Annotated in this window: 41 protein-coding genes and 1 pseudogene (2 of these 42 running past the window's edge); 31 read left to right on the forward strand and 11 right to left on the reverse strand. The window is 48.6% G+C overall.

Annotation, left to right across the window (positions count from 1 at the left end):
* The 19 genes from GJJ30_RS05400 to GJJ30_RS05490 all read left to right on the forward strand — a co-directional run.
* A protein-coding gene (locus GJJ30_RS05400; RefSeq protein WP_154173946.1) for a putative Ig domain-containing protein crosses the window boundary here: on the forward strand, window positions 1-2,796 show its 3' portion. Its footprint begins 468 nt before the window's first position; 2,796 of the gene's 3,264 nt are visible here — the last part of the coding sequence; its start codon lies beyond the left edge, outside the window; its stop codon occupies window positions 2,794-2,796.
* Between the two features lie 989 nt (window positions 2,797-3,785).
* Window positions 3,786-4,586: a polysaccharide biosynthesis/export family protein gene (locus GJJ30_RS05405; protein ID WP_154173948.1), complete on the forward strand. Its 801-nt coding sequence runs from the start codon at window positions 3,786-3,788 to the stop codon at window positions 4,584-4,586.
* Window positions 4,587-4,590: 4 nt separating this feature from the next.
* Window positions 4,591-6,933 carry a GumC family protein gene (locus tag GJJ30_RS05410; protein ID WP_154173950.1) on the forward strand — a complete coding sequence of 781 codons (2,343 nt, stop codon included), beginning with the start codon at window positions 4,591-4,593 and terminating at the stop codon, window positions 6,931-6,933.
* Between the two features lie 82 nt (window positions 6,934-7,015).
* Window positions 7,016-7,684, forward strand: coding sequence for a sugar transferase (locus GJJ30_RS05415; protein ID WP_154173952.1), 669 nt, complete (start codon window positions 7,016-7,018; stop codon window positions 7,682-7,684).
* A 19-nt stretch (window positions 7,685-7,703) separates the two neighbouring features.
* Complete coding sequence (locus tag GJJ30_RS05420; protein WP_154173954.1) at window positions 7,704-8,186, forward strand: UpxY family transcription antiterminator; 483 nt, start codon at window positions 7,704-7,706, stop codon at window positions 8,184-8,186.
* Between the two features lie 190 nt (window positions 8,187-8,376).
* Window positions 8,377-9,273, forward strand: a complete 897-nt coding sequence (locus tag GJJ30_RS05425; protein ID WP_154173956.1) for a hypothetical protein — start codon at window positions 8,377-8,379, stop codon at window positions 9,271-9,273.
* 77 nt (window positions 9,274-9,350) lie between these two features.
* On the forward strand, window positions 9,351-10,880 hold the full coding sequence (locus GJJ30_RS05430; RefSeq protein ID WP_154173958.1) for a lipopolysaccharide biosynthesis protein: 1,530 nt from the start codon (window positions 9,351-9,353) through the stop codon (window positions 10,878-10,880).
* Window positions 10,881-11,015: 135 nt separating this feature from the next.
* The gene (locus GJJ30_RS05435; protein WP_170299131.1) at window positions 11,016-12,581 is read left to right on the forward strand and encodes a hypothetical protein; all 1,566 of its coding nucleotides are present in this window, start codon (window positions 11,016-11,018) and stop codon (window positions 12,579-12,581) included.
* On the forward strand, window positions 12,578-13,621 hold the full coding sequence (locus GJJ30_RS05440; protein ID WP_154173962.1) for a CgeB family protein: 1,044 nt from the start codon (window positions 12,578-12,580) through the stop codon (window positions 13,619-13,621). Before GJJ30_RS05435 ends, GJJ30_RS05440 begins: the two co-directional genes overlap by 4 nt.
* Window positions 13,622-13,788: 167 nt before the next feature.
* Complete coding sequence (locus GJJ30_RS05445) at window positions 13,789-14,922, forward strand: glycosyltransferase family 4 protein (protein WP_262885365.1); 1,134 nt, start codon at window positions 13,789-13,791, stop codon at window positions 14,920-14,922.
* Window positions 14,923-15,006: 84 nt separating this feature from the next.
* Window positions 15,007-16,182 (forward strand): glycosyltransferase, encoded by a 1,176-nt coding sequence (locus GJJ30_RS05450; protein ID WP_154173966.1) that lies wholly within the window; start codon window positions 15,007-15,009, stop codon window positions 16,180-16,182.
* An 8-nt stretch (window positions 16,183-16,190) separates the two neighbouring features.
* Window positions 16,191-17,336, forward strand: coding sequence for a glycosyltransferase family 4 protein (locus GJJ30_RS05455; RefSeq protein ID WP_154173968.1), 1,146 nt, complete (start codon window positions 16,191-16,193; stop codon window positions 17,334-17,336).
* Complete coding sequence (locus GJJ30_RS05460; RefSeq protein WP_154173970.1) at window positions 17,311-17,847, forward strand: DapH/DapD/GlmU-related protein; 537 nt, start codon at window positions 17,311-17,313, stop codon at window positions 17,845-17,847. The genes GJJ30_RS05455 and GJJ30_RS05460 overlap by 26 nt, the downstream gene beginning before the upstream one ends.
* Window positions 17,848-17,940: 93 nt before the next feature.
* Window positions 17,941-18,831, forward strand: a complete 891-nt coding sequence (locus GJJ30_RS05465; protein WP_154173973.1) for a glycosyltransferase family 2 protein — start codon at window positions 17,941-17,943, stop codon at window positions 18,829-18,831.
* Window positions 18,832-19,216: 385 nt separating this feature from the next.
* Window positions 19,217-20,467, forward strand: coding sequence for a glycosyltransferase family 4 protein (locus GJJ30_RS05470; protein WP_154173975.1), 1,251 nt, complete (start codon window positions 19,217-19,219; stop codon window positions 20,465-20,467).
* Window positions 20,468-20,893: 426 nt separating this feature from the next.
* Complete coding sequence (locus GJJ30_RS05475) at window positions 20,894-27,535, forward strand: polyketide synthase (protein ID WP_229312979.1); 6,642 nt, start codon at window positions 20,894-20,896, stop codon at window positions 27,533-27,535.
* Window positions 27,536-27,597: 62 nt separating this feature from the next.
* Complete coding sequence (locus GJJ30_RS05480) at window positions 27,598-32,811, forward strand: non-ribosomal peptide synthetase (RefSeq protein ID WP_170299132.1); 5,214 nt, start codon at window positions 27,598-27,600, stop codon at window positions 32,809-32,811.
* A gap of 131 nt (window positions 32,812-32,942) precedes the next feature.
* Window positions 32,943-33,818: a cupin-like domain-containing protein gene (locus tag GJJ30_RS05485; RefSeq protein WP_154173981.1), complete on the forward strand. Its 876-nt coding sequence runs from the start codon at window positions 32,943-32,945 to the stop codon at window positions 33,816-33,818.
* Window positions 33,819-33,866: 48 nt separating this feature from the next.
* Window positions 33,867-34,715, forward strand: a complete 849-nt coding sequence (locus GJJ30_RS05490) for a cupin-like domain-containing protein (RefSeq protein WP_154173983.1) — start codon at window positions 33,867-33,869, stop codon at window positions 34,713-34,715.
* A 213-nt stretch (window positions 34,716-34,928) separates the two neighbouring features.
* Here the strand turns inward: GJJ30_RS05490 and GJJ30_RS05495 are convergent, their stop codons facing one another.
* A complete protein-coding gene (locus tag GJJ30_RS05495) occupies window positions 34,929-35,390 on the reverse strand; it encodes a hypothetical protein (RefSeq protein ID WP_154173985.1) in 462 nt (153 codons plus the stop codon).
* A gap of 104 nt (window positions 35,391-35,494) precedes the next feature.
* Here GJJ30_RS05495 and GJJ30_RS05500 point away from each other — a divergent pair, with 104 nt between their 5' ends.
* The 4 genes from GJJ30_RS05500 to GJJ30_RS05515 all read left to right on the forward strand — a co-directional run bounded on the left by GJJ30_RS05500 (window position 35,495) and on the right by GJJ30_RS05515 (window position 39,542).
* On the forward strand, window positions 35,495-35,848 hold the full coding sequence (locus GJJ30_RS05500) for a hypothetical protein (protein ID WP_154173987.1): 354 nt from the start codon (window positions 35,495-35,497) through the stop codon (window positions 35,846-35,848).
* 88 nt (window positions 35,849-35,936) lie between these two features.
* Window positions 35,937-37,943, forward strand: coding sequence for a TonB-dependent receptor plug domain-containing protein (locus GJJ30_RS05505; protein ID WP_154173989.1), 2,007 nt, complete (start codon window positions 35,937-35,939; stop codon window positions 37,941-37,943).
* Window positions 37,944-37,951: 8 nt separating this feature from the next.
* Complete coding sequence (locus tag GJJ30_RS05510) at window positions 37,952-38,461, forward strand: molybdopterin-dependent oxidoreductase (RefSeq protein ID WP_154173991.1); 510 nt, start codon at window positions 37,952-37,954, stop codon at window positions 38,459-38,461.
* 4 nt (window positions 38,462-38,465) lie between these two features.
* Window positions 38,466-39,542 carry a cytochrome c peroxidase gene (locus GJJ30_RS05515; RefSeq protein ID WP_154173993.1) on the forward strand — a complete coding sequence of 359 codons (1,077 nt, stop codon included), beginning with the start codon at window positions 38,466-38,468 and terminating at the stop codon, window positions 39,540-39,542.
* 274 nt (window positions 39,543-39,816) lie between these two features.
* On the opposite strand, the gene GJJ30_RS05520 is transcribed toward GJJ30_RS05515, so the two are convergent.
* Window positions 39,817-40,065 (reverse strand): hypothetical protein, encoded by a 249-nt coding sequence (locus tag GJJ30_RS05520; RefSeq protein WP_154173995.1) that lies wholly within the window; start codon window positions 40,063-40,065, stop codon window positions 39,817-39,819.
* An 874-nt stretch (window positions 40,066-40,939) separates the two neighbouring features.
* Window positions 40,940-41,128: pseudogene (locus tag GJJ30_RS05525) on the reverse strand (glucosylceramidase); the annotation flags it as partial.
* 117 nt (window positions 41,129-41,245) lie between these two features.
* Here GJJ30_RS05525 and GJJ30_RS05530 point away from each other — a divergent pair.
* Window positions 41,246-42,121 (forward strand): DMT family transporter, encoded by an 876-nt coding sequence (locus GJJ30_RS05530; protein WP_154173997.1) that lies wholly within the window; start codon window positions 41,246-41,248, stop codon window positions 42,119-42,121.
* Here GJJ30_RS05530 and trxA read toward each other — a convergent pair.
* Both trxA and GJJ30_RS05540 read right to left on the reverse strand, forming a co-directional pair.
* Window positions 42,118-42,444, reverse strand: a complete 327-nt coding sequence (gene trxA / locus GJJ30_RS05535; protein ID WP_154173999.1) for a thioredoxin — start codon at window positions 42,442-42,444, stop codon at window positions 42,118-42,120. The genes GJJ30_RS05530 and trxA overlap by 4 nt on opposite strands.
* An 83-nt stretch (window positions 42,445-42,527) precedes the next feature.
* Entirely contained in the window at window positions 42,528-43,010 is a 483-nt protein-coding gene (locus GJJ30_RS05540) for a Cif family virulence factor (RefSeq protein ID WP_154174001.1), read from the reverse strand.
* Window positions 43,011-43,128: 118 nt separating this feature from the next.
* On the opposite strand from GJJ30_RS05540, the gene GJJ30_RS05545 reads away from it, so the two are divergent.
* On the forward strand, window positions 43,129-43,932 hold the full coding sequence (locus GJJ30_RS05545; protein ID WP_154174003.1) for a methyltransferase domain-containing protein: 804 nt from the start codon (window positions 43,129-43,131) through the stop codon (window positions 43,930-43,932).
* Between the two features lie 246 nt (window positions 43,933-44,178).
* Here GJJ30_RS05545 and GJJ30_RS05550 read toward each other — a convergent pair whose 3' ends face one another.
* The 3 genes from GJJ30_RS05550 to GJJ30_RS05560 all read right to left on the reverse strand — a co-directional run bounded on the left by GJJ30_RS05550 (window position 44,179) and on the right by GJJ30_RS05560 (window position 47,233).
* Window positions 44,179-45,090, reverse strand: a complete 912-nt coding sequence (locus GJJ30_RS05550) for an FKBP-type peptidyl-prolyl cis-trans isomerase (RefSeq protein ID WP_170299133.1) — start codon at window positions 45,088-45,090, stop codon at window positions 44,179-44,181.
* 88 nt (window positions 45,091-45,178) lie between these two features.
* The gene (locus GJJ30_RS05555; protein WP_154174007.1) at window positions 45,179-46,237 is read right to left on the reverse strand and encodes an MBL fold metallo-hydrolase; all 1,059 of its coding nucleotides are present in this window, start codon (window positions 46,235-46,237) and stop codon (window positions 45,179-45,181) included.
* Between the two features lie 12 nt (window positions 46,238-46,249).
* The gene (locus GJJ30_RS05560) at window positions 46,250-47,233 is read right to left on the reverse strand and encodes a fasciclin domain-containing protein (protein WP_154174009.1); all 984 of its coding nucleotides are present in this window, start codon (window positions 47,231-47,233) and stop codon (window positions 46,250-46,252) included.
* A 185-nt stretch (window positions 47,234-47,418) separates the two neighbouring features.
* On the opposite strand from GJJ30_RS05560, the gene GJJ30_RS05565 reads away from it, so the two are divergent.
* On the forward strand, window positions 47,419-48,021 hold the full coding sequence (locus tag GJJ30_RS05565) for a 3-keto-disaccharide hydrolase (RefSeq protein WP_154174011.1): 603 nt from the start codon (window positions 47,419-47,421) through the stop codon (window positions 48,019-48,021).
* Between the two features lie 147 nt (window positions 48,022-48,168).
* Here GJJ30_RS05565 and GJJ30_RS05570 read toward each other — a convergent pair whose 3' ends face one another.
* Window positions 48,169-49,404: an exo-beta-N-acetylmuramidase NamZ family protein gene (locus GJJ30_RS05570; RefSeq protein WP_154174013.1), complete on the reverse strand. Its 1,236-nt coding sequence runs from the start codon at window positions 49,402-49,404 to the stop codon at window positions 48,169-48,171.
* Window positions 49,405-49,586: 182 nt separating this feature from the next.
* Between GJJ30_RS05570 and GJJ30_RS05575 the strand changes: the two genes are divergently transcribed.
* A complete protein-coding gene (locus GJJ30_RS05575; RefSeq protein ID WP_154174015.1) occupies window positions 49,587-51,938 on the forward strand; it encodes an ABC transporter permease in 2,352 nt (783 codons plus the stop codon).
* Window positions 51,939-51,976: 38 nt separating this feature from the next.
* Here GJJ30_RS05575 and GJJ30_RS05580 read toward each other — a convergent pair whose 3' ends face one another.
* On the reverse strand, window positions 51,977-52,993 hold the full coding sequence (locus GJJ30_RS05580; protein ID WP_154174017.1) for a bestrophin family protein: 1,017 nt from the start codon (window positions 52,991-52,993) through the stop codon (window positions 51,977-51,979).
* 30 nt (window positions 52,994-53,023) lie between these two features.
* The gene (locus tag GJJ30_RS05585) at window positions 53,024-53,275 is read right to left on the reverse strand and encodes a hypothetical protein (protein WP_154174019.1); all 252 of its coding nucleotides are present in this window, start codon (window positions 53,273-53,275) and stop codon (window positions 53,024-53,026) included.
* 139 nt (window positions 53,276-53,414) lie between these two features.
* Here GJJ30_RS05585 and GJJ30_RS05590 point away from each other — a divergent pair, with 139 nt between their 5' ends.
* The 4 genes from GJJ30_RS05590 to GJJ30_RS05605 all read left to right on the forward strand — a co-directional run.
* Complete coding sequence (locus GJJ30_RS05590) at window positions 53,415-54,197, forward strand: 2Fe-2S iron-sulfur cluster-binding protein (RefSeq protein WP_154174021.1); 783 nt, start codon at window positions 53,415-53,417, stop codon at window positions 54,195-54,197.
* Window positions 54,198-54,217: 20 nt separating this feature from the next.
* Entirely contained in the window at window positions 54,218-55,225 is a 1,008-nt protein-coding gene (locus tag GJJ30_RS05595) for an FAD binding domain-containing protein (protein WP_154174024.1), read from the forward strand.
* 18 nt (window positions 55,226-55,243) lie between these two features.
* Window positions 55,244-57,370, forward strand: coding sequence for a xanthine dehydrogenase family protein molybdopterin-binding subunit (locus GJJ30_RS05600; protein ID WP_154174026.1), 2,127 nt, complete (start codon window positions 55,244-55,246; stop codon window positions 57,368-57,370).
* Between the two features lie 64 nt (window positions 57,371-57,434).
* On the forward strand, window positions 57,435-57,671 hold the 5' portion of the coding sequence (locus tag GJJ30_RS05605; protein WP_229312981.1) for a glycoside hydrolase family 43 protein. The gene runs 798 nt beyond the window's last position; 237 of the gene's 1,035 nt are visible here — the first part of the coding sequence; its start codon is at window positions 57,435-57,437; its stop codon lies beyond the right edge, outside the window.

The raw sequence follows: 57,671 nt of genomic DNA on the forward strand, positions 1-57,671 counted from the left end.
GATGCCTACCAACTCAATTTGAAACTGCCGGCTACGCTGCAGCCGGGCCGCGTCTACAGCGTTCGGCTGACCAACGGATTAGCCGGAGCGACCAACCTGACCACGATGGAACTGACACTTACTACCGTTACGCCGGGTGTCGATTACTTTCAACTGGGCGTGGGCTGGGCGGCCAAACTCGATTTTTATACCAATGTATATAACGTCAAAACCGATCCCCGCCTGAAACTGAAAGCCGTCGGAAACGGCCAGGCCAACGACCAGCCTGCCATTCAGCAAGCCATTGAGCAGGCTGCGGCCGATGGGGGCGGTATTGTTTACCTGCCCGCCGGGACGTACAAACTGCTGCTTTATCCGTATTTTGAATACCTCCGAATGCGGAATCGGGTAGTCGTTCAGGGAGCGGGGAAAGATCAGACGATCATCAAATTTGGTTACGAACCGGGCGTAGCGCATTTGGGGCTGGACTGGCCATCGGTGCGGCAGGCTGGGCTGGCCGATTTATCCCTGCTGAATGTGGACGAAACCGGTAGCCCTTTGCTCAACAGCAGCCGGGGGCAGGGCACGGAGATTTTTCTGCAGCGGGTGCGGTTCGACCTCAACCGCAGCGACTGGCTGTGGCTGGCCAACAGCAACAAGCTTGTCATTGCGAATACCGACCTTAATCAAGGCGTCGATAGCCAGTTCCGGTACAGGGGACCTTTGCAACTGGCCGATTGCAGCAACTTTGTATTGCGAAATAATACCTTCACGTATGCGGTCGATGGCCTGAATCTGGATAAGACGCACGAAGGGGTTTTTGAAAATAACCGGGTGTATCGCGACGGTTCGGCCCGCTACCCGACCAATACCATCCACCACGTGCTGATTCTCAACTTTACGCAGAATCTGGCCATTCTCAACAACGAATTCAAGGTTATTAACGGCCCGGCCCAGAACAGCAACGACGGCGAAACCATCATCAGCGAGGGCGGAGCGGGTGATCGCATCGACGAAGAAACCGGAACCGTCACCGGAGCCTCGGCTACCACGCTGGAAGACCAGAACAAAAACTGGGGCAAGTTTCAGCGGCTGCCGGTGGTAGCCATCGTCAGCGGGAAGGGCATGGGGCAGTGGCGCAGCATCACCCGCCGGACTGGCAAGACGCTGGAACTGGACCGGGCCTGGGATGTGATTCCGGGCGTGGGGAGTCGTTATGCGATTTTCAACTGGGGTTCGCGCAACTGGCTGGTGTCGGGCAACCGGCTGGAGGGAAATCGCCGGGGTATCACGTTTTACCACAATGCCACCACGGATGTAGCGGTGGTCAACAATACGCTGATCAACAGCGGTTCGATCGATTTGACGCCGATTCAACAGCAATACAATGGCCGTCAGCAGTTTATCCCAATGTACAACAACCAAATCACTGGCAATTCGGTGTCGAATACGGACGGGAGCAACGGCGTTTTCATTGGCGTACATTCCGTTCAGCACATCGATACAAAAACGTTTGGGACCTCGGTGGTGGGGCTGGAAGTGCGGGGCAACACGGTCCGGGCCGGAACTCCGAACGTGCCCGCGGTGGTGGATGCGGTTTTTCCGGAAGGGTTTTTGAATTACCTGGAATACCATCAGATGAGCTATTACGTAGACGAGCAGATCCCGGCAATTTTGGGAAGTGTTTTCGAGAACAACACGGCAATCAACTGCGATCACGGCCTGTATCTGAACAGCGGCAGTTACAACACCCTCGTTTGCAATCTGAGCCTGACCAATTCGGGAAATGTCGACGACAAATCCCTGGATCGGCTGAGCCACAATTCAATGGCAACGGCCTCCTGTACTGCGGCCAGCAAACCCCCGGTTTCGAACAAACCGCCAACCCCGCCGGCAATCGGCCCGCTGACGGCCCAGGTGGGTGTGCCGTTTTCGACCACGCTGGCACCGTTTACCGATCCGGAGGGCGGCACGCTGACGTATGGGTTGAGCAGTTTGCCGGACGGACTCAGTTTCAATGCGACTAATCGGATCATCAGCGGAAAACCCACCAAATCAGGCACTGTGGTGTTGACTTATTCGGCTACCGACGGGCAGGGATCGAGCAGTAGCTTAACGGTTAACCTGACGGTAAATCCGGCAGCCGCGCCAATTACCGCTGCTGGTCCGGTAGCGGCTCCGGCAACAAGCACGGAAGCGTCACCTGCGGTAACGGGGAATTTCGAAGGGTTTCTGGATAAGCTGGATTGCGGAGGTATTCGGGGCTGGGTCTGGGATCGGGACAAACCGAATACCGCATTTACGGTTGAGTTTTATCTCGAAACCGGTTCGCCTGTCACCACTACGATACTGGGCCGCACGGCAGCCAACATCTACCGATCCGATCTGAAAGACGCGGGCAAGGGAAATGGCATTCATGCGTACAATTTTACCCCTCCCGCGGGTTTGAAAAACGGGACGATGGTAAAAGCCCGGGTGTTGGGAAGTACTTATCAACTGAAAGGGTCCCCAAAAGCCTACCAATGTACGGGTGCCCGCCTGTCGGCCGAAGATAACGCTGATTTGAAAGTAATCGTGTTGGGAAACCCGGTTGTGAACGATGCCGTCGAAGTAGAAGTCCGGGGAGTAGAAGGTGAGACGCTGCGGTTGCAGCTAACGGATGTACAGGGCCGGATGATTACCGATCAGTATGTGGCGCAGGCGGCATTCATTGAACGGCAACGCTTACACCTCCGAAACCAGCCGACGGGATTGCTCTGGCTTCGGGTCAGTACACCAACACAGTTTAAAACCGTACGGGTCCTGAAAACGGAATAAATTGGCTAAAATATCACTTACCGTAATCCCGCAGCCAAATTACCATTAACGTATACGTATTATTACATACTTACCAAACGGGTGGTACACCGTCTTTCCAGTGTGATGCATCAATCGGAGATCACAAACCGGTACGCCGGATCTCATTTGCGATGAGAGAAAAACCGCCATCCAGATACCTGCCTTCATTTATCAAGCGGTAGCATTGCCCGGACGACACCGCAAGCAAACCCCCATTTGGCGGGGTTTGCTCTGGTATTCTGTGCCGTACAATTTGAAAAATTACCCATAGATGTTACTGATTCTCTCTTTATGGTGATATAAAAATCGCTGGTTTAAAGGTAATGATTCTTTGAAAGCGCTCAATTTCCAATCCGCATTTAACAACCATATAATAAAATAAGCAGAATGGGCCTGTAAATTCAGACGGCTTTTTTTGTCTGTTAAATACAGGAATTGGAGTAAAGATAATTGAAAAAATTATATTTGTACAAGCAATAATAACTATTCTTTATTGTGCAAAAACACAGAGGGGTTAGCATATTTTGTAGAAAATTTATACAAGTAAAAATTTGAGTAGTAGATAGCTTTTTATCACTTAGCGAATGGTAACAGACGAAGTCACTGAATGCTTCAGATATCAGTAAACTATCTGTCTGATAAAAGAGATAAAGCAACTACTTACTAGATTAGCAGAATTAAATTCTATTTTTATTCACTTCATAAGTATTATTTTTGTAAAGCATTTGTCCCTGATAAGTTCGCTTATATCAGTTAGAAAGTTTAACTGATGGTGAATGAAACACTTTTAACCGATTTTGGGGTTTTGGTTACTTAAATTGTTTTCATTTTTCTTGATAAGTAAAAATACTTATATATTTATTTTCATGTGAAGTCTTTTTACTCAATAATGAACTGAATACGTAAGTCTGGCATTCAAAGTCAGATTATTTCCAGAATTAGTATCATTAATTTATTAAGTGGACTTTATGATTTTTCGCATACTGAGTACACAGGCCGGATACTGGTTTATTGGTTTATGTGGTTGCCTGACAAGTTGCATTTCGAGTAAGGAGTTAGTACTGTATCAGAAAAATAAGAATACAAAAGACACCGTTGCGATGTCGAACCGGTATATACCGACTATTAAGGTTGGAGATGTGCTGTCTGTCCAGGTGAGTAGTTTGAGTCTGGAAGCAACGGCGCTCTTTAATCCCTATTCGTCGATTACAGCCATGTCCGGGATGAATAATATACAGAGTACGCCAACGACGCCAATGCCGTCTCAACTGGGTTATCTGGTAAGCGAGGAGGGGCAGATCGAACTGCCGCTGATTGGCAAAGTGACCGTACAGAACCTGACGAATGCCCAGGCCGCCCGGCAAATCCGGCAAAAGCTCCTCGCTTATCTGAAAGAGCCGACCGTAAACGTCCGCAATCTTAATTTTCAGATTTCCGTCACGGGTGAAGTGGCCCGACCGTCGCTGTTTTCCATTCCGACGGAATCCATCACATTGCCCGCAGCGTTGGGTCTGGCGGGCGACATTACCATTTACGGGAAGCGTACCAACGTACTGGTGATTCGGGAGGAAAATGGGCAGCGGACGTTCAATCATATCGATTTGACCAAACGGGACCTTTTTCAGTCGCCGTATTATTATTTGCATCCCAACGATATCGTGTATGTCGAACCCGGCAAGGCCCGTATCGCCAATGCCGACCGGAATTACCAGTTAATACCCATTATTCTGAGTGCGCTTTCCATTGTTGCCATTGTTGTAACTCGTTAATGCTATGGTAAATAACTCATATACGCCCTATCAGGCTTATGAAGTAGAGTCACAGCCGAACCTGCGGGCTACGCTCCAGCGTTATCTGCGATTCTGGCCGTGGTTTTTGCTTTCGATCGTTCTGGCGCTTGGTGCAGCTTATGCTTACCTGCTGTATCAACCACCGGTTTATCGAGTTCATGCCAGCCTGTTGATCAAAGATGAGAAGAAAGGCGGGCTGTCGGCAGAGAGCCTCATGAAAGAACTCTATCTCTTCAACAAAAATGTAAGCATCGACGATCAGATTGAGATCCTGAAGTCCTACACTTTGATGGACCGGGTGGTGAAAAGCCTGGGGCTCGATATTCAATACCACACGCCTACGCCGACGTACGCCCGCGAAGTGTACGCCGAATCGCCCATTCGGCTGACCGTTGAAAAGGCAAATCCGCAACTGTTGTCTGCTGAATTGAAGTTCACGTTTGTCGATAACAAAACGTTTTTGCTGAACGGTTTTTCGTACCCATTCAATCAGAGCATCAAAACGCCGTACGGTTTACTGCGGGTTTTTGCGCTTAAACCGATCACTGCCAGTACCTTACCCATTACGGTTTCGGTTTTGACTCATTCGAGAGCGGTCAATAGCTACCTGGATAAACTGAGCGTCGAACCGGCCGCCAAGGAATCCAACGTGCTGGAACTGAGCCTGGAAGAAACCGTGCCGGATAAAGGCGAGGCTGTTTTGAATCAACTGGTCAACGCTTACAGCAAGGAAGCCATCTTCGACAAAAACAAGGATGCGAGCAATATGCTCAACTTCATTGAAGAACGGTTGGCACTCATTGCCGGTGAGCTGTCGAAAGTGGAGCAGGAAGTGGAATCCTACAAATCGACGCAGGGCATTACCGACCTGAGTGTGCAGGCACAGACGTTCCTGATGACGGTGAAAGAAAATGATGCCCAGTTGAACGAGGTTAACATGCGCCTGAGCGGCCTGGCGGATATTGAAAAATACGTTGCCAAACAGACGGGTGACAAAAGCGTGGCCCCCGCCACCATCGGTTTGAACGATCCGACCCTGAACGGTTTACTGACCAAAGTGTCGGAACTGGAACTGAAGCGCGATGAGCTGTCTCGGGTGATGGCGAGCAACAGCCCGATGCTGCAGTCGATCGACAGCCAGATTAAAACCATAAAGGGCAGCATCAACGAAAACATCCAGACGATGCGGCAGCAGCTGACCAGCAGCCGGAACCATTTACTGGCGAATAACCAGCGGCTGGAAGGGATGATCCGGACCGTGCCCGGTAAAGAACGGACGCTGCTCAACATCACCCGGCAACAGGTGATCAAAAACGGTTTATACACCTACCTGCTTCAAAAAAGGGAAGAAACCGCCCTGTCGGCCGCTTCTACGGTTTCCGATAGCCGAATTGTCGATGCGGCCCGGACGGATGAACGCCCGGTTGCGCCGGTCAAAACCACTATCTTCCTGATTTTTGGCTGTATCGGGTTATTAATACCGATTGCTTTTTTTGAGATAAAAGATGCGCTCAACGACCGGGTGATGCGACGTTCCGACGTGGAAGAGTTCACGCAGGTTCCGATTCTGGGCGAAATTGTAAAGGGAAATAAGATCATCACCGACAACCTGGTTTTTAAACCGCAGATGCGCTCGGTTATTGGGGAGCAGATTCGGGCTTTGCGGACCAATCTGCACTTTCTGAAAACGGAACAGGAGAAAAACCAGGTACTGCTGTTTACGTCCTGCATCAGCGGTGAAGGCAAATCGTTCATCTCGCTTAATCTGGGAGCCAGCCTGGCGATGGTCGACCACACGACGGTTATTCTGGAAATGGATTTGCGGAAACCCCAGTTGCACAAGAATCTGCACATGGAAAACCAGGTGGGTCTTAGTGACTACCTGATAGGGAAAGCGACGATTGATGAATTGTTGCAGCCGATCATGGGCTACACGAATTATTTCATCATTACCGCCGGCCCGATCCTGCCAAACCCGGCCGAATTGCTGAGCTCGCCCCGCTTGGGTCAGCTTTTCCAGGAATTGAAGCAGCGCTTTGATTATATTCTGGTGGATTCGCCACCCATTGGTCTGGTCACCGACTCGCAATTGATCGCTCCCTTTGCCGATGTGACGCTATTTATGGTGCGCCATGATCATACGCCCAAAAACCACCTCAAAATGGTCGATGCCTTATACAAAGAGCAACGGTTTCAGAACCTGAGTATCATTCTGAATGCGATTGGTGAAGGCGAGTCGCATTATTACAATAATAGTTATGGTGAATATTATGGAGGCTCTGATCCCAAACGACAGGTAGGGAAAGGAAAGCCGAGGAGCGCTTGATTGTACTTTGCCCTAGTAATGAGCACTTGTTAACCATCTCGAATTCTCTGTCCTAACCTGATAATTTGAATAAGTAAAATGTATGCTAAGCCTTAACTCACAATACAAAAGTCTCTATATATATGCGGAAGAGCGGAATCAGCGCAGCGATTTTGCCTACAAGTATTTGGGGAAGCGCGTATTTGATATCTGTCTAAGCTTTCTGGTTACAATCAGCATTCTGGTCTGGCTGATTCCGTTGATTGGCATCCTCATCAAATTGGGGTCGCCGGGCCCGGTTTTTTTCATTCAGAAACGGACGGGGTACCGGGGTCGTACGTTCAATTGCCTGAAGTTCAGAACGATGTCCCATGATCCGCAGGCCACTTTCAAACAGGCACGAAGAAACGACGAGCGGGTAACCTCAATCGGGCGGTTTTTGCGGAAAACCAATCTGGACGAAATGCCGCAATTCATCAATGTCCTCATCGGCGATATGAGCATTGTTGGTCCCCGGCCTCACGCCATTCAGCATAGTGCCCAATACTGGAATACCATGCCGGAATACCGGAAACGCTATCGGGTGAAGCCGGGTATAACGGGTCTGGCGCAGATCAATGGTTGCCGGGGTGAAATCGACCATTTAATGAAAATGCGTCACCGGGTAAAATACGACCGCTTTTATAATCGGAAAAAGTCAATCCTTTTCGATTGCTGGATTTGTTGGATGACGCTGAAATCGATGGTTGGCGAAAACGATCACGTTTGGTGAGAATAAACCTTTTAAAGCGATGGCCTGGTACGTTTTGTATACAAAATCCCGAACCGAAAAAGCGGTGGCAGACAGACTGCGCGAACGCGGTATCGAGGTATACTGCCCATTAATTAAAACCAAACGAAAATGGTCTGACCGGGTGAAGCTGGTGGAAGAACCGCTTTTTCGTTCCTATTGCTTCGTCAACCTGGAAGAACAGCAGCGATCAAGGGTTTTTGCTGTGTCCGGTATCGTTCGCTACCTATTTTGGATGAACAAACCCGCCGTTGTCCGGGACTCAGAAATTGAGACCATTCGGCTCATGCTTAACGAAACGGATAACAGGCATATCACAGTTGAAAACTTCACCTCAGCCGATCGGATAAAAATAAAATCAGGATTTTTTTCTGACAGTGAAGGCCATGTAATTAACCAGCAGGGAAAAACGCTGGCTGTCTTTATTGATTCCCTGCAAATGGTTGTAAAAGTAGATTTGTCGAAGACGATTGTTGCGGCTTAATAATCCCGTTTAAACGCGTATATTTTCTAATTTTTCTTTTCATATAAAATTAATTAGGTTCTAAATGGGACTGAAAGGGCGAAGCCGTAAATAAATCTAAATTAAAAATAGAAAATTGGCATACATACAATCCTAATATATAAATTATAGGCAATATCCGTGCCATAAAGAGGGAAAAAGTGCACAATTTATGAAAAAGGTAAAAATTGGTATAGTCGTTTTTTTTAGCCTCGTAATTGGTATCGAATTAATTGGGCGGTTTTACGGATTAACTACTTATCCCCTTTATGATTCCAGTGAAAAATATGAATATTTATTAAAACCGAATCAACACGTATCTATTTACCGGAACCGGTTTGTAACGAATGAATTTTCAATGCGGAGCGAACCTATCAGTGTCAAAGATACCATTGTTGTTCTGCTGCTAGGTGATTCAGTTATTAATGGGGGAAATTCAATCGATCAGGATAGTTTGGTATCAACATTATTGGAAAAAAAGCTATTAGCTAACTGCGGAAAAAAAATTAGAGTGCTCAATATAAGTGACAAGACCTGGTCACCCGATAATGTAGTCGCTTATTTGAAAAAATTCGGTTATTTCAATGCCGATATGATGCTCCTGGTTGCGAATAGTGGTGATGCTTATGATCCCATGACGTTTAAACCGATAGTGGGGATAGCTCCAACCCATCCCGCCGAAAACCAAATTTTTGCCTGGCAGAACTTGCTTGCAAAAGCCTGGCCCATTATCGAAAAATCAATCCTTGTCAAACCAGTTGTTGAAAAAAATACAGTTGAAAAGAAAGAGCAGTTTGTGAAAGGATTTAGCGGGTTAGATAGCCTTTCGAAAGAATTAAAAATTCCTTTATGTATTTATTTGCATCGTTCTCAACCCGAATTAGTAAGCAATAGATTGGAAGATGGCGGTAAGGCAATTATTGATTTTTGTAGACGAAACCATATTCCAATAACTGTTAATCAATTGGAAACTGACGAATTCATTGACGAAATTCATTTGAATAGCAAAGGCCAGAAATCATTGGCTACTGACTTGTTTCCTATCATCCGGAGAAATCTGAAGTTATAGTGTGAAGCACGAATTACGATTAATTGCGATCAGAACCGGCGATCACAGTAAAAGCCATTTTGAGTAGCGTTTTAAATATGTCAACTGCTAAAAGACTAATATCGGGTACAGCAGCTTCCTGGGCAGCAATCGGCGTTACAATGGTTACGCAGGTAGCTCTGGTACCAATTTTCTTAAGTTATTGGGATATAAAAACGTATGGTATTTGGATTGCAATTCAAGCCCTGTTAAATGTGCTTAGTACAATGGATCGGGGCTTCAATGACTTTTTAGAATATGAATTTCTAAAACTCGGGATACCAAAGAAAAAGCAAATAGGTCTTGCGTTGTGGTCGGGTGTATTTGTCATAGTTATCATCAGTATCGTTGAGACGATACTGGTTTATTACCTGAGCTTTTACCTCAATGTCGAGGTTCTTTTAGAAGAAAGCAAAGTCAAAGATCCCGGTTTTTTATACGAAATTCGCTGGTCGTTAATGATCCAATGGATCATCTGGTCAATAGCAAATATTGTTGGTTTATTTGGCCGGTCGTTAAGTGCCTTTGGTTATTTTCCGAGAATGGGCTGGTGGGGAGTCCTGGTTTCTGTTTCAAATTCCACCGTTTCAGTTATTGTGGTTATTTGCGGAGGAAGTATTTTATCCGCTAATATTGGTATTGGTATCTCATCGGTTGTGATTCTACTTCTTCAATACATAGATATTTCCAAGCTATTGAATAAAGTAGGTATTCCATCTACGCGTTATTCTTTACGGTTAGGTTTTAAATATTACTTTACATCGTTTGGTTTATCTGCCAGATATTTTTTAGAGAACTTCCGCCAGCAGGGTATTCGCCTGATTATCTTACCTTTTTCAGGAGTTAAAGGCTTAACGACCTTCTCCACTATCCGGACCGTTGCGAACGTATCTCAACAAGGTTTGTTAACAATCACACACCCCTTATTACCGGAATTAATGCGGTTTTTAGGTGAGAAAGATCAGGATAAAATGGAAGCCTCTTTTGGTACGGTTTGGTTAGTCCTGTTATTTATTCTGGCGCCAGGTGTTGTCATCTTGCAGGTCGTTGCGCCTTCCTTATTTTTGATCTGGACAAAAGGGCAGATAGAATTCATTCCGCCTTTGTTTGCTGCCTTATCCATTGGAGTCCTGTTTTTTGCTTTGGCGCAGCCAGCAATGGCTGTAATAGTGGGAAATAATCATTTAAAACAGCAGATTATTTTATCAGTCTTGTCTGCACTAATAGTTGTCGCCACCATGTTTCTGCTAATTCCGCAAATGGGCGTTCTGGGAGCCGGTATTGCCCTCTTGGTTGCGGAAATTGCTGCTGCTATCGGGTTCATCAGATTTGCCAGCAGATGGCTTCCGACCAGCGGACTTAAATGGCCGGTCAAAGTATTCAGTATTGCTTTATTGTCCGTCCTGATAGCGGCAGTTGGTATAATGATAATGATATATTACACGCCGTTGAAATGGCAGGCTTTCGCAATAACGATTTTAGCTCTTTACTGGAACGCAATTCGATATTATAAAAATATGCCTTTTTTAGCTACGCAACAGATTAATTCATTATTTAGAAAACTTTCATTATCAACCAAAACCGTTTAATTATTATCAGTAGATCGATAATGATTAGTTACAAGAACGATTAATAATGTGTATAAGTAATGTTTATCCATTAATTATTTGAAATAAGAGTTTCTGAGTATGATTAGGAGTGGATCAAATACAGCGTTTTTATCTTTGTTTAAACTTTGGATTTGGAAGGTTGTTCTGGTAGCCGCAATCATTCAAGGTTTATTCTTTTTTTCTCCGGAGAATATTTTTGCGATTACCTGCGTAATTTCTGCCTGGTGGTTAGTTGATAAGCTAATCTTAAATAAAGAGACTTTAGCGCGATATACTTTTTCAACCGTAATTATATTAGGGTATTCGCTAACTCAATATTGCCTGCCGTTGATATTTACATTGTTAGAAGGAAAACCATTGGTCTATAACCTGAAATTTCCTTATAGCGTCTTCATTCACTCTTTACTTGCTCTGGCTGTATTTTTATCCATGCATCATTTGTATAAAATCTGGCGGGAAGGGCTCGGCAGCAAGTTGTACAATAAGATGAGTTGGATTCTAAGGAAGAATTATTTTTTTACTCCTCCAAGCGACTTTCAGCTTTGGATGATCGGTTTTATAGGGCTTGCCGGGATGATAATTACCTTTATCAGTGTGAACCATTATGATGGTACCGCGCTCGAAAGAGGAGCCGGTGCTAAATTTTTGCATGGTTTAGTGCCGTACGCTTACGCTCCCTTTTTTATATTATTAAAGCCGCTGCTTCAACCAAATCGACCTCAGTTCTTGAAGAAGCCATTCTTTAAAGTATTAGTCTTTGCTGTGGTTCTATTGTTTGTGGGTATGGGAGGAAATAGCAGAGGCTTATTTATGACAGGTATTACGGCTGTCGGTATTTCCTATTTAATTGGCTTGCTATTGGGGAAATTCGATTATAAAATTTTTAATTTAAAAAATTTTGCTTTAGCCCTGGTTGGAGTTTGGATAATTACCGGTCCACTCGCCAAACTGGGGACTGCGATGGTAATAGTTCGGGCGCAACGGAGCAATGTTTCCAGTGAAGAATTAATCATGAAGACGTTGCAGACTTATCAGGATGACAAGGCAATTCAGCGTTATAAATCAATTAATTTTATTGATAAATACGATTGGGACGAAACCTATTTTGATAATATATTCTTAGCCAGATTTTGTAATCTGAAATACAATGATGCAAGCCTTGAGCTGGCTTATAAAATAAGAAATACGGACAAAGAAATGTTTAACTATTCCGTTGATAAATTCTGGTCAACTCTGCCTGCTCCAATTATATCTTTTTTTCGTATAAAGATTGATAAACTTACTCTGAATACTTTCTCTTATGGCGACTATCTGTATTACCGGGCGGGTGGTCAATACATCCCAGGCGCATTTCGAACCGGTCATTTTGCCGGTACCGGTTTAGCTACGTTTGGCTGGTGGTATCTACTATTGATGGGGGTAGGTGTCTTACCGCTGTTTTTTCTGGTCGATTTGTTTGTAGTTAATTTTAGAGAGAACGGTTATAACTCGACTTATTTAAGTCTCGCTGGCCTGATTGAAATAACATTTTTCTTTACCCTTTTTTCAGTTTCTAACTTTTCAGAGAGTGTCGTCAATATCTATAGTTTTTTTGCAAGAGGGTGGTTCCAAATGCTATTGTTGTATTGGCTCCTGCTTTTTGTTACACGAAAATTGGGCTTTTTAAAACGGTTTGTATGAGAATCCTCTATATCGGCGATGGTAATCCCTTTAGTACCTCCTTCCATCGACTTTCTGCGCTGAGAAGATTGGGATATACAGTGGATGTTCGCAACCCTTATGAAGCTTTTAAAACTTCATTAGAGCATTTTATTTTTGGGAAAATTCATTACCGAACCGGGTTTCGCTTTTTACAGAATAAAGTGAATAGCTGGCTATCGGAGATTTTAGCTGGTGGTGAAAATTTTGATATTATCTGGGTTGATAGTGGAGAACTCTTCGGAAAGAAATGTCTGCAAAATCTGAAAACTGTTGGTATTCCAGTTATTCTTTATAACGTTGATGATCCCACCGGTAAACGGGATGGAAATAGGTTTAAATCGTTGCTGGAAGCATTACCCCTATACGATTTAGTCGTAGTGGTTCGCCAGGAAAGTGAAAGAGAATGTATTAAACTGGGAGCTGCCCGGGTATTATGGGTCTATCGAAGTTACGATGAGGAAGCCCACAGGCCTTACCGAAATGTGGAAGAAATACCGGCGCAATTTCGGTCAGACGTGGCGTTTATTGGCACCTGGATCCGATATGAAAAAAGAGATGAGTTCCTGTTAAAGCTCATTGAATTAGGGGTACCCGTTAGTATTTGGGGAACTCGCTGGCAGAACTCACCTAACTGGCATAAGCTAAAACCGCATCATCGGGGAGATGGGTTAGGAGGCAGAGACTACGTTGCTGCCATTCAGGGAGCGAAGGTTTGTATCGGTATGCTTTCAAAGGGCAATCGTGATTTGCACACTCAGCGTTCTCTTGAGGTGCCATTCGCGGGCGGTTTGTTTTGCGCCGAACGTACTTCCGAGCATGAGGAAATGTATCGGGAAGGTGTGGAAGCAGTTTTTTGGTCGGATGCAGTTGAATGTGCCAGGGTATGTAAAGAATTGCTTGCTAATGATTCGTTGCGTGAAAATATTCGCTTAGCCGGAATGGAGCGGGTGAGATCACTCAAAGTCGGAAATGAAGATGCGTGCCGGACGATATTGGAAACCGTGTTTCAAACTACCTGAAGTTCATTCCTGTAAAAGACAATACAGATAAATCTAAATTACCTGCTTCTCTATTAATCTTCAATCGAATTAATTATTCTATAGTAAATGTTTACTTGTTGCTATTTTATTTTTAGTTAATGGACATAGTTATATTTACTCACCCTGATTTCTTTAATTCGCAGAGCATGCCGCGCTTCGCTAAAATGCTGTCTGAGGGTATGAAAGAGCTAGGGCATAAAGTTGAAATATGGTCTCCCAAACCTAAATTTTATAGACTCGGGCTCCCTGATTTTTATAAAAAGTGGTTGGGTTATTTAGATCAGTATATTCTGTTTCCCTATGAAATTCGAAGCCGTATAAAAACCAAACCTGCCGATACACTTTATGTTTTTGCAGATAATGCCCTTGGACCCTGGGTTCCGTTAGTTGCCGACCGACCCCATATTATTCATTGCCATGATTTTTTGGCTCAGCGGTCGGCACTGGATGAGATTCCGGAAAATCCAACCAGTTGGACTGGAAAAAAATACCAGCTATATATTCGCGAAGGCTATCGTCAGGGTAAAAATTTTATATCTGTTTCGCATAAGACAAAAAGCGATCTATTTTCCTTTTTAAAATCGACTCCTCCCATTTCGGAAGTAGTGTATAATGGGCTTAACCCTATTTATAAGCCGGGTGATATACGTGAATCCAGAATTTTATTAAGTAGTAATTTCAGGCTTAACTTAATGCAGGGTTATTTACTGCATATAGGAGGTAATCAATGGTATAAGAATAGAGTAGGAGTTATAGAAATATATAATGCCTGGAGAAAAAAATATACCCATTCACTTCCACTGCTATTGGTTGGTCAGAAACCGTCGCGTGAGTTATTGCAATTAGTGGAATCATCTGTTTTTAAAGAAGATATTCATTTTATTTCCGGCGTTGACGATCAACAGGTTGTTCATGCTTATCGGGGTGCGTCCGTTTTTTTATTTCCATCATTAGCAGAGGGCTTTGGCTGGCCGATTGCAGAGGCAATGGCTTGTGGCTGCCGGGTTCTCACTACGAATGAAGCTCCCATGACGGAAGTTGCCGGGAATGCCGCCGAATTGATTCCATGTAAACCGCGAAATAACGAAGCCATTCAACAGTGGGCAGCAGATGCAGCTAACGCAGTTGAGAAAATAATAACTGAAACTTTCGAGCAACATCTTTCTTTTGTAAACGAAGGATTTGAAAATAGTAAGAAATATAATGCCGAAGCGGCAACCGCCCGTATTGAACACATATATAAAGCTGTACTTGATACCTATTCAAGACCGACAGAATGAAAGCTTGAGTTAATTAGTAGCAAAATTGTATATATAGTATTCATGTAAATAGTTGTCATTCTAGCGACTTATTGATCGATTTTCATGCGTTTACTTCACGTTATATCTGAGTTAGATCCAAAGATTGGTGGGACAAGCCAGGCTGTGCGCACTATTATAGAGGGTCTTTCTCAACTCGACGTTATAAATGAAGTAGTGAGTCTGGATGACCCAAATGCTCCGTTTTTAGGTGATATTACTTTCGTTATTCATGCAACGGGGCCCGGCAAGACACCCTGGAAAATTGCTCCAAAGTTTATTCCGTGGTTGGCTGAAAATTTGCATACCTATGATGTCGTAATTGTCCACGGTTTATGGCATTATCATACTTATGCTATTTATAAAGTATGGTCTTACTTAAAGGTCAATAAACCTGCGCTTTATTTAATGCCTCACGGTATGCTTGATCCCTGGTTTCAACGGGCCGCAGGTCGTAAACTAAAAGCAATTAGAAACTGGTTATTCTGGAAATTTACGGAACAAAACATTATTAATAGGGGAGATGGTTTATTATTTACCTGCGAAACAGAGAAAATTGTATCCAGAGAATCATTCAGCCCGTACGCCCCAAAAGCGGAAAAAGTAGTTGGACTTGGTGTAGAGTCCCCTCCGAATTTTGCAGTGAGGATGGAAGAAGAATTTCGCAGGAAGTGCAATGGATTGACCGGCGAATTCCTATTGTTTCTCGGTCGTATCAACATAAAAAAAGGTGTCGATTTGTTAATCAAAGCGTATCTGGATTTAAAAACAAAAGGAGTGCAATTACCAAGATTAGTCATTGCCGGACCGGGATTAGACAGCCCCTTTGGGCAATCTGTCCTGAAGCTTGCATCTATTGATAAAGACATTGTATTTCCCGGAATGTTAAGTGGCGATGCTAAATGGGGCGCTTTTTATAAATGTGACGCTTTTATCTTACCAAGTCATCAGGAAAATTTTGGCATTGCTGTAGTTGAAGCGCTAGCTTGTTCCAAACCCGTTCTTATTTCTGATCAGGTAAATATCTGGCGGGAGATTAACACCGAAAAAGCCGGTATCGTTGAAAACGATACCGAATCTGGTGTCAATAAAATGCTGAAGCAATGGATGAATATGTCAGCGGAACAGAAAAAGCAAATGGGGTTAAATGCGAATACTGCTTTTCATACTCATTTTACAATATCGCGCGCATCCGGGAAAATGATCAACGCGATAAGCCAGGCAATACCTACCTCTAATTAGGCTTTAGTATGCGAATTGCGATTATACAAGGTGCTTTTTTACCAGTTCCGGCTATAATGGGCGGAGCTGTTGAAAAAATGTGGTTTTCGTTGGGAAAAGAGTTTGCGCAGCAGGGACATGAAGTTATGCATTTATCACGTAAAGCTGAAGGATTACCCCAATCTGAAATCATCGATGGCGTCCATCATGTGCGGGTAACCGGATTCGATGCACCAAAATCGGGCATTCTCCTTAAATTTCGCGATCTCATTTATACGTTAAATGTTCGTAAAGTTCTGCCAACAGACTTTGATATAATTATTAGTAATACCTTTTGGGCTCCCGTCTTATTGCAGAAGAAAAATAGAGATGTATGCGTGGTAGATGTGGAAAGAATGCCAAAAGGACAAATGCGATTATACCACAAATGCGCAAAAATACGAACACCAAGTGCATTCGTTGCAGAGGCAGTTCGGAAGGAGTTGCCTGGAGCTGTACATAATAAGATAGTAACCATTCCCAGTCCCCTTCCTTTCAACCCACGGTTGAAAATTAATAGCGCTCTTAAAAAACCGGTTATCCTTTACGTCGGGCGAATCCATCCCGAAAAAGGGTTGGATTTATTAATAAATGCTTTTAAACAAACTTCTCAAAAATACCGGTTACAATTAGTTGGTCCTTGGGAAATATCGGCTGGGGGAGGAGGCAAAGAGTACCTGGATTCATTGCGGCAATTAGCTGGAGATGCGGCTGTTGATTTTGTCGGACCTGTATTTAATATTGAAGTTTTAAACGGTTTTTATATTGATGCACCAATTTTTATTTACCCATCTATAGCCGAAAACGGAGAAACATTCGGTTTGGCTCCGCTGGAAGCAATGGCTTGGGGATGTGTACCCATTGTGTCAAATCTGGCTTGTTTTCAGGATTTTATTTTTCAAGATGAAAACGGATTGATTTTTGACCATCGGGCGCAAAATGCAGTGGAACAGCTTGCCGGACAGATTAGACGCGTTCAGGAAGATGATGAGTTAAGGGAAAAATTAAGTAGGAATGGATTGAATGTTCGATATACTCATTCCATTCAACACGTTGCAAGCCTATTTCTGCGAGAATTTAATCGTATCGTTCGAAAACCGATTCAATCTAATGGTAACCAGCCAGCATATTCATAACCAGACAGATCCCTATGCAAGCCCGTGGACGATAAGCCACCGGATCAAATTGTTTATCTGGGAGTATTGCTGGATGCTATTTTGCTTATGGACGCCTAAACCGGCAAATCGGTGGAGGTTATACTGGCTAAAATTATTTGGTGCTAAAATTTATGGAATACCATTTGTTCACCAACGCGCTCGTATTCAGATTCCGTGGAATTTAATTTTACATAACCGGGCTTGTTTGGGTGATCGCGCCAATGCCTATTCGCTGGGTATAATTGAAATTAAAGAGCATGCAACAATCGCTCAGGAAGTGTATCTCTGTACGGGTACACATGCGTTCGATAAACCAGCCAAAAACCTAATAACAGCACCCATTACAATTGGTGCGCATGCTTTTATCGGCGCCAGAGCATTTATCATGCCGGGCGTTAGTGTTGGTGAGCATACGATTGTTGGCGCATGCAGCGTCGTGACCAGAAATATCGCTCCTCATAAAGTTGTAAAAGGTAATCCGGCCAGATGATTGCTATTTATAAAACCGCTCCGGATTGTTTATTAGTCTAATCCATTTTAGAGATTAACTACCACTCGAATAGATATTTAATTTGAAAAGGGAATGTCAACATTACTCGACTTAACCATTGTAATTCCCGTTAGGAACGAAGAGAAAAATTTACCGACTTGTCTTGCCAGGATCGGTAAGAACCTGGCGCGTCATATTGTTGTGGTTGACTCCGGAAGTACAGATTCTACGCGGGAAATTGCGCACAAGTATGGCGCTGATGTGGTTGATTTCGACTGGAATGGAAAATTCCCCAAGAAGAGAAACTGGTATTTACGAAATCATACACCTACAACAAAATGGGTGCTGTTTCTGGACGCTGATGAATTCCTGACTGATGAGTTTAAATCGGAATTGCAACTTACATTACAACAGGATAATCCGAAAGTTGGGTATTGGCTGCGTTATACGGTTTATTTCTTGGGTAAAGAAAATAAGGGCGGTTATTTCCTGCATAAACTGGCTTTATTCCAGGTTGGCGCTGGTGAATACGAAAAGATTGATGAAGATCAATGGAGTCAATTTGATATGGAGATTCACGAGCATCCGGTATTAAATGGAGAAATTGGAACCATCCGTAGCAAAATCGATCACCGGGATTTTCGCGGGGTTTCGTATTATGTAGCCAAGCACAACGAATATTCAAGCTGGGAGGCCGCTCGATTTTTAAAACTGGCCAGCGATGCAAAAAGCAAACAAAGCTGGACCTGGATGCAACGTATAAAATACGGGTTAATGCGCACTCCGTTACTTGGACCTGTTTATTTCTTCGGTAGCTATATTCTAATGGGCGGTTTTCGGGATGGTAGTAGAGGATTCGCTTTTGCCATTTTAAAAATGGCTTATTTTACGCAAATGTATTGCAAAATTCGAGAAATAGAACAAGAGCAGAAACAGCAAATAGCCACCTCATTAAGTCGGAAAAAGTCAGAAATATGGAACTAAACCTCCATTTAGAATATTCATTATTTCTGTTTTTTAGTTACATAATCATACAAGTATTACCACTATTTTCTTCAACTAAATTCAACAATCATTCTGATTATTGAATACGATCTTCGGAATTTACCTTATACTAATGGAAATAAGTTCTGAAGAATTGATATGTAAAATACCTTAACAATATTTTAATTTAAGATTTAGAAGAATGATATACATTGATTTTTTTCCTGAATTGTATAATAAAGAATCGGGCGGTGATAAAAATTCGATAAGGAAACGTGTGGTTTATAGAAAGGAATTAAAATTAGAATCTTATGTCCGGGCATTTTGATAGTATGAATAACTACTTGGTAATGCCTTATCTTTTCTGATTTAACCCAGTTTTTCGATGAAGATTTTAGTAAGCAGCATGACGTTTGCTCCTGATCACAGTGGTATTTCATTGTACTCAACAGATTTTGCCACTTATGCATCAGAACAAGGCCACGAAGTTACGGTAGTAACGGGTTTTTCCTGGTATCCTAAATGGATGAAAAGACCTGAAGATAAAGGCAAGTTGTTCCGAACAGATTACTTTGAGAATATAAAGATATTGAGAGGCTATCTGTATGTACCTAAGAAAGTGACTTCTTTATCCCGGGTTATTCAGGAAATCACATTTATACTATTTGCTTTTATAAATTTTTTCAGGGCTGGGAAGCATGATGTTATTGTTTTATTTACAACTCCAATTAATTTGGGATTGATAGGAGTCTTTTTTCAGAAGTTCTGGAAAGCAAAATTGATAATTAACGTTCAGGATCTGCAACTGGACGCTGCGCAGTCATTGGGCATGTTGGGTAAACTACCTATTGTCAAGATGATGGATAGCTTTGAAAAATTCAGCTATCAAAAAGCGGATATGGTAACTTCTATATCAACTGCTATGGTTAATATAATCGGGCAAAAAGGTGCACTGGAAGATAAGTTATATTTATGGCCGAATTGGATTCAGGTTAATGAAGCCAGTAATAAAGGAGTCGAAGGTGATTTTAGGAGAAAATTTCCGGATTATAAGAATAAAATTATCGTTGGATACGCCGGTAATGTGGGTGTAAAACAAAGCCTATCGTCGTTAGTTGACCTGAGTGAGCGATTTAAAGATCGGGACGATGTTGTTTTCCTGATCATTGGTTCAGGTGGTGACCGGGCGAATCTGAAAGCTTACGCCGAGAGTAAAGCGACGGGTAATATCCATTTTATTGATTTTTTATCTCAGGAAGATTATTACAGTTTTCTCTGTGATGTTGACGTTGTTTTCCTATCGCAGAAAAAAGACTCCGGCGACGTGTATTTTCCCTCGAAATTGCTGGGAATCATGGCGAAACGAAAGTTGATATTTGTTTCGGCAGGTAAGGAATCGGAAATATATAAGGTGATAGCGGATCATGATTTAGGTATTTCGTCGGACATTGAAGACATCGACCGCATGGCGAGCCTTTTGAATTCTTATTTACAGAATAAAGAACAATTTAGATATTACGAATTGAACGCTTTCAATTTTGTGCATCAGTTCGATCGGGAGGTTGTGCTGGAAGGACTATTTAATGCCATTAACTCCACCGTATATAAAGGCTATTATCAGACCGTTACGGCGTAAATGCGGATTTGACAGTATTTAATTTGTGTAATCCAAACTTGTTGCCAGACGCTTTCCTGTTGCCCTAATTTCAATTCCCAGCCGTTTACTAAATTAAGGAAATATACTTAGTTGATTTTGGTAGTTTTTTTCAGATTAAAAACTAATTTTAAATGCAGGATAAGCAGGTTTGTATGGATATAGTACAATTAATTGCCAGACAGTATGTGGGCTGATTATTGACCTGAGTTGCATTTTTTCATTCTATTATCACTAATAATACAACGCCGGTAATACTGAAAATGTCTGCTCCAGAACGCTATTTTTCATTCACTTATTAGCCTGTATATTTTTTATACGTCTGTTTTAGCTATACTAGAAAAATTACTTAAAACCATTTTAAAATGGTGGAAACTGATGATACCTGGATCTGAATTCGATACTCCAATGCGCTATTTCATGGATAAGACCATACTAATCCTCTTTTCTGAGCAGGTTCGGAAAAGCGCTGATTGTATAGCTATTGCGTTTGAGGGTCAGCAGATTACGTATCAACAGGTCGACGAAAAATCAAACCAGTTAGCTCATTATTTAAGAAAAAAAGGAGTGGGCGCAGAGTCGCTTGTCCCGATCTGTCTCAATCGCTCACTGGAAATGGTGATCGGTATTTTGGGAATCCTCAAGGCCGGTGGAGCTTATGTCCCCATCGATCCCGAATATCCAATCGAGCGGATAAAGTATATATTATCAGACACCGACAGCCGTATCGTAGTGACGGATTCAGGCTCCGACAGCCTGTTAGCTGGCTGCTCGAATGAACTTGAGCGGATTTGTTTGGATAAAAACTGGGAGACTCTGGCGCTTGAATCGAAAGAAACGGTACTCCATTCAGTTCAACCGGCTCACCTTGCTTACGTGATCTATACATCGGGCTCGACGGGGCGGCCCAAAGGCGTATTGGTTGAACACCGTAACGTAAGCAACTTCATTCATAACCAGTCGCTGGAATTTGATATTCAGAGCCATGACGCCATCCTGCAAACCAGTAATTACGCGTTTGACCCCGCAACGGAACAGATTTTTCTGGCATTGTGCAATGGGGCAAAACTGGTATTGATCCGAAAAGAATCCTTGTTTAATCCGGATGATGTCATTCAGGTAATCAATGAACAGAATGTAACGCACCTTCACACAACGCCCAGTCTATTACGATACATCCCGGCTGCTAAATACGGTATTTTAAAACGGGTGGTTTCCGCCGGAGAGATTTGCCCGCCCGACCTGGCAAATACCTGGGGCTCGCTCCTTGCATTTTACAACAAATATGGCCCTACGGAAGCAACGATCAGTTCCATTCAATACCGGTATTCCACGGATATAAATCCGGAAGTTCCGGTGCCTATTGGAAAACCGATTGCGAATACACAAATCTATATTTTAGACGAGACAGGTAACCCCGTTCCGGATGGAATGAGCGGTGAAATTTACATTGGCGGAGCTGGCGTCGCGCGCGGTTACCTGAATAATCCGGTTCTTACTTCAGAGAAATTTATCGATAATCCTTTTGGTGATAAAATTGGCCAGAAACTGTATAAGACCGGGGACATTGGGAAGTATTTGCCCGATGGAAATATTGAATTTATTGGCCGACTGGATGATCAGGTAAAAATCAGAGGACATCGTATTGAACTGTCTGAAATAGAAACTGTACTCGGCAATTATGAATCGGTCAATCAGTGCGTTGTCGTTGCACAAAACGATCGTAATGCAGGCCAGCGGTTGGTGGCTTATGTGGTTGTGAATGAGAAGATTGACAATGCGTTTATAAAAAACTATCTGGCCCATAAACTTCCGGAATACATGTTGCCGTCGCTGATCGTTCAGATGACGGCTTTGCCCTTGACGTTCAACGGAAAAATAGATAAAAAAGCGCTGCCAAAACCGGTAGGAATACGCTCGTCGCTGTCCGGTTTATATCTCGCTCCTGTCTCGCAACTGGAGAAAAATATAGAAACCGTATGGGCCGAAATCCTGCAAATGGATAAAGTTAGCCTTGATGATAATTTCTTTGAGCTTGGCGGAAATTCCCTGCTGGCGATTTCGGTTGTGACGACTTTAAAAAACCGGTTTGGCTATACGATTCCCATCACAAAGCTGTATCAACAACCCAGTATTCAGGGACTAGCGGCATTCTTAGGGACGAAAAAAGAGAATTCTGCGCTACCGGTAAAGGCAAAACAATCAGCTGAAGCGCAGGATATTGCCGTGATCGGAATGGCGGGCCGGTTCCCCGGTGCCGATACGATTGATGCCCTTTGGGATATTCTGAAAACCGGTAAAGAAACCACGCATTTTTTTACTGAAGAAGAGCTGGATAAATCCATTCCGACCGGTTTGCGGAACGATGCGGATTACGTAAAAGCGCGCGGAATTATTAATAAGGCCGACGAATTTGATCCCTTATTTTTTGGGGTTAATCCGCGTTTGGCGGAATTAATGGACCCGCAACACCGCATTTTTCTGGAAATAGCCTGGGAAGCGCTCGAAAGCGCGGGTTATGAACCCCAGAAATATGCCGGTTCGATCGGCGTTTTTGGCGGCTGCCGGAACAATACCTACTACTACACGAACGTATTGCCGAATGCCGAACTCGTTGAACGGGTTGGCAGCTTTCAGGTCATGACGGCGAATGACAAGGATTATATCGCCACCCGAACGGCTTACGCGCTTAACCTGAGAGGGCCAGCAGTTACGGTGCAGTCCGCCTGTTCTACTTCGTTGCTGGCTATTGCTCAGGCGGTTGACAGCATCCGGAATGGGCAGTGTGATATGGCACTGGCGGGCGGTGCGGCCATTGCGCAACCGATCAACAGCGGTTACCTGTATCAGGAAGGCGCTATGCTGAGCAACGACGGCCATTGCCGGCCGTTTAGTGCAGATGCGCAGGGGACTGTTTTTAGCGATGGCGCTGGCATTGTTCTGCTGAAAGGTCTGGAAGCCGCCCGGCGCGATGGCGACACGGTTTTTGCGGTTATCAAAGGCATCGGCGTCAACAACGATGGGGGAGGGAAGGGCAGCTTTACCGCTCCGAACGCCGAAGGACAGGCGGGGGCCATTGCAATGGCGCTTCAGGATGCCCGGGTCGATCCGGCTACACTGAGCTACATCGAAGCGCACGGAACCGCCACGCCCATCGGCGACCCGATCGAAATCGAAGGATTGAAAATGGCGTTCGGCGATCTGCCCGCAACCCAATTCTGCGCCATCGGTTCCATCAAAAGCAACATGGGGCATTTGACAACGGCCGCTGGGGTAGCCGGATTCATCAAAACCGTGTTGTCGCTGCACCATAAACAACTGCCGTCGTCGATCCATTTTTCGGCACCAAACCCGGCGATCGATTTCCGCAACAGTCCGTTTTTTGTCAATACTGAGTTGACGGAATGGCAATCCGCGTTCGGACCGCGACGGGCGGGCGTAAGCTCTTTTGGCGTTGGTGGCACGAACGTACACGTTGTGCTGGAAGAAAATACGGCGGTGCTACCGGCAGAGCAACCGGCCGAACCCCGCCCTGCTCAACTGATTGCCTGGTCGGCCAAATCAACCGCCAGCCGGGAACAATACGGCGCGTTGCTGGCCGATTTCGTGCAGAAAAACCGCCATATCAATCTGGCTGACGTGGCTTTTACCCTGCAAACCACCCGGGCGGCTTTTGCTCACCGCCGGTTTTTGGTAGCGTCCAATGGCGACGAGCTGACCGGAAAACTGCGGGCAACTACCGGTTCGGCAACTGAAACAAAATCGATTAAAGAATTGCCGGGAGAGGTCGTTTTTATGTTCCCCGGACAAGGTTCGCAGTACCTGAACATGGGCCGCGAACTTTACGAACAGGAACCCGTTTATCGCCAGGCCATCGATGAATGCGCCGACCTGCTGAACGCGTATCTTGAAACCGACATTCGTCAGATTATCTATCCCGAAGAGGTGAACCGGAAAGCCGAGGAGAATTTAAAAAACACCCGGTTTACCCAACCCGCCCTGTTTGTAACAGAATATGCCCTGGCCAGACTCTGGATGAGCTGGGGCATCCGTCCGTCCTTGTTTTGCGGCCACAGCATCGGCGAATTCGTGGGCGCTCATCTGGCGGGCGTTTTTACGCTGGCCGATGCGCTAAAACTGATTACGATTCGCGGGCGTCTGGTGAGCGAAATGCCCCGGGGGAGCATGCTTTCGGTGCGGATGGAAGCCGAAAAAATTGGAGGTTTGATGCCCGAACCGCTGTCGATTGCCGCCATCAACAGCCATAAACTGTGCGTCGTGGCGGGTCACGACGAAGACATTGCGGCTTTTGCCAGCGTGCTGGACGAGCAGGGCATTCCGAACCGGGTTCTGGAAACGAGCCACGCGTTTCACTCGGTCATGATGGAGCCTGTGGTGGCCGAATTTAAAAAAATAGTTGACGAAGTGGTGCTGAGTCGCCCGCAGAAACCAATCCTTTCAACCGTTACCGGAACCTGGCTGACGGATGCGCAGGCAGTGGATTCGGATTACTGGGCGAAACATTTGCGTTTGACGGTGCGGTTTTCTTATGCCCTCGAATCTATTATTAATCTAAATCAGCCTTTGCTGATCGAAGTTGGTCCCGGGAACGCCACCACCACTTTTGCCCGTCAACAGGCGGGTGCCCGACCATTGAGCATCGTAACGAGTCTCGACAAAAAAGGCGCGCAGACCGAATACGAATCCATGCTGAAAGGACTGGGACAGCTCTGGATCAGTGGCCTGGAACCCGACTGGAACGCGGTCCATGCCAACCAAAACCGGGTTAAACGGACTTTACCAACGTACGCTTTTGATCGGAAACGCTACTGGGTCGATCCCGTGACACCAGCGACGGTCGTTCCAGTTGCCGATTCATCCTCGATTCCGGTAGTGCCCATACCACAAGTTGCCCATTCTGCTGACACCTTTCTATCGCCCGTTGCCATGAGAAAAGACGTATTAATCAACAAGGTAAAAGAAATGCTGGAAGACGCTTCCGGTGTTGAGATGGATGCCGTCACGTCGGATATGAGTTTTCTGGAAATGGGGCTCGACTCGTTACTGCTTACCCAGGTTTCGCTGACCTTGAAGAAGGAATTTGGCTTACCCATCACGTTCCGGCAGCTAAATGAAGAATACGCGACGATCGACGCCCTCGTTGATTACCTCGATCGGGCCTTACCCGCGGGGGCTTACGAACCGAAACCGGTTTCGCAACCTGCTGTTCAGCAGCCCGTTCCGTCGGCGGTATTTCACAGTCCCGTTACAGGACAAACCGGTAATGACGCGGTGCTGGAACTGATGGCGCAGCAGTTGCAGATTATGGCCAAACAGATTGCCGTGATGCAGGGCGCTCAGCAGACCTCGCTGCCGTCGCTGCCGTCGATGGCCGCTCTGGCGAATCTGAATGGAAAATCGCTCAATGGCAATGGAAACGGGAAAAGCAATGCGGCCAAAACGCCCGATCTAACGCCGGAAGAAGAAATCGAAATTAAAAAACCGTTCGGTGCCAGCGCCCGCATCGAGCGGCAGGTGACCGAATTAAACCCCCGACAGAAAGCCTTTCTGCAGCAACTGACCAGCCGTTATAACCAGAAAACCGGTGGCAGTAAAAACTACACCCAGGAACACCGCTCCTACATGGCCGATCCGCGGGTGGTTTCGGGATTCAAACCATTGACAAAAGAACTGGTTTATTCGATTGTCATCAACAAATCCAAAGGTAGCCGCTTGTGGGATATCGACGGCAACGAATACATTGACATGCTCAACGGGTTTGGCTCGAACATGTTCGGTTACCAGCCCGAATTCGTTAAAAAAGCCCTGTATGGCCAGATTGAGAACGGTTTTGAAATCGGGCCGCAGCACGAACTGGCGGGCGAAGTCAGCCGCCTGATCTGCGAATTTACCGGTTTCGACCGGGCTGCTTTGTGCAGCACCGGTTCCGAAGCGGTTTTGGGCGCGATGCGGATTGCCCGGACGGTCACCGGCCGCTCGCTGATCGTGGCCTTCACCGGTTCCTACCACGGCATTGTCGATGAAGTGATTGTGCGAGGAAGTAAGAAATTGAAGTCCTATCCGGCCGCGCCGGGAATCATGCCGGAATCCGTTCAGAACATGCTGATCCTGGACTATGGGACGGAAGAAAGCCTGAAAATTATCCGGGAACGGGCGCACGAACTGGCGGCTGTGCTGGTCGAGCCGGTGCAGAGCCGCCGGCCGGAATTTGTCCCGATTGAGTTTCTGAAGGAAGTCCGGAAGATCACGGCGGCTGCAGGAACGGCGCTGATTTTCGACGAAGTCATTACCGGTTTCCGGATGCACCCCGGCGGTACGCAGGCGATGTTCGGGATCAAAGCCGATCTGGCGTCCTACGGAAAAGTGGTGGGCGGAGGCATTCCCATCGGCATTATTGCCGGGAAAAAAGACTACCTGGACGTGCTCGACGGCGGTTTCTGGCAATACGGCGATGCATCGTTTCCCGAAAAAGGCGTGACGTATTTTGCCGGTACGTTCGTTCGCCACCCGCTGGCGCTCGCAACGGCCAAAGCGTCGTTGCTGCACCTGAAAGAAGCCGGGCCGGGTTTGCAAAAAGGACTGACTGCCAAAGCCGAACGCATCGCCCGGGAGCTGAACGCCGAGTTTGAGCGACACCAGATTCCGCTGTATGTAGCCCAGTTTGGCTCGCTCTGGAAAATCAAACCGAAAGAGGAAATACCGTACGGCGAGCTGCTGTTCGTTTTGCTGCGCGAAAAAGGCATTCACATCTGGGACGGTTTTCCGTGTTTCATCACCGAAGCCCATACCGATGCGGAAATTGATCTGGTGCTTCAGCGGTTTTTCGAGTCGATTCAGGAATTGATAGAGGCCGATATTTTTAAATCGAAGTTCAAAGCGGAGTTGCCCAAAGCCCAAACCGGTCATTCGTATTCCTACAATGAACCGCCGACGCCCGACGCCCGGCTGGGACGGGATCAGGACGGCAACCCGGCCTGGTTTATCGTGGACCCGGAAAACCCCGGCGAATACTTGCAGATTAAAATTTGATTAAAAAAATGTAATAAATCATAGTTATCTTTATGTCTGTAACTATACCTGTCCCTAACGTAATGGCTGTTAAATTTGACCCTTTTGCCGGACCTGAAATTGTGCGGGTTGCACCGTCGACGGAGCCACAAAAGGAAATCTGGACGGCTTGCCTGCTGGGTGGTGACAACGCTACCCGGTCATATAATCTGCTGAACTCACTGCTGTTTCAGGGCTCCTTTGATCGGGAGGCTATGGAGCAGGCCATTCAGACACTGGTTGCCCGGCACGAAGCGTTGCGGATGGTTTTCAGTGCCAACGGCGAATACCTTTGCATCTTTAAAGAACTATCTATACCGGTTGCCTATCAGGATATTTCGGAAAAAACGGCCGCAGAGAAAGACAGATTGATTGACGGGTATCTTAAGCAGGAAACCGTTCACATCTTTGATCTGTTGAACGGCCCGTTATTCCGGGCGGCTATCTTCAAAACCGCCGGCCAGGAGCACCGCCTGATTTTAACCACCCACCACAGCACGCGCGACGGCTGGTCGATGGGCGCGATGCTGCTCGATCTGAGCGCGCTATATTCGGCCCGGGTGCAGGGCATTCCGGCCAGGCTGCCGGATGCGCCTTCGTACGGGCAATACGCGGAGGATCAGCACCGATTTTCGAACAGTGACGAATACCAGCAGACGGAAAATTTCTGGATGCGTAAATTCAGCGACGCCGTACCGGTTTTTGACCTGCCCACCGATTTCCCGCGCCCCGCCCAGCGTACCTTTGCCAGCAAGCGCCTTGATTATCCGCTGGACAGCGAGTTCGTTCTGTCGGTTAAAAAAATGGGGTTAAAAGCCGGATGCAGCTTTGTGACGACGCTGTTGGCCGCTTTTGAAGTCCTGCTGCACCGCGTATCCGGCCAGGAAGATATCATTGTCGGCTTACCCACCGCCGGGCAATCCGTAACGGGCAACAATCGGTTGGTGGGGCATTGCGTCAACCTGCTGCCCCTGCGGAGCCACCTCGATCCGCAACAAACGTTTACCGACTTTTTGAAGACCTGTCGGCAGGCGGTTTTTGATGCTTATGACCACCAGCGCCTGACGTTCGGCAACCTGGTGAGGAAACTGAACATTCCGCGGGATACGTCGCGGGTGGCGCTGGTTCCGGTTGTTTTCAATATCGACATGGGAATGAACGATGGCGTTCATTTTCAGGGTCTTACTCACCAATTAATCAGCCATCCCAAAGAATACGAAAACTTTGAGTTGTTTTTCAACGCCACCGGATCCGAAAAAGCGTTAACCATTGAATGGTCATATAATACGCAATTGTTTAAAGCTGAGACAATTGACCGGATGATGACCGAGTTTGCCAATCTCCTGAAAACCATTGTTGCCTATCCATCTATTGTTATTAGTGAGATCAAATTTATGTCGGAAACTAGTTTGAAAGAACAATTAACCCAATGGAATGACACCGAAGTCGACTACCCGAATCACACGCCCTTACACGATTTAATTGCTCAAAGTGCCGCCAGCTATCCCAACAAAACCGCCCTGCGGTTTAACAAACAGGAAACCAGTTACCAGGTTTTGAACGAAACCGCTAACCAACTGGCGCACCACCTGATTCAGAAAGGAATAGCGAAAGGAGATGTGATCGGGATTGCGCTGGATCGTTCGCCGAACATGCTAATTACGTTGCTGGCGGTTTTGAAAGCCGGAGCAGCTTATTTACCGCTCGACCCGGATTATCCGCAGGAACGGGTGACGTTCATGCTGGCCGACTCCTCGGCCCGGATGCTGATCACCGCCCGAAAATACCAGGGACGGTTGAAAAGCCAGGCGACTGAACTCTTGATCGAGGATGCGCTGGCGGAGTCGAAAGCCCATCCGAAGGAAGACCCGGCCCGGGCGGTTTCGGGTGATGACCTGGCCTATGTACTGTATACCTCCGGTTCGACGGGGAAACCGAAAGGCGTTTTGATTGAGCACCGCAACCTGGTCAATTTCCTGTGGAGCATGCAGCAGGCGCCCGGTATCGGCAAAAACGACATTCTGCTGGCGGTAACGACGATTTCGTTCGACATCGCGGGGCTGGAATTGTATTTGCCGCTTGTTGCCGGGGCCACGGTTTTGCTGGCCGATCCGACCGTTACGCGCGACGGCCGTACGTTGCTCGATCTGGTAAAAGCGGAAAAAGTCAGTATCCTGCAGGCAACGCCCTCGACCTGGCGGATGCTGCTTGACGCCGGTTGGGACAAACCGCTGCCGCTGAAAGCGCTCTGCGGAGGTGAAGCTATTTCGAACGATCTGGCCGAAAAACTGATCGCCCGGTGCGCGGAATTGTGGAACATGTACGGCCCGACGGAAACCACGGTCTGGTCGACGATTAAGAAGCTGAACAAGTCGGAAGTCATCACGATTGGCCGTCCGATCAACAATACGCAGGTTTATATTCTGGACGAATTCCTCAAACCCGTAGCCGTCGGATCGGTGGGCGAAATTTACATCGCCGGTGATGGCGTAGCCCGTGGCTACCTGAATCGTCCGGAGTTGACGAGCGAGCGGTTTTTGAGAGATCCGTTTGCCAACGTGCCGGAAAGCGTCATGTACCGAACCGGTGATCTGGGTAAATTTCTGGAAACCGGCGAAATCCAGTGCCTGGGGCGCATCGATCAGCAGGTGAAAATCCGGGGTCACCGGATCGAGCTGGGGGAAATCGAAAATGTGATCAGCACGATCCGGGAAGTGAAGGAAACCGCCGTCATTGCGCACGAAACCAAGGCTGGCGATCAGGTGCTGGTGGCTTACGTTGTTCCCGAAGCGCTGACAACCAACGATAAAGCGCCGAGCTGGCAGGATCGCTGGGACATGATTTACACGATGGGTGTCAAGCACGAAAGCGGCCTGAAACCGGAGGAGCAAAACCTCGAAATCGCCATTGCCGAGCAGTTAAGCGGGAAGAAAGACGTCAAAGAAGAGATTGAAGACTGGGTTCAGCAATCGATTCGGCGAATTCGGAAATTGAGCCCGAAGCGGATCATGGAAGTCGGTTGCGGGGCGGGTCAGTTGCTATTTGAACTGGCGCCCGACGCATCGCTTTACATCGGTACGGATTATTCCCCGACAGCCATCGACAACCTGCGGGAAAAGCTGGCGTTGAATTCGGCCAAGTGGCGGAATGTGAAAACCGCCGTGGGTACGGCCGACGATTTCAGTGCGGTTCCGGCGGGTTCTTTAGACCTCGTGCTGATCCACAGCGTGGCCCAGTACTTCGCCGATACGGCTTATTTGCTGCGGGTAATCGAACAGGCGGTGAAATCCGTGGCGCAGGGCGGGTGTATTTTCATCGGTGATATGCAGGGAAAAAGTACGCTGCGGATACACCACACCTTCGATCAGTTTCCCCGTTCGTCGGCGGAAAACACCGTTGCCGACTTTAAAAAGATTGTCGACCGGCGGGTTTTCATTGAAGATGAGTTGATGGCCGACCCGGCTTATTTCTATCTTTTACCGCAACTTATCCCGGCTATTTCGGCGGTGGATATTCAGCTTCGCGAAGGAAAATTCCTGAACGAAACGACCAAACACCACTACGACATCTGGCTTTACGTCGGCAATCCGCCCGCCGTGGCCGTGGCCGAAACCGTTGTCGACTGGACGCCGGATTATACGATCGAACGCCTGGAAAAGAGTCTTTCGGAAAACCCGCAGACGGTTTTGCAGCTCCGGAACGTGTTCAACAGCCGCACCGCCGAAGATCATACGCTGCTGCAGGTAATCGACGGGTTGCGCAACGAGGCACTGCTGGTGGAAGCGAAGGAAAAAATGACTGCCATTCCCGCCCATGTCGATCCGGCCATTCTGTGGTCGACCGGCGGCAAACATCATTTTTCGACCTACGTTCGCTGGGCGGGCGACGGCTCCGATAACCGGCTGGACGTTGTCTTTATTCCGGCGGAGCTCAAAAACCGCATTCCGGCCCAACCCGCTTCCATCGTGCTGGAAGGGCATTCGCTCAACGATTTTGCCCGCAATCCGTTCAAACACAACGTCGTCGTTCCGCAGGAACAGGTGCAGGTCTGGAAGCAGCAGATCCGGAAAAACCTGCCGGACTACATGGTTCCCAACAATTTTGTCGTTCTGGCCAAACTGCCGTTAACGCCGAACGGAAAAATTGACAAAAAGGCGTTGCCTGATCCGATGCTCGACGGTGTCGAAAACCGGACCGGTTTTATGGCTCCGCGGACGGATATCGAAAAGCTGGTGGCCGACATCTGGAAAGAGTGTCTGCGGCTGGAAAAAATAAGCGTGTTCGACAATTTCTTTGAGCTGGGCGGCCACTCACTGATTGCGGTTCAGGTCATGACGCGGCTGGAGAAAAAAACCGGTAAACGGCTGCCGTTGTCCATGTTATTTGAATACCCGACGATCGAAAAGCTGGCGTCGATTCTGCACATGAACGGGCGGTCGGTCACCTGGGATTCGCTGGTTCCGATCAAACCACAGGGCACTAAAATTCCGCTTTATATCGTGCATGGTGCGGGTTTGCATGTCTTGTTATTCAATACGCTGGCGATCAATATGGACGCCGATCAACCGGTTTATGGTCTCCAGGCGAAGGGAATCAATAGCGATGATGAGCCGCTGGATAGCATTGAAGCCATTGCCGCTTATTACATCGATGCGATCATGGCTAAAAATCCGGACGGGCCTTATGCCCTGGCCGGTTATTCGTTCGGGGGTATTATTGCCTACGAAATGAGCAAACAGTTAAAGGAAAAAGGAAAGGAAGTAAAAATGCTGGCGATGTTCGATTCGTACGCCGATCAGTCCAATTTTTATGATCCCTGGCCAATCCGTTTATGGAATGATTCAGCCACCCTGGTCAAAGAGCGGTTATACATTCTTACACTCCTGAAAAAGTATCCGGGCGAGACGATCCGAACCAAAGTTGATTCGATCAAACGCCGGACAAATCAGTTATACCGCCGGATTCGGTATAATGAAGATTACATGAAAGTATTTCATGGGAATTATTATAAGGTGAACGAAACGAATATTATCGCTGCCCGCAACTACCGCCTGGTGCCGCAGGATATCAAGATAACCTTGTTCCGGGCCAAAAAACAACTGGCGTATAAAGCGGATTTTGAGTTTTTAGGCTGGAAACCATTCGCGTTAAAAGGTATCGATATTCACGAAGTTCCGGGCGATCACGTTAATTTATTCACTCCACCAAACGACAAAGAGTTCGCCCGTATTCTGCAGGAAGCTCTCGATAATTGCTAAAATCTACGTATTTCTGATTACATCTACCTGAACGGGATTAACATCGTATTTATTCGTAAATACGATGTTAATCATCGGAACTTCGCGCTATCCCAAAAGAATTTAACCGCCGGTAACCCTAACTCTTTTAAATGATGCAACAGCTGGAAAAAGAAGAATTAGAGATAGAAAGAATAGGTTCGATCAGCTACAAAGAATTTGTTGAAAACTACGTAAAACCCGGAAAGCCGGTGGTTTTTAAAAAGGCTTTTTCCAGCTGGAACGTCAAGGAACCGTTTGATCCTGCTTTTTTTAAAAAGCATTTCGGTACTTATACGACGACGCACAAAGACAAGACCTACACCATGAGTGAGGTATTGGACATTACCGAAAAAAGCACACTGGAAAACCCGGCGCCGTATCCGATGGGGTTTGAATTGCGAACGCAATTGCCGGAATTCCTGTCCATGCTGAACCCGATTCACATGAATTATGCGTTTCCGAACTGGTTCCGAAGCAAGTTGATACCCAAAAGCCGGTTTGGGAACGACATGCAGATGTACATCGGCGGAATCGGAAATCAGTATGTTTTGCACAAGGATCTGTTTCATACCGATGCCTGGGTCACGCAGTTGTACGGCGAGAAGAAGTTTATCGCCTTTCCGCGCGATCAGGAAGACTTGCTTTATCCGGAAAACAAAGGCACCCGCTCGCCAATCAATTATTTAAAACCGGACTACGAAAAATACCCGAAGTATCGGCATGCAACACCTTTAAGTGTGGTTTTAAAAGCCGGAGAAACCATTTATATCCCGAACGGAATCTGGCATACAACGGTGGCTCCGGGGCACAATATCTCCATCGTAGTAGAACAACTAAGCCGGAATAACTTTCATGCCTGGAAAAAAGATATCTACGATTACGGGATAAAGCGGGGGAGGATAAAAGGTATTTTACAATATGGATATGCAACACTGATCGGACTGCTCTTTAAAGCCAGAGAAATAGCAGGTTATAAATTTAACTAATACGAATTAGAACCCTTACATAATCGAAAACATAAAAATTGTCCGGTCATGCAACAGATAGAAAAATTAGATTCAATCACCTATGATCAGTTTATAGAAAACTATCTCAAGCCCGGTATACCAGTCGTTTTTAAGAATGCGTCATCGGCCTGGAAATCCAGCCAGCAGTTCGATCCGGCATTTTTCAGAACGCATTTTGGCAACCATAAAACAACGTATAAAGGGAAAGAATATTCGATGAATGAAATTCTGGACGTGACTGAAAAGAGTACGTTAGAAAACCCGGCGCCTTATCCCATTTTATTTGAAATTCCGCTGCAATTACCGGAGCTTTTGCCGATGGTTGAGCCCATTCATATGAACTACGCTTTTCCGAACTGGTTCCGAAGTAAATTCATGCCATATGGCAAATTCGGGAATAGCATTCACCTGTTTATTGGCGGGCCGGGTAACCAATATTCGCTGCACAAAGACATGTACCACACCAATGCCTGGATCACGCAGTTATATGGCGAAAAGAAATTTGTCGTGTTTCCCCGCGATCAGGAAGACTTGCTTTATCCGGAAAACGCCAGCTTTATTTCCCCAATTAATATCATGAAACCGGATTATGAAAAATATCCCCGGTATAAGGAAGCAACGCCATTAAGTATTATTTTAAAACCGGGTGAAACCATTTTTATTCCGAACGGAATCTGGCACACAACGGTAGCCGCCAGCCACAATATCTCCCTGATTTTTGACCAGTTGAACGGCTATAATTTTAAGGCGTGGAAGAAAGATATGTACGATTACAGCAAGAAAAGAAGCACGTTCGTCGCCGTCGCGAAATACAGTCTGGCTCAAACGCTCGGCTCGCTCTGCAAATTAAGTGAACTGGCAGGCAGCAAAATGTAACCCGCCAAACAGTGATCAATCGCGCTGGAGCTGCGGAGCCAGCGCGATTGCCAATCTTCTTCAGACCTGGCCAGGGCGCTAATCCCGCGCACCAACTTCCGGCCCCGGTGGCATCCCACCTTCTTTCCATTCAAAAGTATTTCGATCGGTCGGTTGCCTGACGCTGCCTCGTGTAGCCGACAGCACCAGCGGTTTTGCCCCAACAACCCGGTTTTACAACAAATTCAACTGCACCAGGACCGACAAAAACTGGTAACAACCCGTTTTGAGATGGGTAAACTCGTCGGAAAGGCCGGCAATCTGCAGTGAAATAGCCGAATATAGACTCAAATGCGGTTTTCCGCACTTCTGACACCCGGCGAAACCGCCCGAACCTTCACAAAGCAGGTCGGCCCGCAGGCGGTGAAACCAGACTTTCAGCCGGTTCAGGCGCTGGCTATAATCGATGGCGCGCTGCCGCAGATTCTGGTGATTATACTGCTCGAGCACATCGTTCAGCAGCACCAGCAACTGGTCAACTTCCTGTTCATAGCTCGTCAGCGTGACGCTCCAGCGCTGGTTTTCGGTATGACATTGATTCAATAACGGCAAATCGGCAATTGGATTCTTCAACGGTTCCATCGTTTCCAGATTTTCCGTAAAGTTGCCGGTTGGGCCGTCGTTTTTCCATGACATTCGTCAGTTGCCGACCCAACTAAAATCAGTTACCGGACTAATCCCGGTCATCCATCCGGCGTCTTTTCCCACCCAATTTTGTGTCATCAATAATTCTTAGGACGATGAACACGAAACTCACTTTGCCCGCTAATACCGCTGCTGAACAGAACCACAATCTGAGCTGGCGTACTCAATATAATAACGCGGTTAAGCTGCTCGAGACCGGCGATTACCGGTTTACGATGATGGTCGCCATGCTGATCATTCAGAGCTGCATCATCACCCCGGTTTCCCTGCTGGTTTTCCAGTATTTCGATTTCGGTTACAGTGATATCTTCGCCGGAATCGCGGTGGTGGCCTTTTTTGGCGTGTTGGTGTCTAATCTGGGCCTGTTGTCCGTGCGGTTTTGTATCCGGCTTTTCACCGTTAACGTGTTGCTCCATGTGGTGATGCTGGCCCTCCACTTCGTGCGCTGAGGGTTGAATTATCCGGTACGGCGTCATTCAGTCGGTAAAAGCGTTATATTTGCTTGGATATAACGCCTAACCAGACAAACCGTTCTGAATGAAAGATCGTTACGCTTCCTTACTCGGAAAAATTGCACTCAGTTTAATCCTTTTCCAACCGGCTTTTGCGCAACAGTCCACCCCTGTTGACTCAAGCCGGGTTTTCAGTTTGGGCGAAGTAACGGTTTTGGGTCGCCGGAGTCTCGACTCGGCCAATACCGTCCAGAGCGGCCGGATGGAGTTGTTCAACCGGCTCGATGTGGGCCGGGCGCTCAATCTGCTGCCCGGCGTCAATTTGTCGACGATGGGGGCGCGCAACGAATCGATGGTGTACGTGCGCGGTTTTGATTTGCGGCAGGTGCCGGTTTTCATCGACGGCATTCCGGTGTATGTTCCCTACGATGGCTACGTGGATCTGGGGCGGTTTACGACTTTCGACCTGGCTGAAGTTAATGTTGCCAAAGGGTTTTCGTCGGTTACTTACGGACCCAATACGATGGGGGGCGCCATCAATCTGGTGTCGCGCCGACCCCGGAAGCGGTTTGAATTTGAAGGACGTGGCGGGTTGATGAGCGGTCAGGGCCACCGCTACAACCTGAACGTTGGGACGAATCTGGGGAAATTTTACTTCCAGGCGTCGGCTTCGCAGTTGAAACAGGAAACGTTTCCCTTGTCGGACAAATTTGTGAAACATACCCAGGAAGACGGCGGTGACCGGCAGAATGCGTACCGCAATGACCGGAAATACAGCCTGAAAGTCGGTTTTACGCCCAACGCCACCGACGAATACACCCTCAGTTACGTCAACCAGAAAGGAACAAAAGGAACACCGCCCTACGCGGGCGACGATATGAAGCAGACGCCCCGGTTTTGGCAGTGGCCCAACTGGGACAAGGAAAGCTGGTATTTCATTTCCCGTACGGCCCTGACAACTAGTAGTTACCTGAAAGTCCGGTTGTTTTACGACAAGTTTAAAAACCTCCTGAGCTCTTTCGACGACAACACGTATACGACGCAGAAAAAGGGCTCTTCCTTCAATAGTTATTACAACGATGACACCAAAGGTGGTTCGCTCGAATACGGTAACCGTTTGGCCGAAAGACATAACCTGAAAGCGTCGTTTCACTACAAACAGGATCGTCACCGCGAAAACAACCAGGGCGAACCGGTTCGGACGTTCATCGATCAGACGTATTCGCTGGGAATGGAGGACGTGTTTCGGCTGACCAGTCAACTCTCGCTGGTGCCGGGCATCAGCTACAATTCACGCCAGAGCCTGCGGGCGGAAAATTACGAAAGCACGACCCGCATCATCAGGCCTTTTGCCGGTAACAACAGCTCCGCTCTGAACGCACAGGCCGGATTATTTTATACCCCAACCGCCGATCGGCAACTGAGCTTCACCGTTGCGCGTAAAACCCGCTTTGCCACGATCAAAGACCGGTATTCGTACCGCTTGGGTGCTGCCATTCCGAATTCGGACCTGAAAGCCGAGTCGGCGCTGCATTTCGAAGCGGCTTATGCCGATCAGTTCAATCTGGGCAAACCGGGTCGGAACCTGACGCTGCAGGGCAGCCTTTTTTACAGCAAGCTGACCGACGCTATCCAGCAGGTCAATAACGTCCAGCCCAACGTTTATCAGTTTCAGAATACCGGCCGGGCCGAGTTCTACGGCGGAGATTTGTCGGTCAGGGTGCCGATCGGTTCCGCCCTGCAAACCGGGGTGCAGTATTCGTACATTCACCGCCAGAATCGGAGCAATCCCGACCTGAAGTTTATTGATGTTCCTGACAATAAAGTGCTGGTTTTTGCGCAGGCTCAGTTGCTCCGCCGGGCCACCTTGCTGGCCAATGTCGAATACAATTCGGATCGGTACAGCACCAGTTACGGCACAAAGGCGAAAAGTTTTGTGGTGGCATACGCCAAAGCGTCGGTGCGGATTGTGCGTTTCGTGAGCCTTGAAGGCGGAATAAATAATATCTTTGATCAGAACTATGCCCTCGCCGAAGGCTTTCCCGAACCGGGCCGTACGTATTTCGTAAATCTTCTGCTGACCAACTTATAATACCGACCATGACCCGATTTAACTTCCTGTTTCGCCCGGCGCATTGGGCCTCGTTTGTTCTGATTGGTGCGTTTTGTCTGGCAGCCGGTACCGGTTTTGGCCAGATTACCATTTCCGGAGAAGTCACGAAACCGCTGACGCTCCAGGCTGCCGATCTGAAAGCCCTGCCGCATACCGAAGTAACGGGCAAAGACCGCGACGGCAAAGAACACAAATATGTGGGTGTGCCGCTGGCCGATCTGCTCAAACTGGCGGGTGCCACGATGGGCGGGGAGTTGCGGGGCGAAAACCTGATGAAGTATGTCGTCGTGAAAGCCATCGATGGCTACGAAACGCTGTATGCGTTGCCCGAACTGGATACCGATTTTGCTACCCGAACCATTATTCTGGCCGACAGCGTCGATGGATCGCCGTTGCCGTCGGGTGTCGGGCCGTACCGGATTGTGGTTCCCGGCGAGAAAAAACCGGCCCGCTGGGTGCGCGAAGTGAAAAGTATCGAAGTGCGGTTTGCGAAATAAAAGGATGACTATCAGTCGGTTTGTTCTTTTCGGATGCGTGGCGCTGGTTGCTCTGGTGGCTTTCCAACCCGCTGACGACCCGGTTCCGACCGGTCCGTATGAATTGCGCTATCCGGCTTCGTTCGGCGGACGTTTCAACATTCCGGTCGACAATCCCATGACGCAGGAAGGCGTTTATCTGGGGCGGCTTTTGTTCTATGAACCGCGTTTGTCGGCCACCGGAACGGTTTCCTGCGCCAGTTGCCACCAGCAGTCGCGGGCTTTTACCGACGGCCTGGTCCATAGCGTGGGCGTGAGCGGGAAACTGACGCGCCGGAATTCGATGTCGCTGGTGAATCTGTTGTGGGTTCGGCAACTGTTCTGGGATGGTCGCTCGAATAGTCTGGAAGAACAGACACTGGTGCCGCTCCAACACGCCGACGAAATGGGGTTGAAACCGGGTGAGGCCGCCCAATGGTTGCAGAAAACCGCTGCGTATCCTGCGCTTTTCCGGCGCGTGTTTGGCACGGATACCATCACCGATGCCCGGATTGCCAAAGCCATTGCCCAGTTTGAACGAACGTTGATTTCTGCCGATTCGCCCTACGACCGGTTTCTGGCCGGAAAATATGTCTTGACGGCTGCGGAAGAACGCGGATTGCGGTTGTTTTCGGCGGCCCCGAATTCCGGGCGCGGAATCCGGGGTGGCAATTGCGCGCACTGCCACGGCGGTCCCAAACTGATGCAGGAGTTATTTCACAACAATGGTCTCGATTTGAAAGCCATTGATCCGGGGCGGCAGGAAGTAACGGGCCTGGATCTAGATCACGGCCGGTTTCGGGTGCCGACCCTGCGCAACATTGCGCTGACCGCGCCCTACATGCACGACGGCCGGTTTGCCACGCTGGCGGCCGTTCTCGATCACTACAGCGACCACGTTCAGGCCAGCCCCACGCTGAGCCGCGAACTGGTTCCGGCTCAGGCGGGTGGCCTTGGCTTAACACCTACCGAAAAAACCGATTTGCTCGCTTTTCTGCACCTGCTAACGGATACGGTTTTTGTCAACAATCCGCAGTTTTCTAACCCGCACATCCGGCATTGAAAACAGCCTATGGTTAAAGAGAGAATAGTAACAAACACTGTCTAAATCGCCCCCACCCCTAATGCGGGCTTTTGCATCCAGATCGAGAAGCCCCCTTTAGGGGGTGGGGGGGCGGTTCTCAGCAAGGGAAGTTCTAAATCTTAGCCAAAAGAAAAGCATGGAAGACTACGTCTTTGATTTTTAGCCAATTAGCCTTTAGTCCCTTTTCTTTTTTGAATATAGGTTTTAAAGTTTAAGGTTTGTCATACAACCCCAAAATCATAAACTTTAAACGTTAAATATAAGGCTGTGAATGAGTGGTTTGCAGGCTAAGGACTGACTTGATGCGGTTTTGCAGTTCCAGATCCAGCAATCGGGCGTATTCCGTCCATTCCTTGTCGGCGGCTATAAACTGATCCCCTCGTTCCGTTTCATCGGCTTTGTAGTGCTTCTCGGCATCTTTTACGTAAGATGCGGCCAGATTGAGGGCATAATCGTACATTTTCTGGATCTCTTCAAACGAAAGCTCACTTAGATTTTTCATGTGACTGGTTTATCGTGTGGACTATAAACCACCGGAGCGCGCTAAATGTTAAGCCGGTTTACATTATTGGCACGCAAAACGCCGGAGCCGCTTTTTCATTTTTTGCAAGGGATTCTACAAAATTGCCATTTGGTTGACGGATGTTACCATTTATGGTATTTTGTTCAGTATTGGCATTTATATTGTTTAAGTATTTTTGTAAGTATAAGTACTCTAACGTGTATTAAACAGGTAAAAATAACTATGATTGAATCCATTCGCTCTTACCTCCGTTTAAGGCGACTTGCCAATGCTTTGCATGAATCGCAGCAAAAGCAGTATTTTAACCAGATTGATGCCATAAAAGAGTGTAATCGACTATTCCGAAACGGCAAGAAAGACTACTCAGTCGTTAAACACCAGCACCAGCAGATCTATTGGGTAGTTCGTACAAAGTCAGCAAAAATCCTCGCAACGGAGGGCCACAGTATTCTTAAACCTTATAACAAATAAGCAGTTATACGCTGAAAAGGTAAGTATTCGGTGCTTTTGAATCGATGCAGCCAGCAACCTGGAGTTACTGGCTGCTCTTTAGTTTACCGTCGGTTGCCGGAAGGGGTGTTGTATACGAATATTCTGACAATAAGTAGGCATATTTACTCGAAAACAGTATGGAAATAGCCTGGTTGATAACAGGAGTTGTATTGCTTTATTATTGCGGAAAAGCGCTGGCAGCTCCAGGCAAACCCAATTGGAATAAAGCCATTGTGTCCGCCATGTTCTGGCCCTTTTCGATATTGATAAACGGGCGATCCGAGAAAGAAGGTCGGAAGTCGTAACTTACCAGACGTACCTTCTCACCGAACCCGCCGGCTCGTTCAGAACTATCAGCGCCCGGCGTTTTGAAGGCGACATTCGGGAGATTCGGCGCAAGACTGGACGCAATCCGGACGGAACCGGGCCGGACAAATTTGGACGCGGAGGCAACGATGTAATACGCCGGATTGTGGGTGACGGTATTACCGTCGATGGTTAGCACACCCAGACAGCGATCGCAGCCGCCGATGGTATGCGGTTTTTGCTGCGACAAGGCTCATCAGAATGGGTTTTTGGGCGGACGGTTTTCATGGCTTTTCAAGCGGTTTGACCGGTTTTCGCCGGGCAGACATTGACAGAACAAATCGGATGGCTACCTTTGTTTATGTCTTCCCGCCTAAGTTTATTCATCGGCGTTCTGTGCATCAGTATCTTCCCGGTTCTGGTCAAATCGACGCCCATTTCCGGCATCAGCGACGCATTTTACCGCATGAGTATCGCTACCGTACTCATCTGGCCTTACGTCGTTATCCGTAAAAAATGGCAGCCCGAAACACTTCGTTACTGGAAACCGATTGTGCTTTGTGGGGTATTTTTTGCGTCCGATATCGCCGTCTGGAACCTGTCGATCCACTACTCGACCGCTACGCAGGCCAGTTTGTTGACGAACCTGTCGCCCATTTGGGTGGGAATCGCTACGTTTTTGTTTTTTCCCGAAAAACCAAACCGCTACTTCTGGCTCGGAACGGCCCTGGCGGTTATTGGGCTGGTGTTGTTGATGGGCATCGAAATGTTCATTCAGATGAAATTCGACAGCGGTTTTTTCTTCGCCGTGTTGTCCGGTCTGTTTTATGCCGCTTACATCGTCGTGAGCAAAACGGTTTTGAAGAAGGTGCCGATCCTGAATTTTATGGCTTGCAGCATGACGGTTTCCAGCCTTTTTCTGGTGGTTTTGTGCCTGGTTCTGGGCGAACCGCTGTGGGGATTTGAACCCCGAATCTGGGGTTCTTTGATTATTCAGGCCCTGATTTGTCAACTGCTGGGCTGGTTTTCGGTCAGTCATGCGTTGCAGAAGATCGACGCGCAGCGGGTTTCGTTGAGTTTGCTCAGTCAGGCGGTTGTGACCGGTTTAATCGCCTGGGCGTTTATCGACGAAAAAATAACGCCCCAAATGATCCTCGGCGGAATCATTATTCTGCTGGGAATTGCCATCACGTTTAAGCGTACACGTACCCACGGACCGGCGGGCAGACCCGTTTAGCCCGTTACCTGCCGAACCATCGCTTCGAGTTTCTGAAGCGGCAGCACGCCCGATTGTCGCCAGACCACTTTTCCCTTATGAAATAAAATCATCGTCGGCACGCTCTGAATCTGGTACGTACTGGAAGCCCAGCGGCTTTTATCGACGTCTACTTTGATGATCCGTAGTTTATCACCCGTTCGTTCGGCGAGTTGCTTTAGTGTAGGAGCCAATACTTTACAGGGCCCGCACCAGTCGGCGTAAAAGTCGACCAGCACGGGTTTGTCACCCCGGATTATATCGTGAAACGATTCGTTTTGAGTCGTGTTTGCTGCGTTGCTCATGATCGGATGCCGGGCAAAATAGTCACCGACAACTGAATAACAACGCGATCCGTCGGGAAGTTTTTTCGATTTGGATTTTGAGTCTATTTGCTGGCCTGAACCGTCGTCATGGCGTTTAGATTGGTGAGTGCGCAGACGTGGATGATCTTCCATTTCCCGCCAATCTTTTCGACTACCCGCGATTCTTTGGAAGTAGTTTTTCCGTGGCTGTCAATCAGCATCTGATCGTACCAGACAAAAGCCATTTTTCCATTGATGTGAATCTCATAATTGGTGTTCATAATGGAAACGCTGTCGGCGGGCCGGGCGGTGGAAAACTGACTTTTAAACTGCTTCTCCAGATTATCCCAGCCTTTGATGAGGGTAAAATCTCCTCCGTACAGATTCGCGGCAAAATAAATGTAAGGGACATGCGCCCAACAATCTGCCCATTTTTCCTTGTCCCGTTTAAAGAAACCTTCCGTTTCGTTGTAGAGAACGGTTTTGATGGCCACCTGGTCGTTCTGCCCCCAGGCAGAAAAAATCGGGCCAACCATGACGATGCATAAAATCAGAAGCTTTTTCATGATCGTATTTGTGAATGGTGTAGATGAAGATAACCCGTTTTATTGTAATAATCAAATATTATTTTGTATTTTAACTGTTAATACGTATAATGTACTTATCGCTATTTATTTTCGGGCTATGTCAGACCAAACCGCCACCACCCGGGCCGAAATGCCAAAAGCTGCCAATCCGATTCTGGAACGCAGAACCGTTGAAAATGGAAACCGTAATTTGCTGAAACACCTGAAACCGGGGCTGTCGGTGCTCGACGTCGGTTGTGGTTCCGGCGCCATTACGCGCGGTATTGCCGAGCTGGTGGGAGCGGAGGGGCGCGTGCTGGGCATCGACCCCAGCGGAAACCTGATTGCTCAGGCACGGCAGCATTCCGAAGCCCTGCCACAACTGGATTTTCAACAAGCGGATATTTACGGTTTTGAAACCACCGAACAGTTCGATATTGTTACCTGTGCGCGGGTTTTACAGTGGCTGGCGAAACCGGAAGAAGCACTGGCCCGCATGGCGAAACTGGTAAAACCGGGCGGTTTTCTGGCGGTGCTGGACTACAATCATGAAAAAGTGGAATGGACGCCGGAGCCACCCGAGGCTATGAAGAAGTTCTACGGCGCGTTTCTGAAATGGCGGGAGGAAGCCGGTTTCGACAATGCGATTGCCGACCATTTGAAAGACCAGTTCCTGAAACTCGGTTTTGAGAAAATAACGGTTGAACCGCAGTTTGAAATCAGCGTGAAGAGCGAACCGACTTTTGCCACGGCGAGTCGCATCTGGTCCGAAGTCGCCGAACTTCGCGGACCGCAGCTGGTAAAAGACGGTTATGTTTCGGAAGAAGACCGGCTTGCGGCCATTGAAGCCTACGACCAGTGGATTGCCACCACCGGCGAATCCATGCGGTTGTATTTGCTGGCGGTGGAGGCAAAAAAATAGTTTATAGTTTACGGTTTTGGTTTAGGATTGGCTGACGCGTTCTTTATTTAGCGCGTGTCAGCCAATCCTAAACCAAAAACCGTGAACTATTAGTGACTGTCTAAACTTTATAATTTCCCTTCTTTCGCGTTGCCCCCAACCCCCTAAAGGGGGCTATCAGATCCGGATAGTTAAGCCCCCTTTAGGGGGTTGGGGGCAACATAGAAAACATGATTTACTATTTTTGGACAATCTCTTAAACCTTATTTATTTTTTAACCGATTTGACGGTTATTTCAAAAGCCAGCGGGGTGTAAGGTGGAACGACGTAGTAGCCTTTCGACTGATCGTAACTGCCCTGGACGCCGTAACCGCGTACGGATGGAAACACCAGCAACGCTTTGTCTCCTACTTTTAACCGGGTAATACCCGTACTAAAACCTTCAATATATTGGCCGGACCCGGCAACGAAGGTTAGGGAATCACTTTTATCAAAAGGAGTTGTTCCGCGCAGTGAATTAGCTGTATAGGCCACGGTAACGGTATTTCCGGCAGCGATGGTCGAACCGGTTCCCGCCGTTGTCCGATACACACGGATGCTGTTTGCGGTATCGATTGGAGCGGGCAAATTTTTAATGGCAGCGTAATCGTCCATTTGCTCTTTTTCCGTCCGGGAGCGTTTCAGCGTGACATCGAAGATGACGGCACTGTATTCCGGCATTTTATTACTCCGGGTGTCATTGCCAAATCCAATGCTGGATGGCATAAAAAACCGCCCGCTCTGGCCTTCTTTCAGGAGCAGAAAACCTTCCTCCAAACCCTGAACAACGACGCCGGGCAGGAAAGGAATATAGGCGGATTTGGTGGCGTTGGCGCTGTCGACCAAAACCGCCTGTTTCGTGATAGCATCGATATACGATAGTTTATACGTAAACTCCAGCTCGTCGCCACCTATTGCAGATCGGCCGGTTACTGAACTGCCGGTAATGATGTAGTACAATCCCGAAGCCGAGGCCGTTACTTTATCCTGTAACTGGTTGGCCGTGAGGTAATCTTTAATTTGCTGATCGTTCAAAGCCGCCTGCCCCGCACTCGGATCGGTGAGATCTTTGTTCAGACAGGAAGTCAGCCCTGCAACGATTAATAAGGCAATAACTGTACTCAGAAGTTTGGAATTCATGCTCGCCATTAAATAGATAAGAAGTTGATAAGGTGTACTATTTCTAATGACCCCATCGCCGGAGAAAGCGTTGCAATAGTCGACAAAATTATGGGATCAATTTGCCTTCGCCTTCCCGTAATGTCCAAAAACGATCGGCGAACTGGGGCTTGTCTTTTAAAGCTTTCCGTAATTCATCGACCGGTTCGTGTTCGCCGTCGTCGGCCAGCGGAAAGGTGCCGTAATGGATGGCAACGCTGTGTTGCGAGCGGATATCTTCGTGAATCTGAACGGCCTGCGCGGGCGAACAGTGAATGGGCGACATGAACCAGGCCGGGCGGAAAGCCCCGATCGGGATCAGCGCAAGCCGGATGGAGCCGAATTGTTCACCGATTTTTTTGAAGAAGGTGCCATAGCCCGTATCCCCGACAAAATACAATTTTCCGGCCGCTTTGCTGTCGATCAGAAAACCGCACCAGAGCGTCGCATCCCGGTCGAACATGCCGCGCCCGGAAAAATGCTGCGCCGGAACGCAGTGGATCGTAGTGCTGTCGTTGTAAGCGAGAGAATGGTTCCAGTCCATTTCCGTCACCCGCTGACAACCTTGTTCTTCCAGAAAAGCTTTTACTCCCAGCGGGCAATACACCTGCGGCTGATCGCGCTGGCAGAGTTTCTTGACGGTTTCAATGTCCAGGTGATCCCAATGGTTATGGCTCAGCAGCAGAATGTCGATTTTGGGAATGTCGTCGAAGCGGATGCCGGGCGGCCGGTTCCGCGCCGGACCCGCCCACTGAAAAGGACTGGTGCGCTTGTACCAAACCGGGTCGGTCATCACGTTCAGGCTGTCGAATTGCAGTAAAACCGTCGAGTGATTCACGAACGTAACACGAACCTCAGCACCCGCCACGCGGCCGGGTGGGGGTGGGCCGGGTGGTTCGTTCCGGAAAGCGGGCCACGGTGTTTTATCCCGACCCGACAGCATCCATTCGAGGGCTTCCTTGAGTCCTTTCGCCTGTACGCCGTTGTAATTATGAAATTGCTTGCCGTCGAAATGATCGCTCACCGGACCTTTGTAGCCGGGGGCCGAAATCAGGTACCCAATGGTCAGGATGACCACCACCGCGACAACAATAAAAACCAGCAGTCCCATCAGAATTTTCGAAAACATAAGGCGACCGGTTTACAACAGCACCTTGTCGATCTTGTGAACAACGCCGTTGGTTGCCGTTACGTTGGCGCGTGTTACCGTGGCTGGCGACGCAATGCCGCTGCTTTTCACGGTAACCGCACTGCCGGACGAATTGACGGTCAGTTTGCCGGTACTGTACGCCGTTACATCGCCCGTGGTCAGATCGTTGGAATACAAACGCCCCGACACCACGTGGTTAGCCAGAATGGCGGTGAGTGTGGCCACCGGCACTTTATTGATCGTATCGGGCGTGCTGAGTTTCAAGGCGCGGAACGCACTGTTCGTCGGCGCAAAGGTCGTGTAGGGTGAAGTGCCCGTCAGCACACCCGCCAGCGTGGGGTTCACGGCGGCAATCCGAAGAGCGGCCGCGCCCAGCAGCGTCAGGCTGGTATCCGCCTGAACAACGCCGACCAGGCTGCCACCACTGCCGGGCGGGGGCGGTAACAGAATGTGGTCGATGACGTGGATGACGCCGTTGGCGACCTGTACGTCGGGTTTGATCACTTTCGCACCGTTGATAAATAAACCGCTCGTTCCGTTTGTGATGTACGCTAAAACCGCCTGATTGTTAATGCTTAATGAAGTCTGGACGGCTTTGTTTTTTTCCATCGGAAAACCGGTCGAAGCGACGGCGGCTTTTAACACGTGGTATTGCAGAATACCGGTCAGTTGCTCTTTGCTCAGGGCCGTCAGCGAGGTGGCGTCGGTGACGCCGGAAGCCCGGAAGGCGGCATCGTTCGGCGCAAAAACCGTCAGGTTCGGATTTTTGAAGGCATCGAGCTGACCCGCCTGCAACATGGCCGCTTTCAGAATGCTGAAGTCGCTGTTTTCGGAAAAATAATCGGCAGCGGTTTTCGGCTGGGCGGGAGCGTCTTCTTTTTCGTTGTCGCAACTGGTCGTAAACGTAAAAAGGGTAACGAAAACCGCCAGCACCAGGGTGTGGGAACGGAAAGGGAGGAAGAGCGTTTTTTTCATGTAAAAGCGATCAATAAGTAAGATTAAGTACCTTATCAGGTCGGACAGACGGTTCCGCCTGTTATCTTTATGCCGAACACTGTTCAGAACGAATCCGTTGCGTCGTTTATTGAACGGAACGAACGGTTACTATTACGTTACAAAACTACCAAATCCTTTGTTAAACTTACTTTTTTGATAAACCCATGAAAGAAAAATTGCTCGTATTAGTTCTCCTGGTTGCGGTTGCCACCGGTTTTATGGCACCAACTAAAAAAATCAAACTGTTCAACGGAAAAGATTTGACGGGCTGGAAAATCTACGGTACCGAAAAATGGTATGTGGCTGACGGAGAGCTGGTCTGCGAAAGTGGCCCCGACAAAGGATACGGTTATCTGGGGACTGATAAGTTTTACAAGAATTTCGATCTATCGCTGGAGTTTAAGCAGGAAGCCAACGGCAACAGCGGGGTCTTTTTCCGGTCGACGGTGGAAGGAACCAAAGTGAAAGGCTGGCAGGTTGAAGTGGCGCCCCCAAACCACGATACGGGCGGTATTTACGAATCATACGGTCGGAACTGGCTTAAGCAAATTCCCGACGAAAAAGAAAACATTCTGAAACCGGAGCAGTGGAACAAACTGCGTATCCGGGTCGAAGGTGATCATGTGCAGACCTGGCTCAATGGTCAGTCGATGGTGGATTTCAACGACGAAATCATTGGGAAAGGCGAAGGCGGTATTGCCCTGCAAATCCACGACGGGGGCGGTATTAAAGTGCGCTGGAAAAATCTGGAACTGCAGCCGTTGTAACTAAACGAATTCGAAAGAGCACGCATTTTTCCCGACTTACTCCGCGCAAAACCGGCAGTAGGTTGGGAAAAATAGTTTTAAGGCCCTGTTGATGCCCGTCAAAACCGTCCACCGTCCCATCGGGACGGCATCCTTGCAGCTAGACGGCTACCGATAAAGCAGGTACTTTTTCCGCATAACCTTGTAGGCCGTCAATCCGGGTTCCCAACTGGCCCGGATTTCTTTCTCCGGTCGTCCTTCCACGATTTGTTTCCGGAATAAACCGTTGCCTATCAGTCGTTCGATAACGCCCATTTCCCGGCTTAAACTGGATTCGAAAAACTTCTCTTTTTGCGGATGGGCCTTATACAGCTCCATCAGCCATTGAATATTGATTTGCTTCCGCTTGCGCAACTGGCTGACGTCGTATGTACGAAGATCGAGGCCGTAGCACACCTGATTCATAAACAGGGGAGTCTCGGCCATGCCCGGCAGACTCACCGGGGTATACGAGAACGAATAACGACCCTTCAACTCGGGACTCCCGATTACCGTAAAGGGAAAGTTGGTGCCGCGTCCGTGGTTAAGGTAGGTGCCTTCAAATAAACAGGTTGATGGATAGAGCAGGATGCCCTGTTGGGTGTTCAGATTCGGCGAGGGAGGAACAGGCAACGTGTATGGCATGTCGTGCTCGTAGTTGGCAACCTTGATAATCTTCAGCTTGCAGGTAACTTTATTCTTGAGCCAGCCTTCGCCATTGGCCATTTGGGCGAACTCCGCGACGGTCAGCCCGTGCGAGATCGGGATCGGAAACATGCCGATACCCGATTTATATTGCATGTCCAGAATGGGGCCGTCGATGAGGTAACCATTGGGGTTAGGCCGGTCGAGGATCAGCAGCTCCTTGTTGTTTTCCTGGCACGCTTCCATCAGCCTGACCAGCGCATTGATGTTGGTGTAAAACCGGCAACCCACATCCTGGAGGTCATACAGCAGCAGATCCACATCGGCGAGGTCTTCCGGCGAGGGTTTGTTTTTCTTACCATAAAGGGAGATAACCGGTATGCCAGTAGCTTTATCGGTTTCGTCGGCCACTTGCGTACCGGCACTGGCCTTTCCCCGAAAACCGTGTTCGGGGCCGAATATCTTCACAATGGTGACACCCAGCGTCTTCAGGCTGTCAACCAGGTGTTTCTTCCCGATAATGGACGTTTGATTGGCCAGGATGGCCACCCGCTTGCCCTTTAAATACGGCACATATTGGTCCGGCTGATCAGCCCCGGTCGTGATGGCTTTTGGAGGAACACCCGCCTTTTCGGCAGCATGGTAGCGAATGGATGCGGTGCTTCCAAAAACAATTGCAATGATGATTAACGCACTAACGATCGTGACTAGCTTCTTCATGGATACTTCAAACGGATGAGTTCCCAAAGTAAGCACCGGTTTTGATTTATGAAAAGGAATGGCCTGCTAACATATTAGATTCCGGCGATAACTAATTAAATAGTTTTGTAACGAATTTAATAGTTATATTTGGGCGCTTTCCACGAAACCAATGTTTTCCGGTTCTTTCTGCTGTTTCAGTTATGGTGCTGAATAATTTCAAAATGGCCTGGCGGCTTGTTCGCAAACAACGGCTTTACAGTGCGCTCAACGTTGCCGGACTGGCCATTGGGCTGACGACGAGCCTGTTACTTCTGTTATGGATCAATGATGAACTGAGCTTTGACCGGTTTCATCCCAATCATGCCCGGATCATCAAGGTGATGCTCAATATTTCGTCGGACGCGCAGCAAACCCAGACCTATGGCTGGGTAGCGGCTCCGGTGGCCGATGCCATGAAACGAGAGATTCCCGGCGTTCTGCAGGCAAGCTGCTCCTGGGAACAAAAAGCGGTTTTTCACTATCAGGAGCTAACCAGCGAAGAAAGCGGACTGGCTGCTGATCAGGCTTTTTTACAAATCTTCAATTTCCCTTTGCTGAAGGGAAACCGGGCAACTGTTCTTCAGACGCCTAATTCATTGGTCATCACCCAGCGACTGGCCCGGAAATATTTTGGTTCAACTGATCCCATCGGAAAAATTATCCGGCTGGATCAAACCACTGACTGTAAAATCGCGGGCGTGCTGGCCGACATACCGGGCAATTCGTCCCTGCAATTTGACTACCTACGACCCTTACCTGAACCTTCAGCCCGGAATTCCTGGCTGGAAGTCAAAGCCAATGTGTTTGCCGTTGTTGATCCTAAATTAGATCCTGAACAACTCAGGCTGCAACTTCAGGCACTGGCCAAACGCCATTTACCCGACTGGCTGACCGGTTGGGTTTATTTCCCCCATAAGCTGGACGACTGGTATTTGCGCAGCAATTTCAAGAATGGGCAAAACATGGGGGGCGGCCGAATCACGTACGTTCGTTTGTTTGCGATTGTCGTTTTGCTGGTGCTGCTGATTGCCGCCATCAACTTCATCAACCTCTCAACGGCCAGAGCAACCGGGCGAGCGAAGGAAGTAGGGGTTCGGAAAGCTGTTGGTGCGGGAAAATGGGCGCTGATCGGGCAATTTCTGGGGGAATCATGGCTTCTGACCGGTTTTGCCGGGTTGGTGGCGCTTTTTCTCCTGATCATTCTGCTACCTGTTTTTAACCAGCTGCTTCAAAAACAGATCGTCATCGATTGGACGAATCCGCTCTATTGGTTGAGTTATATTGGCATATTAGTAATAACCGGGTTGTTGTCGGGAATTTATCCGGCCTTCGTGCTGTCAGCTTTTCAGCCGGTACGGGTGCTGAAAGGTCTGCGAGATCGTTCAACGGGGGGAGCGGCCCGGTTGCGCAAGGGGTTAGTCGTTGTTCAATTTACGACGGCCAGCATGTTACTCATCGGAACCGGTGTTGTTTATCAGCAGATTGCTTATATCCGCCACCACGATCCAGGCTTTCAGCAAGGCAACCTGATTCGCTTTGGGGCCAAAGGTCTGACGGAGCCGCAGGCTTACCAACATGCCAAAGCGGTGTTGGGCAGCGTTCCGGGGATTGAAGGCCTTTCCAGTTCCAACGCGAGTTTTCAGGGTACTTTCGGCCGGAATTACGTCGAATGGCAGGAACAGGTAACCTCCGGGAAGACCATGTTTGCCGTGATTACGGGTGACTACGACCTGCTTTCTACGTTAAAAATCCGCCTGCTGTATGGCCGCACTTTCTCACCGCAATTTGGCACGGATAGTTCCGGCGTACTCATCAACGAAGCGGCTGCCCGCCGAATGAACTTCCAGAAACCGCTGGGCCAGCGTATTCGGGTAAACAATCAGGCGTATCAGGTAATTGGCGTGGTGAAAGATTTTCACATTGCCTCGATGCATCAAACCATCGAACCCGCCGTCATTCTGTACAAAACCGCTTCCATCAACTATTTCTTCGCCCGGTTGAGTCCGCAGAATCGGGGTGCTGTCCTTCGACAACTGGAAAATACGTATCAAACTTTACGTCCCGGTATTCCATTTGCCTTTCAGTTTATCGATCAGGAATACGAACGGGTTTATCATAACGAGCTGCAGATTGGGACACTGGCCAACTGGTTTTCAGCGATCGCCATCCTCGTATCCTGTTTAGGTCTGGTGGGATTGGCTTCATTTTCCGTGGAGCGAAGGACCAAAGAAATCGCCATCCGGAAAGTTCTGGGCGCATCTATTGGCAGTCTTTTTTTCCTGCTAACCCGGGATTTTGTCGGCCTGGTACTTCTGGCCCTTGTTGTGGCCGCATTTCCCTCCTGGTACATCATGAATGAATGGCTACAGACATTTGCGTACCACATCCGGATCGGTGTCGATTTATTTGTGCTGATTGGCGTACTGAGCGTCGGGATTGCCCTGCTCACGGTAAGCTGGCAAAGCATTCGGGCGGCCTTAATGAATCCGGTTAAAAACCTGCGGGCGGATTAGTGAAAATCCGCCCTCTTTTTAGTCAAAATCCGTATTAATTAAAAAAGCACATTTTCAACGGGTTGGATGCGTTCGGGTAATTCCGTTTCTCCCAGCATGTCTTTCAGGTCGATCTCAATCGTCCGGACGATGCTTTGAATCGGGACATCGTTGATCATGCCTTCAAAGGGATTTTCGCTATAATCGCCCGTATATTCCATCAACGAAAATACCCACGAGACGACCAGATTGAAAGGCAATAACAACCAGATCAGCTCCGGGCCGTTCGATCCAAACTCCTGCAGCATTCCGAATGGCAGCAAAAAAGTAAAAATGAAGATAAAGATGGCACTGGAGGTGGCATATTGACGCGGCAGGGGCGAATTCTTTATCCGCTCACTCCGGCCCTGTTCATTGTAAAGGTCATTGACCAGATTTTGGAGTGTAACGTGTTCAAAATCCGTTAACCAGCCTTTGCTTTTTAGCGTAGCCAAATGCTGGGATTGCCGGTCGAGCAGTTGGGTGGCCTTGTTTTTTTTGGTGTTGATCCAATCCAGCTCTTCGCGGCTCAGGCATTTGGTCGCTTCTTCCTCAAAAGAAGAAAAGTCAATGCGTTGCCGAAAGTAGTTGCGCTGGCGAACGCTGTCCATCTGCTGATGTTCCCAGGGCGTTCGTTGCCACATGGCGTGTTTGAGCGCATACAGCCACGCCAGATGGCGGTAAATCAGCGCGCATACTTCCGTGTTTACTTCCTCCCGTGTTGCCGAAACGGCGGTTTTATTGCCGGACAAAAAGGCGCGGCTGGTTGCGCCAAACGATCGGCTGGTATTGACAATGCCTCCCCAGATTTTCCGGGCTTCCCAGCTTCGGTCATACGACTGATTATTCTTAAAGCCAACGTAAAAGGCAACCGCCGTACCAATCAGCGAGACCGGCAGCCACGGAACTGCTACCCACTTCCAGCCCAGATACTGGTAAGTAAACAAGGCCAGCGAGCCCGTGAAAAGTGACCAGAGCAGTAACCTCCAGCTGATGTAGTAGATGATTTTATAATTAAAATAATGTTTAACGTACATGTTGGTGATCTGGATAGGTGAAGAGCCCGATCAAGATAACCGATGTCTTTCTAAAAAGCCAGTTTTGTAGCTTTCCTGACCCAAGATTAACGAAATACTCCAGTTGAAGTAAGCGTTCCCTGCCGCGCGACGGTTCCGGTTTTCCGGAATCAGGGCTGGTACGATTTCAATCTGAAAATTGGTCAAACTGAAACCGTCAAATGGTTGGCAGGCCACGTTGAAACCGGCACCGATCCAGACATGACAAGAAAATAAAGAACGATTTTTGGCTTGAAGCGTCATTCTTTTCCAACAATAAGGTTCACTACCTGGTTAGCCATTCGGTAAACCGGTCCGTTCGGTAACATCGGGGTCAATAAGCTGTCATTCACAGGCCCCTGCAACGTTGGCGAACGAACTTCCCCTCAACGATCAGAATCCTATGGACGAAAACGAATTACCTGAACTTACGGAGGACGAGAAGCAGTTGTTTGCCGACTTAATGCCCGAAGACCTGACTGAAATTATGGATACGGGCGTCAATCGGCGTCATTTTCTCAAACTGCTCACGCTGGCGGGCGGAGGTCTCCTGGCGGCTCAGTCAGCAGCAGCGGAACACGTTTTAACCCGGCCGTTTCAGGAACCGGCCCCGAGCGGGATCGATCCGGCCAGCCTGGAGAACGCCGTCAATGTGACCTTTAAGGTCAATGGGATGGCCCACAAAGTCACTGTCGATTCGCGCATGACGGTGCTGGACACCTTACGCGAACGACTCAATCTGACCGGTTCCAAGAAAGGCTGCGACCACGGACAGTGTGGAGCCTGCACGGTGATTGTCAACGGAAGCCGCGTGTTGTCGTGCCTGACCCTGGCCGCGAGTTGCGAGGGGAAGAGCGTGCAAACCATTGAAGGTCTGGCGCAGGGAAACCGGCTTCATCCGATGCAGGAGGCATTTCTGAAACACGACGGTTTTCAGTGCGGTTTCTGTACGCCCGGCCAGATTTGTTCTGCGGTGGCGCTGCTCGATGAAGCGAAGAAAGGATACGCCAGCTACGTTACCGCCAATGTCCGTCAGTCGGCGGGACCAGTTCTGCTTTCCCGGGAAGAAATTCGGGAGCGGATGTCGGGGAATATCTGCCGCTGCGGGGCGTATCCCAACATTGTGGATGCCATTCAGGAGGTGCAAAGCGGCAAGCCTGTGGAACAGGTTTTCCGCTCGGTTTAACCCTTTTCCAACCGTTTCTCATGAGACCTTTTGCCTATACCCGCGCCAAAGATGCGGCCTCCGCAATTAAGCTGCTGACTGAAAACCCCAACGCCAAATTTCTGGCCGGTGGGACCAATCTGCTGGACCTGATGAAGGAGGACGTCGAACGCCCGAACGCGCTGATCGACATTTCCGGATTAGGTTTGAGCGAAATCAAAACCATCACCACCGGAGCCAACCAGGGCGGTATTTCGCTGGGTGGACTCGGGAAAAATACCGAAGCGGCCAATCATCCGCTGGTTCGCCAACAGTACCCGTTGCTGACACAGGCCATTCTGGCCGGGGCGTCGGGCCAGATCCGGAACATGGCGACCAACGGCGGTAATCTGCTGCAGCGAACCCGCTGTCCGTATTTCTACGAAGTGTCGATGCCCTGCAACAAACGCGTCCCGGGATCGGGTTGCGGGGCGCGTGAAGGCATCAACCGGATGCACGCCATCTTTGGTTGGTCGGAGCAATGCGTAGCGGTTTTTCCCTCCGATCTGGCCGTTGCGCTGGCGGCTCTGGATGCCGTCATCACCGTCCGGAGCGCAAACGGACAACAACGCAGCATTCCGATTGCGGAGTTCTACCGGTTGCCGGGCGATGAGCCACAAAAAGATACGAACCTGCCGCACGGTGAACTGATCACCGCTATTGAACTGCCGAAAAACCGGTTTGCCGAGAAGTCGTATTACCTGAAAGTCCGCGATCGGTCTTCGTACGCCTTTGCGCTGGTGTCTGTCGCAGCAGCTTTGGAAACCGAGGGGAATACCATCAAACAGGCGCGGATTGCCCTGGGCGGGGTGGCCCACAAACCCTGGCGGGCGCTGAAAGCCGAACAAATGCTGGTGGGGAAAGAAGCCACGGAGGCCAATTTCAAGCTGGCTGCCAGCGCGGAAATGGCCGATGCCAAACCGCTGGCGCACAATGCGTTCAAGGTAGAATTGGGAAATCGGAGTATCGTTCTGGCCCTGCAGATGGCCCTGAATGGTGGTAAAGTCTGAACTTAACTTCATCAATCCATGAAGGATGCGAATAAAGTAATCGGTACACCTGTCAACCGCATCGACGGGATCGCCAAGGTGACGGGCAAAGCGCCGTATTCGATGGATCACCCGGTGAAAAATCCGGCGTATGCCATTCTGTTCAAAAGCACCGTTGCGGCCGGCACGATTCAGGCCATCGACACGGCCGCTGCGGAGAAAACACAGGGTGTGATTGCCATCATTACCCATAAAAATGCTCCCAAACTGAACGTAAAAGGCGGACTGCGGGGCGGATCGTTGCTGCAAAGTCCGGAGATCGAGTTCTTTGGTCAGCATATTGGCATCGTGGTGGCTGAAAGCTTCGAGCAGGCCCGTTACGCAGCGCGGCTGGTCAACGTCACGTACGAAGCGAAGGAACCCAAAGTTGATTTCGACCAGCTGGCCAAACAGGCTCGGGTACCGAAGGACAAAGAAAAAGCCGATCTTAAGCGGGGAGATGTGCAAACCGCGCTCAGCCAGGCTACCTATAAAGTAGAGGAGGTGTACGAAACGCCCATCGAACACCACCACCCGATGGAACCCCACGCGACAATTGCCGAGTGGAATGGCGACCGGGTGACCCTCTACAACAGCTCGCAGATTGTGAACGGGGCACAGGCAGCCACGGCGGCTACCCTGAACCTGAAACCGGAACAGGTGCGGATTGTCTCGCCCTACATCGGGGGCGGTTTTGGATCCAAAGGCGGGCAATGGGCGAATCTGGCGCTGGCAGCCGTAGCCGCCAAACACGTTAACCGCCCGGTGAAACTGGCTTTGACGCGGCAGCAGATGGTCAACTCCGTCGGGCTCCGGCAGCATAATCGTCAGAAAGTCAGTCTGGCTGCGACCGCCGATGGCAAGTTGACCGCACTGGCGCACGAAACAACGACCCACTGTGCCATCAACGACGAGTTTATTGAACCCTGTGGCGACTGCTCGAAAATCATGTACGACACGCCCAATTCGCTGATTACCTACCGGGTTGTGCCCATGAACCTGATTCTGCCGACCTACACGCGCGGCCCCGGCAAATCGACGGGTAGTTTTGCCCTCGAATCGGCGATCGATGAGCTGGCGTATAAACTGAAAATGGACCCGATTGCGTTTCGGATCAAAAACGAACCCGAGCGCGATCCGTCCAACGGAAAATCGTGGTCGTCGAGAACCACAGTGCAGTGCCTGCAGGAAGGCGCGAAAGCATTTGGCTGGGAAAACCGCAAGCCCGAACCCCGCCAGAACGAGCGGGGCAATTACTGGATCGGATACGGCGTCGCAGCCGGAACGTATCCCGCTCACCAGCGCCCTACCTCCGCGCTGGTGAAGCTGAAACGAATTGAAAACCGCGTGATGGCCACCGTTGAACTGGCCGCTGCGGACCTGGGTACCGGCACATACACGATTCTGACGCAAACGGCCGCCGATGCGCTGGGCCTGCCGGTTCAGGACGTGAAGGTAAAAATTGGCGATTCCGATCTGCCCCCGGCAGCCGGGGCGGTGGGTTCGGTGGGCGCGGCCAGTTACGCCAATGCCGTGAACGATGCGTGTCAGAAAATTATTCAGGAACTGGTGGACAAATCCGGCAAACAGTTTTATGTTCGCCCGACGGCCGCCCAGTTGATGCATTCCGAAAAAATAACTGACTACCAGACGCGGGTTGACAGCAAACCGCTGGCAAGTTCCGAGGAGTATTCGGCCCACAGCTTCAACGCGAATTTTGCAGAAGTGGCCGTCAATAAATCAACGGGAATGATTCGGGTAAATCGATTTCTGGCGGTGACGGGCGCGGGAACTATCCTGAATCCAAAAACCGCCCGTTCGCAGATCATCGGCGGCAATGTCTGGGGCATCGGCATGGCGCTGAGTGAGGAATCGGTGCTGGATCCGCGCTGGGGCAATTTTGTTACCCGTTCTTTTGCCGATTACCACGTTCCGACTAATTTAGACATCGGCCAGCTGGACGCGATTTTCATCAATGAGAAAGACGACCACGTCAACACGCTGGGTGTCAAGGGAATCGGTGAAGTGGGCATTGTGGCCGTTGCCGCTGCCGTGGCCAATGCGGTTTTCAACGCCACCGGCAAACGGGTTCGCGAACTGCCCATTACGCCGGACAAGCTGTTGTAGTGGGCAAATTCTCAATAGGGCGAGGGGCTGATTAAAACCATTTATTCATAAATCATCTTCCGGAATGATGACTCTTCGCGTGACCCGAATTGCTCTACTCTTTACCTTACTTTTCGGCTTATTCAATAACTCCTTCGCTCAGAAGTCGCCCCAAAAACCAACGTTTACCAATCCGCTACTGGCGGCTGGCGCTGATCCGTGGGTCATTTTTAAGGACGGTTTTTATTATTATACGAACACCACGGGTCGTAACCTGACGCTTTGGCGCACGAAAGATTTCACCAATTTAAACGAGGCCGAA

The sequence above is a fragment of the Larkinella terrae genome, assembly GCF_009668025.1.
Classification (GTDB): Bacteria; Bacteroidota; Bacteroidia; order Cytophagales; family Spirosomataceae; genus Larkinella; species Larkinella terrae.

What these genes read in the sequence shown, in the direction of transcription:
- GJJ30_RS05495 (WP_154173985.1), bottom strand. Translation starts at nt 35,390, where the DNA reads ATGTCATGGAAAAACGACGGCCCAACCGGCAACTTTACGGAAAATCTG.
- GJJ30_RS05565 (WP_154174011.1), top strand. Translation starts at nt 47,419, where the DNA reads ATGAAAGAAAAATTGCTCGTATTAGTTCTCCTGGTTGCGGTTGCCACC.
- GJJ30_RS05510 (WP_154173991.1), top strand. Translation starts at nt 37,952, where the DNA reads ATGACCCGATTTAACTTCCTGTTTCGCCCGGCGCATTGGGCCTCGTTT.
- GJJ30_RS05505 (WP_154173989.1), top strand. Translation starts at nt 35,937, where the DNA reads ATGAAAGATCGTTACGCTTCCTTACTCGGAAAAATTGCACTCAGTTTA.
- GJJ30_RS05585 (WP_154174019.1), bottom strand. Translation starts at nt 53,275, where the DNA reads ATGACGCTTCAAGCCAAAAATCGTTCTTTATTTTCTTGTCATGTCTGG.
- GJJ30_RS05530 (WP_154173997.1), top strand. Translation starts at nt 41,246, where the DNA reads ATGTCTTCCCGCCTAAGTTTATTCATCGGCGTTCTGTGCATCAGTATC.
- GJJ30_RS05440 (WP_154173962.1), top strand. Translation starts at nt 12,578, where the DNA reads ATGAGAATCCTCTATATCGGCGATGGTAATCCCTTTAGTACCTCCTTC.
- GJJ30_RS05570 (WP_154174013.1), bottom strand. Translation starts at nt 49,404, where the DNA reads ATGAAGAAGCTAGTCACGATCGTTAGTGCGTTAATCATCATTGCAATT.
- GJJ30_RS05445 (WP_262885365.1), top strand. Translation starts at nt 13,789, where the DNA reads ATGCCGCGCTTCGCTAAAATGCTGTCTGAGGGTATGAAAGAGCTAGGG.
- GJJ30_RS05595 (WP_154174024.1), top strand. Translation starts at nt 54,218, where the DNA reads ATGAGACCTTTTGCCTATACCCGCGCCAAAGATGCGGCCTCCGCAATT.
- GJJ30_RS05480 (WP_170299132.1), top strand. Translation starts at nt 27,598, where the DNA reads ATGGCTGTTAAATTTGACCCTTTTGCCGGACCTGAAATTGTGCGGGTT.
- GJJ30_RS05470 (WP_154173975.1), top strand. Translation starts at nt 19,217, where the DNA reads ATGAAGATTTTAGTAAGCAGCATGACGTTTGCTCCTGATCACAGTGGT.
- GJJ30_RS05555 (WP_154174007.1), bottom strand. Translation starts at nt 46,237, where the DNA reads ATGTTTTCGAAAATTCTGATGGGACTGCTGGTTTTTATTGTTGTCGCG.
- GJJ30_RS05410 (WP_154173950.1), top strand. Translation starts at nt 4,591, where the DNA reads ATGGTAAATAACTCATATACGCCCTATCAGGCTTATGAAGTAGAGTCA.
- GJJ30_RS05460 (WP_154173970.1), top strand. Translation starts at nt 17,311, where the DNA reads ATGGTAACCAGCCAGCATATTCATAACCAGACAGATCCCTATGCAAGC.
- GJJ30_RS05475 (WP_229312979.1), top strand. Translation starts at nt 20,894, where the DNA reads ATGCGCTATTTCATGGATAAGACCATACTAATCCTCTTTTCTGAGCAG.
- GJJ30_RS05550 (WP_170299133.1), bottom strand. Translation starts at nt 45,090, where the DNA reads ATGAATTCCAAACTTCTGAGTACAGTTATTGCCTTATTAATCGTTGCA.
- GJJ30_RS05415 (WP_154173952.1), top strand. Translation starts at nt 7,016, where the DNA reads ATGCTAAGCCTTAACTCACAATACAAAAGTCTCTATATATATGCGGAA.
- GJJ30_RS05430 (WP_154173958.1), top strand. Translation starts at nt 9,351, where the DNA reads ATGTCAACTGCTAAAAGACTAATATCGGGTACAGCAGCTTCCTGGGCA.
- GJJ30_RS05490 (WP_154173983.1), top strand. Translation starts at nt 33,867, where the DNA reads ATGCAACAGATAGAAAAATTAGATTCAATCACCTATGATCAGTTTATA.
- trxA (WP_154173999.1), bottom strand. Translation starts at nt 42,444, where the DNA reads ATGAGCAACGCAGCAAACACGACTCAAAACGAATCGTTTCACGATATA.
- GJJ30_RS05540 (WP_154174001.1), bottom strand. Translation starts at nt 43,010, where the DNA reads ATGAAAAAGCTTCTGATTTTATGCATCGTCATGGTTGGCCCGATTTTT.
- GJJ30_RS05520 (WP_154173995.1), bottom strand. Translation starts at nt 40,065, where the DNA reads ATGAAAAATCTAAGTGAGCTTTCGTTTGAAGAGATCCAGAAAATGTAC.
- GJJ30_RS05560 (WP_154174009.1), bottom strand. Translation starts at nt 47,233, where the DNA reads ATGAAAAAAACGCTCTTCCTCCCTTTCCGTTCCCACACCCTGGTGCTG.
- GJJ30_RS05515 (WP_154173993.1), top strand. Translation starts at nt 38,466, where the DNA reads ATGACTATCAGTCGGTTTGTTCTTTTCGGATGCGTGGCGCTGGTTGCT.
- GJJ30_RS05485 (WP_154173981.1), top strand. Translation starts at nt 32,943, where the DNA reads ATGATGCAACAGCTGGAAAAAGAAGAATTAGAGATAGAAAGAATAGGT.
- GJJ30_RS05575 (WP_154174015.1), top strand. Translation starts at nt 49,587, where the DNA reads ATGGTGCTGAATAATTTCAAAATGGCCTGGCGGCTTGTTCGCAAACAA.
- GJJ30_RS05500 (WP_154173987.1), top strand. Translation starts at nt 35,495, where the DNA reads ATGAACACGAAACTCACTTTGCCCGCTAATACCGCTGCTGAACAGAAC.
- GJJ30_RS05405 (WP_154173948.1), top strand. Translation starts at nt 3,786, where the DNA reads ATGATTTTTCGCATACTGAGTACACAGGCCGGATACTGGTTTATTGGT.
- GJJ30_RS05590 (WP_154174021.1), top strand. Translation starts at nt 53,415, where the DNA reads ATGGACGAAAACGAATTACCTGAACTTACGGAGGACGAGAAGCAGTTG.
- GJJ30_RS05545 (WP_154174003.1), top strand. Translation starts at nt 43,129, where the DNA reads ATGTCAGACCAAACCGCCACCACCCGGGCCGAAATGCCAAAAGCTGCC.
- GJJ30_RS05465 (WP_154173973.1), top strand. Translation starts at nt 17,941, where the DNA reads ATGTCAACATTACTCGACTTAACCATTGTAATTCCCGTTAGGAACGAA.
- GJJ30_RS05425 (WP_154173956.1), top strand. Translation starts at nt 8,377, where the DNA reads ATGAAAAAGGTAAAAATTGGTATAGTCGTTTTTTTTAGCCTCGTAATT.
- GJJ30_RS05600 (WP_154174026.1), top strand. Translation starts at nt 55,244, where the DNA reads ATGAAGGATGCGAATAAAGTAATCGGTACACCTGTCAACCGCATCGAC.
- GJJ30_RS05455 (WP_154173968.1), top strand. Translation starts at nt 16,191, where the DNA reads ATGCGAATTGCGATTATACAAGGTGCTTTTTTACCAGTTCCGGCTATA.
- GJJ30_RS05420 (WP_154173954.1), top strand. Translation starts at nt 7,704, where the DNA reads ATGGCCTGGTACGTTTTGTATACAAAATCCCGAACCGAAAAAGCGGTG.
- GJJ30_RS05580 (WP_154174017.1), bottom strand. Translation starts at nt 52,993, where the DNA reads ATGTACGTTAAACATTATTTTAATTATAAAATCATCTACTACATCAGC.
- GJJ30_RS05450 (WP_154173966.1), top strand. Translation starts at nt 15,007, where the DNA reads ATGCGTTTACTTCACGTTATATCTGAGTTAGATCCAAAGATTGGTGGG.